At 37.2% G+C, this 57,671-nt stretch carries 60 protein-coding genes and 1 riboswitch (1 of these 61 running past the window's edge); of the genes, 56 read left to right on the plus strand and 4 right to left on the minus strand.

Annotated features, from left to right (window positions below; translation table 11 throughout):
* Positions 1–499: 499 nt before the first annotated feature.
* The gene (locus BCR25_RS03000; protein WP_069662139.1) at positions 500–892 is read right to left on the minus strand and encodes a VOC family protein; all 393 of its coding nucleotides are present in this window, start codon (positions 890–892) and stop codon (positions 500–502) included.
* Positions 893–1,110: 218 nt separating this feature from the next.
* On the opposite strand from BCR25_RS03000, the gene BCR25_RS03005 reads away from it, so the two are divergent.
* The 12 genes from BCR25_RS03005 to BCR25_RS03060 all read left to right on the plus strand — a co-directional run bounded on the left by BCR25_RS03005 (position 1,111) and on the right by BCR25_RS03060 (position 13,097).
* Positions 1,111–1,638 (plus strand): YqeG family HAD IIIA-type phosphatase, encoded by a 528-nt coding sequence (locus tag BCR25_RS03005; protein WP_069662140.1) that lies wholly within the window; start codon positions 1,111–1,113, stop codon positions 1,636–1,638.
* Positions 1,635–2,750: a ribosome biogenesis GTPase YqeH gene (gene yqeH / locus BCR25_RS03010; protein WP_069662141.1), complete on the plus strand. Its 1,116-nt coding sequence runs from the start codon at positions 1,635–1,637 to the stop codon at positions 2,748–2,750. Before BCR25_RS03005 ends, yqeH begins: the two co-directional genes overlap by 4 nt.
* A gap of 28 nt (positions 2,751–2,778) precedes the next feature.
* Complete coding sequence (gene yhbY / locus BCR25_RS03015) at positions 2,779–3,090, plus strand: ribosome assembly RNA-binding protein YhbY (protein ID WP_069662142.1); 312 nt, start codon at positions 2,779–2,781, stop codon at positions 3,088–3,090.
* An 18-nt stretch (positions 3,091–3,108) separates the two neighbouring features.
* Positions 3,109–3,753, plus strand: a complete 645-nt coding sequence (locus BCR25_RS03020; protein WP_069662143.1) for a nicotinate-nucleotide adenylyltransferase — start codon at positions 3,109–3,111, stop codon at positions 3,751–3,753.
* Positions 3,743–4,348 carry a bis(5'-nucleosyl)-tetraphosphatase (symmetrical) YqeK gene (gene yqeK / locus BCR25_RS03025; RefSeq protein ID WP_069662144.1) on the plus strand — a complete coding sequence of 202 codons (606 nt, stop codon included), beginning with the start codon at positions 3,743–3,745 and terminating at the stop codon, positions 4,346–4,348. The genes BCR25_RS03020 and yqeK overlap by 11 nt, the downstream gene beginning before the upstream one ends.
* Before the next feature lie 7 nt (positions 4,349–4,355).
* Positions 4,356–4,694: a ribosome silencing factor gene (rsfS, locus tag BCR25_RS03030; protein WP_069662145.1), complete on the plus strand. Its 339-nt coding sequence runs from the start codon at positions 4,356–4,358 to the stop codon at positions 4,692–4,694.
* Position 4,695: 1 nt separating this feature from the next.
* Positions 4,696–5,433 (plus strand): class I SAM-dependent DNA methyltransferase, encoded by a 738-nt coding sequence (locus BCR25_RS03035; protein ID WP_069662146.1) that lies wholly within the window; start codon positions 4,696–4,698, stop codon positions 5,431–5,433.
* Between the two features lie 90 nt (positions 5,434–5,523).
* On the plus strand, positions 5,524–6,693 hold the full coding sequence (locus tag BCR25_RS03040) for a nucleotidyltransferase (protein ID WP_069662147.1): 1,170 nt from the start codon (positions 5,524–5,526) through the stop codon (positions 6,691–6,693).
* Between the two features lie 102 nt (positions 6,694–6,795).
* Positions 6,796–7,515 (plus strand): YebC/PmpR family DNA-binding transcriptional regulator, encoded by a 720-nt coding sequence (locus BCR25_RS03045; RefSeq protein ID WP_069662148.1) that lies wholly within the window; start codon positions 6,796–6,798, stop codon positions 7,513–7,515.
* 992 nt (positions 7,516–8,507) lie between these two features.
* Positions 8,508–10,808 carry a hypothetical protein gene (locus BCR25_RS03050; RefSeq protein WP_139124509.1) on the plus strand — a complete coding sequence of 767 codons (2,301 nt, stop codon included), beginning with the start codon at positions 8,508–8,510 and terminating at the stop codon, positions 10,806–10,808.
* A gap of 60 nt (positions 10,809–10,868) precedes the next feature.
* Positions 10,869–11,609 carry a WxL domain-containing protein gene (locus BCR25_RS03055; protein ID WP_069662149.1) on the plus strand — a complete coding sequence of 247 codons (741 nt, stop codon included), beginning with the start codon at positions 10,869–10,871 and terminating at the stop codon, positions 11,607–11,609.
* Positions 11,610–12,002: 393 nt separating this feature from the next.
* On the plus strand, positions 12,003–13,097 hold the full coding sequence (locus tag BCR25_RS03060) for a WxLIP family cell surface protein (protein WP_069662150.1): 1,095 nt from the start codon (positions 12,003–12,005) through the stop codon (positions 13,095–13,097).
* 279 nt (positions 13,098–13,376) lie between these two features.
* On the opposite strand, the gene BCR25_RS03065 is transcribed toward BCR25_RS03060, so the two are convergent.
* Complete coding sequence (locus BCR25_RS03065) at positions 13,377–13,958, minus strand: YdcF family protein (protein ID WP_069662151.1); 582 nt, start codon at positions 13,956–13,958, stop codon at positions 13,377–13,379.
* Between the two features lie 158 nt (positions 13,959–14,116).
* On the opposite strand from BCR25_RS03065, the gene BCR25_RS03070 reads away from it, so the two are divergent.
* The 8 genes from BCR25_RS03070 (at position 14,117) to rpmG (ending at position 23,407) form a co-directional block, all read left to right on the plus strand.
* Positions 14,117–14,977 carry an aminoglycoside 6-adenylyltransferase gene (locus tag BCR25_RS03070; RefSeq protein WP_069662152.1) on the plus strand — a complete coding sequence of 287 codons (861 nt, stop codon included), beginning with the start codon at positions 14,117–14,119 and terminating at the stop codon, positions 14,975–14,977.
* Positions 14,978–15,390: 413 nt separating this feature from the next.
* Positions 15,391–16,863 (plus strand): L,D-transpeptidase family protein, encoded by a 1,473-nt coding sequence (locus tag BCR25_RS03075; RefSeq protein WP_069662153.1) that lies wholly within the window; start codon positions 15,391–15,393, stop codon positions 16,861–16,863.
* 159 nt (positions 16,864–17,022) lie between these two features.
* Positions 17,023–17,586, plus strand: coding sequence for a YdeI/OmpD-associated family protein (locus BCR25_RS03080; protein WP_069662154.1), 564 nt, complete (start codon positions 17,023–17,025; stop codon positions 17,584–17,586).
* A gap of 94 nt (positions 17,587–17,680) precedes the next feature.
* Complete coding sequence (locus BCR25_RS03085) at positions 17,681–18,277, plus strand: class I SAM-dependent methyltransferase (protein WP_069662155.1); 597 nt, start codon at positions 17,681–17,683, stop codon at positions 18,275–18,277.
* 22 nt (positions 18,278–18,299) lie between these two features.
* Positions 18,300–18,479 carry a 2-hydroxymuconate tautomerase gene (locus BCR25_RS03090; protein ID WP_069662156.1) on the plus strand — a complete coding sequence of 60 codons (180 nt, stop codon included), beginning with the start codon at positions 18,300–18,302 and terminating at the stop codon, positions 18,477–18,479.
* 382 nt (positions 18,480–18,861) lie between these two features.
* Complete coding sequence (thrS, locus tag BCR25_RS03095) at positions 18,862–20,802, plus strand: threonine--tRNA ligase (RefSeq protein WP_069662157.1); 1,941 nt, start codon at positions 18,862–18,864, stop codon at positions 20,800–20,802.
* Positions 20,803–21,006: 204 nt separating this feature from the next.
* Positions 21,007–23,139 carry a penicillin-binding transpeptidase domain-containing protein gene (locus BCR25_RS03100; protein WP_069662158.1) on the plus strand — a complete coding sequence of 711 codons (2,133 nt, stop codon included), beginning with the start codon at positions 21,007–21,009 and terminating at the stop codon, positions 23,137–23,139.
* A gap of 118 nt (positions 23,140–23,257) precedes the next feature.
* Positions 23,258–23,407 (plus strand): 50S ribosomal protein L33, encoded by a 150-nt coding sequence (rpmG, locus tag BCR25_RS03105; RefSeq protein WP_002296119.1) that lies wholly within the window; start codon positions 23,258–23,260, stop codon positions 23,405–23,407.
* A gap of 97 nt (positions 23,408–23,504) precedes the next feature.
* On the opposite strand, the gene BCR25_RS19765 is transcribed toward rpmG, so the two are convergent.
* Entirely contained in the window at positions 23,505–23,717 is a 213-nt protein-coding gene (locus BCR25_RS19765; protein ID WP_071879551.1) for a tyrosine-type recombinase/integrase, read from the minus strand.
* A gap of 206 nt (positions 23,718–23,923) precedes the next feature.
* Between BCR25_RS19765 and BCR25_RS03110 the strand changes: the two genes are divergently transcribed.
* From BCR25_RS03110 to nox, 30 genes are all read left to right on the plus strand, one after another.
* Positions 23,924–24,400, plus strand: coding sequence for a hypothetical protein (locus BCR25_RS03110; protein ID WP_139124510.1), 477 nt, complete (start codon positions 23,924–23,926; stop codon positions 24,398–24,400).
* An 11-nt stretch (positions 24,401–24,411) separates the two neighbouring features.
* Positions 24,412–24,723 (plus strand): hypothetical protein, encoded by a 312-nt coding sequence (locus BCR25_RS03115; protein ID WP_069662160.1) that lies wholly within the window; start codon positions 24,412–24,414, stop codon positions 24,721–24,723.
* 876 nt (positions 24,724–25,599) lie between these two features.
* Complete coding sequence (locus BCR25_RS03120) at positions 25,600–25,911, plus strand: type II toxin-antitoxin system Phd/YefM family antitoxin (protein WP_069662275.1); 312 nt, start codon at positions 25,600–25,602, stop codon at positions 25,909–25,911.
* Between the two features lie 18 nt (positions 25,912–25,929).
* Positions 25,930–26,268: a type II toxin-antitoxin system RelE family toxin gene (locus BCR25_RS03125; RefSeq protein WP_069662161.1), complete on the plus strand. Its 339-nt coding sequence runs from the start codon at positions 25,930–25,932 to the stop codon at positions 26,266–26,268.
* A 289-nt stretch (positions 26,269–26,557) separates the two neighbouring features.
* Entirely contained in the window at positions 26,558–27,298 is a 741-nt protein-coding gene (locus tag BCR25_RS03130) for a phosphotransferase (RefSeq protein WP_169818980.1), read from the plus strand.
* 521 nt (positions 27,299–27,819) lie between these two features.
* Entirely contained in the window at positions 27,820–28,242 is a 423-nt protein-coding gene (locus BCR25_RS03135) for a pyridoxamine 5'-phosphate oxidase family protein (RefSeq protein WP_069662163.1), read from the plus strand.
* A gap of 411 nt (positions 28,243–28,653) precedes the next feature.
* On the plus strand, positions 28,654–29,580 hold the full coding sequence (locus tag BCR25_RS03140; RefSeq protein WP_069662164.1) for a hypothetical protein: 927 nt from the start codon (positions 28,654–28,656) through the stop codon (positions 29,578–29,580).
* Between the two features lie 21 nt (positions 29,581–29,601).
* Complete coding sequence (locus BCR25_RS03145) at positions 29,602–30,399, plus strand: alpha/beta fold hydrolase (protein ID WP_069662165.1); 798 nt, start codon at positions 29,602–29,604, stop codon at positions 30,397–30,399.
* A 286-nt stretch (positions 30,400–30,685) separates the two neighbouring features.
* Positions 30,686–31,546 (plus strand): MerR family transcriptional regulator, encoded by an 861-nt coding sequence (locus BCR25_RS03150; protein WP_083242575.1) that lies wholly within the window; start codon positions 30,686–30,688, stop codon positions 31,544–31,546.
* 673 nt (positions 31,547–32,219) lie between these two features.
* On the plus strand, positions 32,220–32,504 hold the full coding sequence (locus BCR25_RS03155) for a BMC domain-containing protein (RefSeq protein ID WP_069662166.1): 285 nt from the start codon (positions 32,220–32,222) through the stop codon (positions 32,502–32,504).
* 19 nt (positions 32,505–32,523) lie between these two features.
* Positions 32,524–33,534, plus strand: a complete 1,011-nt coding sequence (locus tag BCR25_RS03160) for a DMT family transporter (protein WP_069662167.1) — start codon at positions 32,524–32,526, stop codon at positions 33,532–33,534.
* Complete coding sequence (locus tag BCR25_RS03165; protein ID WP_069662168.1) at positions 33,535–33,819, plus strand: hypothetical protein; 285 nt, start codon at positions 33,535–33,537, stop codon at positions 33,817–33,819.
* 514 nt (positions 33,820–34,333) lie between these two features.
* Positions 34,334–34,630, plus strand: coding sequence for a BMC domain-containing protein (locus tag BCR25_RS03170; protein WP_069662169.1), 297 nt, complete (start codon positions 34,334–34,336; stop codon positions 34,628–34,630).
* A gap of 15 nt (positions 34,631–34,645) precedes the next feature.
* The gene (locus BCR25_RS03175; RefSeq protein WP_069662170.1) at positions 34,646–34,969 is read left to right on the plus strand and encodes a BMC domain-containing protein; all 324 of its coding nucleotides are present in this window, start codon (positions 34,646–34,648) and stop codon (positions 34,967–34,969) included.
* Positions 34,970–36,388 (plus strand): aldehyde dehydrogenase family protein, encoded by a 1,419-nt coding sequence (locus BCR25_RS03180; protein ID WP_069662171.1) that lies wholly within the window; start codon positions 34,970–34,972, stop codon positions 36,386–36,388.
* A 24-nt stretch (positions 36,389–36,412) separates the two neighbouring features.
* Complete coding sequence (gene cutC / locus BCR25_RS03185) at positions 36,413–38,953, plus strand: choline trimethylamine-lyase (RefSeq protein ID WP_069662172.1); 2,541 nt, start codon at positions 36,413–36,415, stop codon at positions 38,951–38,953.
* A gap of 18 nt (positions 38,954–38,971) precedes the next feature.
* On the plus strand, positions 38,972–39,922 hold the full coding sequence (gene cutD / locus BCR25_RS03190; protein ID WP_069662173.1) for a choline TMA-lyase-activating enzyme: 951 nt from the start codon (positions 38,972–38,974) through the stop codon (positions 39,920–39,922).
* 30 nt (positions 39,923–39,952) lie between these two features.
* Positions 39,953–40,297 (plus strand): BMC domain-containing protein, encoded by a 345-nt coding sequence (locus BCR25_RS03195; protein ID WP_069662174.1) that lies wholly within the window; start codon positions 39,953–39,955, stop codon positions 40,295–40,297.
* Positions 40,294–40,752 carry a EutP/PduV family microcompartment system protein gene (locus tag BCR25_RS03200; protein WP_069662175.1) on the plus strand — a complete coding sequence of 153 codons (459 nt, stop codon included), beginning with the start codon at positions 40,294–40,296 and terminating at the stop codon, positions 40,750–40,752. The genes BCR25_RS03195 and BCR25_RS03200 overlap by 4 nt, the downstream gene beginning before the upstream one ends.
* 26 nt (positions 40,753–40,778) lie before the next feature.
* Positions 40,779–41,942, plus strand: a complete 1,164-nt coding sequence (locus tag BCR25_RS03205) for a 1-propanol dehydrogenase PduQ (protein ID WP_069662176.1) — start codon at positions 40,779–40,781, stop codon at positions 41,940–41,942.
* On the plus strand, positions 41,942–42,490 hold the full coding sequence (locus tag BCR25_RS03210) for a hypothetical protein (RefSeq protein ID WP_069662177.1): 549 nt from the start codon (positions 41,942–41,944) through the stop codon (positions 42,488–42,490). Before BCR25_RS03205 ends, BCR25_RS03210 begins: the two co-directional genes overlap by 1 nt.
* Positions 42,483–43,322: an ethanolamine utilization protein EutJ gene (gene eutJ / locus BCR25_RS03215; RefSeq protein ID WP_069662178.1), complete on the plus strand. Its 840-nt coding sequence runs from the start codon at positions 42,483–42,485 to the stop codon at positions 43,320–43,322. Before BCR25_RS03210 ends, eutJ begins: the two co-directional genes overlap by 8 nt.
* Before the next feature lie 12 nt (positions 43,323–43,334).
* Positions 43,335–43,628: a BMC domain-containing protein gene (locus tag BCR25_RS03220; RefSeq protein WP_069662179.1), complete on the plus strand. Its 294-nt coding sequence runs from the start codon at positions 43,335–43,337 to the stop codon at positions 43,626–43,628.
* Complete coding sequence (locus BCR25_RS03225; RefSeq protein WP_069662180.1) at positions 43,622–43,885, plus strand: EutN/CcmL family microcompartment protein; 264 nt, start codon at positions 43,622–43,624, stop codon at positions 43,883–43,885. The genes BCR25_RS03220 and BCR25_RS03225 overlap by 7 nt, the downstream gene beginning before the upstream one ends.
* Positions 43,886–43,901: 16 nt before the next feature.
* On the plus strand, positions 43,902–44,519 hold the full coding sequence (locus tag BCR25_RS03230) for a cupin domain-containing protein (RefSeq protein WP_069662181.1): 618 nt from the start codon (positions 43,902–43,904) through the stop codon (positions 44,517–44,519).
* On the plus strand, positions 44,516–45,055 hold the full coding sequence (locus tag BCR25_RS03235; protein WP_069662182.1) for a BMC domain-containing protein: 540 nt from the start codon (positions 44,516–44,518) through the stop codon (positions 45,053–45,055). Before BCR25_RS03230 ends, BCR25_RS03235 begins: the two co-directional genes overlap by 4 nt.
* Positions 45,056–45,065: 10 nt before the next feature.
* Positions 45,066–46,592 carry an acetaldehyde dehydrogenase (acetylating) gene (locus BCR25_RS03240; protein ID WP_069662183.1) on the plus strand — a complete coding sequence of 509 codons (1,527 nt, stop codon included), beginning with the start codon at positions 45,066–45,068 and terminating at the stop codon, positions 46,590–46,592.
* 17 nt (positions 46,593–46,609) lie between these two features.
* Positions 46,610–47,260 (plus strand): phosphate propanoyltransferase, encoded by a 651-nt coding sequence (locus BCR25_RS03245; RefSeq protein ID WP_069662184.1) that lies wholly within the window; start codon positions 46,610–46,612, stop codon positions 47,258–47,260.
* 25 nt (positions 47,261–47,285) lie between these two features.
* Positions 47,286–47,564 carry an ethanolamine utilization microcompartment protein EutM gene (eutM, locus tag BCR25_RS03250; protein WP_069662185.1) on the plus strand — a complete coding sequence of 93 codons (279 nt, stop codon included), beginning with the start codon at positions 47,286–47,288 and terminating at the stop codon, positions 47,562–47,564.
* A gap of 325 nt (positions 47,565–47,889) precedes the next feature.
* The gene (nox, locus tag BCR25_RS03255; protein WP_069662186.1) at positions 47,890–49,221 is read left to right on the plus strand and encodes a H2O-forming NADH oxidase; all 1,332 of its coding nucleotides are present in this window, start codon (positions 47,890–47,892) and stop codon (positions 49,219–49,221) included.
* Positions 49,222–49,424: 203 nt separating this feature from the next.
* Here nox and BCR25_RS03260 read toward each other — a convergent pair whose 3' ends face one another.
* Positions 49,425–50,270, minus strand: a complete 846-nt coding sequence (locus BCR25_RS03260) for a YusW family protein (RefSeq protein ID WP_069662187.1) — start codon at positions 50,268–50,270, stop codon at positions 49,425–49,427.
* Between the two features lie 302 nt (positions 50,271–50,572).
* Between BCR25_RS03260 and BCR25_RS03265 the strand changes: the two genes are divergently transcribed.
* The 6 genes from BCR25_RS03265 to BCR25_RS03290 form a co-directional block, all read left to right on the plus strand.
* Positions 50,573–51,334, plus strand: a complete 762-nt coding sequence (locus tag BCR25_RS03265) for a DeoR/GlpR family DNA-binding transcription regulator (RefSeq protein WP_069662188.1) — start codon at positions 50,573–50,575, stop codon at positions 51,332–51,334.
* 12 nt (positions 51,335–51,346) lie between these two features.
* A complete protein-coding gene (locus BCR25_RS03270) occupies positions 51,347–52,741 on the plus strand; it encodes a M24 family metallopeptidase (RefSeq protein WP_069662189.1) in 1,395 nt (464 codons plus the stop codon).
* A 95-nt stretch (positions 52,742–52,836) separates the two neighbouring features.
* Positions 52,837–53,229, plus strand: coding sequence for a DUF4809 family protein (locus BCR25_RS03275; RefSeq protein ID WP_069662190.1), 393 nt, complete (start codon positions 52,837–52,839; stop codon positions 53,227–53,229).
* A gap of 246 nt (positions 53,230–53,475) precedes the next feature.
* Positions 53,476–53,644: riboswitch (M-box (ykoK) riboswitch) on the plus strand.
* A gap of 131 nt (positions 53,645–53,775) precedes the next feature.
* Positions 53,776–54,690, plus strand: a complete 915-nt coding sequence (locus BCR25_RS03280; RefSeq protein WP_069662191.1) for an LCP family protein — start codon at positions 53,776–53,778, stop codon at positions 54,688–54,690.
* A gap of 195 nt (positions 54,691–54,885) precedes the next feature.
* The gene (locus BCR25_RS03285; RefSeq protein ID WP_069662192.1) at positions 54,886–56,220 is read left to right on the plus strand and encodes an FAD-dependent oxidoreductase; all 1,335 of its coding nucleotides are present in this window, start codon (positions 54,886–54,888) and stop codon (positions 56,218–56,220) included.
* On the plus strand, positions 56,210–57,671 hold the 5' portion of the coding sequence (locus BCR25_RS03290; protein ID WP_069662193.1) for an AcpB/EbpR/MafR family transcriptional regulator. 44 nt of this gene lie beyond the right edge of the window; the window shows 1,462 of its 1,506 coding nt (coding positions 1–1,462); its start codon is at positions 56,210–56,212; the stop codon falls past the right edge of the window. The genes BCR25_RS03285 and BCR25_RS03290 overlap by 11 nt, the downstream gene beginning before the upstream one ends.

Below are 57,671 nucleotides of genomic sequence, written 5' to 3' on the forward strand. Positions count from 1 at the left end.
AAAAAATCGGTTGTTGCGACCGTTCATTTATTAGTACGTATTATTTATCGGATGTTTTCCGATCAGTCCCGTTATAATGAACTTGGAGGAAGTTATTACAAAATAGAAAGAATACTCTAACGGATAGCTGTTAAAGTGTTCTAGACCAATTAGGGCTAACTACGCATTAAGTAGGAGGTAGCCTTTTTTTGTTTTTTTACCGTTTTAGTTTTCGTATAAGAAGGGATTGCTTCTGCTTCCACTGTTTATTCGGATTACAAGTGAGTGGGATATGACTCGAAGAGTTATGTCCCACTCACTTGTACTATCTTTAAAGAGTAAAAAAATAAATGTTTGTAAGTTTTTTGATTAATTAGCTTTATACATAGGTTCAAAAGTCTTGACTAATTTTATTTCAAATCCTAAGCATTTTTATACAAGTAAGTAAAAATTGTGAGCCTATCTTCTAGGATTAAGGATAAAATACTGTTTGTTTTATAAAGTGAGTACTTTTTTGATGCTATTCATTCATATAAACTTCTGAAATGGACCATATAAAGCCAAAAGGATCTTTGACGTTTGCGACTTTAAATTTATTAGGCACAACGGTGATCGGCATTTCTAATGTACACCCTGCAGCCAAGGTTGTATCAACAAGTTCTTCCACATTATCACAAATCAGTTGAATACAAAATGGAGTACCGTTTAAGGTTAAAGGAGATGGACCACCTAAAGGTTGCTCATCAGCTAAAGCAAATAGACTTGCACCAATACTGAAACGACCAGATTTTATTTTTTCGGACGTATTCAATTCAATTTTTTTTGCGTCAAATATTTTTTCATAAAAGTGCATAGCTTTCTCTGCATCAGGAACAAAAAGATTAATAGAAGCTTGCTTTATCGTAACACTCATTTGCAGTCCCTCGTTTCTTTCATTATAGAAAAAGTGTACCATATAAAACAAAAGCTGAATAAATTTAGTGCTTATTACTTGAATGGTATGATACTGAATTTATGATCAGCATTTATAGAAATTTTTAGGAAAATACAGTATAATACATATTGGAGGAGTGCTAGCTTAGTACTCCTTTCATTATGAAAAGATTCATCGTGAGGATGAGAGGAGTTACTATGTTTTCAAAATTTAAACCAACGTGGATGGTTGATGCAATTTATAAAATCACCCCTAACCAACTAAAAAAACTGGGTATCAAAGCTGTACTGACTGATTTAGACAATACATTGATTGCTTGGGATAATCCTGACGGGACTGAAGAATTACTGACGTGGATTTTAGAGATGAAAAATGCTGGGATTCCAGTGGTCGTTGTTTCGAATAATAAATCTAGTCGAATCAAGCGCGTGGTAGAGAAATTTGACCTAGCTTATGTTTCTAGAGCATTAAAGCCGTCGACTAGAGGATTTAGAGAAGCGGAAAAAATGCTTGGCTTGAAACCGGATGAGCTAGTGATGGTTGGAGATCAGATCATGACAGATATTCGCGGTGCTAATGCAGCGGGTATTAGAAACATTTTAGTCCGCCCAATCGTTGACACCGATGGCTGGAATACACGAATCAATCGTTTTTTTGAACGTAAGATAATGAAACATTTAGAGAAGAAGCATCCAGATATGGTATGGAAAGGCGGACTAGAATGAGTGAGAGTGAAGTAATTCACTGTATCGGCTGCGGTGCAGTCATCCAAACAGAACAGCCCAATGAATTAGGATATACACCAAATGCGGCACTTGAAAAAGGATTGGCAACTGGTGAAGTTTATTGTCAACGTTGTTTTCGTTTAAGACATTATAATGACATACAAGATGTCCATCTAACAGACGACGATTTTTTACGCTTGTTGAATGAATTAGGCCGTGAAGATGCATTGATCGTAAATGTGATCGATATTTTTGATTTTAACGGATCGTTGATTCCCGGATTACATCGTTTTATCGGAGATAATCCTGTGTTGATGGTGGGCAACAAAGTGGATATTTTGCCCAAGTCTTTAAAGAAACCAAAAATGATTCAATGGATGAAAGAGCGGGCCCATGAAGAAGGTTTACGCCCAGTCGATGTTTTATTGACCAGTGCCAAGAAGCCGCAGGAAATGGAAGAGCTGCTTGAAATGATCGAAAAATATCGAGAAGGCAGAGATGTATATGTTGTTGGTGTGACAAATGTTGGAAAATCAACATTGATCAATCAAATCATCAAGCAAACAGCTGGGGTGAAAGATGTGATTACAACGTCACAATTTCCAGGTACAACATTGGATAAGATTGAAATTCCGCTTGATGATGGTCATTTTTTAATTGATACACCGGGAATCATCCATCGTCATCAAATGGCTCATTATTTAGGAAAGAAAGATTTAAAATTGATTGCACCTCAAAAAGAAATAAAGCCTAAGGTTTATCAGTTGAATTCAGAGCAGACATTATTTTTAGGCGGATTGGCACGGTTTGATTTTGTTCAAGGCGAGCGCAGTTCATTTATTGCGTATGTCTCAAATGATTTGTCGATCCATCGAACGAAGCTGGAAAAAGCAACAGCATTTTATGAAAAGCATGTAGGTGGCTTATTACAACCACCGCGTCCAGATGAAGTAGCAGAATTTCCAGAGTTGGTTCGCTTTGAGTTTTCAATCAAAGAAAAAACAGATATTGTTTTTGCTGGTCTGGGCTGGATCACTGTAACAGAGCCTTGTGTAGTCGCAGGTTGGGCACCGAAAGGCGTCGATGTTTTAAGAAGAAAGGCATTGATTTAAAAACGAGGAATAGAGAGAAGGAAAATGAGTGGAATTAAGAGGAAAACAAAAACGCTATTTACGTAGTCAAGCACATCATTTACAGCCAATTTTTCAAATTGGTAAAGGCGGTCTAAATTCTGCAATGGTTGTACAGATCAATGAAGCATTGGAAAAACGTGAATTGATCAAAGTAACCTTGTTACAGAATACAGATGAAATTGCTGAAGAAGTAGCGGAAGCATTGAAAGCAGATATTCACTGTGAGATCGTTCAGATCATTGGTCGTGTCTTGGTTTTATTTAAACCATCATCAAAAGAAAAATACCAAAAAATCTCTAAAGAAGTTAAAGCAATTTAAACCTTGGAGGGAAGCAAAATGGGGACAAGTAGGAATGCTGCGTTAAAAGCACAAGTGATTGTTGAAGAAGCCAAGCTGTTTCAAAAACGGAAACAGGTAGGAATTTTAGGTGGCAACTTTAATCCGGTTCATCTAGCACATTTAGTGATGGCTGATCAGGTACAACAACAGCTTGGATTAGACAAAGTGTACTTGATGCCGACGTATTTACCGCCTCATATAGATGAAAAAAAGACGATTGCTAGTGAGCATCGTCTCAATATGTTGGAATTAGCGATTGAGGACAATCAGAATTTAGCTATTGAACCGATCGAGTTACTTCGCAAAGGTAAAAGCTATACATACGATACGATGAAGGCCTTGACCCAAAATAACCCTGATACAGATTATTATTTTATCATTGGCGGAGACATGGTAGAATATTTACCAAAGTGGTATAAAGTCGATGAGTTGCTTACCTTAACAAATTTTGTGGGGATTCGCCGTCCGAATTATGCGACGATCACTCCCTATCCGATTATTTGGGTCGATGTACCGCAAATGGATATTAGTTCGACGCTGATTCGTGAAAAAATTAAAAATGGCTGTTCCACCCGTTACTTACTTCCTGATAGTGTGATACACTATATAGAAGAAAAGAGGCTGTATGTCAATGAATTTTAGTGGCGCGTATACAACACTTAAACGTGAAGAACTGATGCAGGAAGTTCAGATGCATATGAGTGAACGCCGTTTTGTACACGTATTGGGCGTGGAGGAAACTGCTATTGCTTTAGCAGCTAAGTATGGCGCTTCAGAGGAAAAAGCGAGCATCGCAGCTTTAACTCATGACTATGCTAAAGAACGACCAAATGAAGAATTCGAATTGATCATCAAACGAGATGGTTATGATCCAGAACTTTTGAAATATGGAAATGCGATTTGGCATGGCTTGGTCGGCGCCAGCATGGTAGAGCGGGAGCTTGGTATTGAAGATGAAGAGATTCTTCAAGCGATTCGCTTGCATACAACCGGTGCGGCAGAAATGAGTTTGTTGGATAAAATTATTTACGTTGCAGATTATATTGAACCAGGTAGAAATTTTCCTGGTGTAGATGAAGCCAGAAAAATTGCGCTGCGAGACTTAGATGAAGCTGTTGCTTTTGAAACCAAGCATACGTTAGTGTATTTAATTGAACAAGAACAAAAAATATATCCCAAGACTATTGAAACATATAATTATTGGGTAAGTAAGAAAAGAGGAAAAGATCATAGATAGTCAACAGATTTTAGAAATCGCTGTAAAAGCAGCTGATTCAAAACGTGCAGAGGAAATTGTCGCTTTAGATGTGCATGAGATATCACTTTTGGCCGATTATTTCATGATTTGCCAAGCAACAAGTGAACGCCAAATCAATGCCATCGTAGAAGAAATTATTGAAAAAGAAGAAGAAGCACAAGTCGAAGTGAAGCGAGTTGAAGGAAAAGACGGCGGAAAATGGGTATTGATCGATTTAGGTGAGATCATTGTTCATGTATTCCAATCATCAGAACGTGCTTTTTATAATCTAGAAAAACTTTGGTCAGATGCACCAATGGTCGATCTTCACGCTTGGGTCGAGTAATATGACATACGAAACATTTGCTTTTGTATATGACGAAGTAATGGACGATAGCTTATATGATGAATGGCTGGCTTTTTCGAAGCGTCATTTACCCGAAGGGAAAAAAGAAGTTTTGGAAATGGCTTGCGGTACAGGTGCTTTGGCAGTGAATTTTGCCAAAGCTGGTTTTAATGTAACTGCACTAGATTTATCCGAAGAAATGTTGATGATGGCGAGCAAGCGTGCAGCTGAGGAAGAAGTCCAAGTTCAGTTTGTTCAAGGAAATATGCTTGATCTATCTGAAATGGGTCAGTATGAGGCTGTTACGTGTTTCTCCGATTCTTTGTGCTATATGTCAAATCGTCAAGAAGTCCAACAGGTCTTTGACGATGTTTATCAAGCGTTGGAAGATGAGGGTGTTTTTATCTTTGATGTGCACTCAGTTCATCAAGTAGATCGAGTATTTCCAGAGTATAGCTATCATTATCAAACAGAAGAATTTGCTTTTTTATGGGATAGTTATCCTGGGGAAAAAGAACATAGTATTGAACATTTTCTGACATTTTTTGTAAAAGAACATGAGAATGATGATGTATTTATCCGTCAAGATGAATTGCACCAAGAGCGAACGTATTCAATGGATAATTATTTGATGATGCTTGAAAGTGCGGGTTTTATGAATGTCGAGGTTTACGCTGATTTTACAGATGAGGCACCGACAGAGGAAAGTAAACGTTGGTTTTTTGTCTGTCAGAAATAGTAAATGTTCAAGTGATAAAAGTGAGTAGAGTAAAGCGTATCAGCTTTTGCCCTACTCTTTTTTAAATAAGGTAGACAAAGGAGAAGACAGATGAAAAGCTGCGGCATTATTGTTGAATATAATCCGTTTCATAATGGTCATTATTACCATGCAAAAATGGCTCGAGAGTTAAGTGGAGCTGATATAGTAATTGCTGTCATGAGTGGAAATTTCTTACAACGAGGAGAACCTGCAATCATCGATAAATGGACGAGAGCAAAAGAAGCGTTGGCTCATGGTGTTGATTTAGTGATTGAGTTGCCGTTTGCTTATGCTGTACAATCAGCAGATTATTTTGCGAAAGGTGGAGTCAAATTACTCCAAGCACTTGAATGTGAAGCATTATGCTTTGGTACGGATAGTCAAAACGAGATGGATTATCAAGCATTTGGTTCATTTGTCAGTAAGCATCAAGAAGACATCGATCAACGCTACCAGCAGATTAAAAATAATGGAATGAGCTATCCACAGCAAATGACAGAAGTTTTTCGCCAGCTGTATCCCCAATCAGGATTGGATTTTTCTACACCAAATCATATCTTAGGAATGAGCTATGCAAAAGAGAATGCACTATATGCTCAGCCAATGAAGCTATATCCATTGAAAAGAGAACAGGCGGGCTACCACGATTTGACGATCCATCAAGAATTTGCCAGTGCAACGGCGATTAGAAAAGCTGTTTTTGCGAATGAGTTAGATCAGATCCGCCAAGTGTTACCAGAGCAAGTGAGACTAGATTTAGAAGCGTCTTCTAACGTTTCATGGGAGGATTACTGGTCTTTATTAAAATATAAATTGATCAGCAACTCAATCAATGAGCTTCAGAGCATTTATCAAATGAAAGAGGGGATCGAATACCGTTTGCAAGAAGCAGCTAAAACGTCGGATTCTTTTTCCACATTTATCAAACAAGCTAAAACAAAGCGCTATACATGGACGCGTCTTCAACGTCTATCGACTTATATTTTAAATAACGTAAAGCAAGCAGAAATTGAGCAGGTTTGGCAGCATAGTTATTTGCAAGTCTTAGGTTTTACTGAACAAGGACAACGCTTCTTAAAAGAAAAGAAAAAGACCAGCCAATTACCTTTGCTGACAAAAATATCTAGAGATTCTGGAGAGCAGATGAGCTTAGCGATTCGCAGCGATCAGATTTATAGATTAGGAAATTCTAACATTTCAGAACAAAATTTTGGACGTATCCCAATTCGTTTGTCATAAAAGCAAAAAACACTTAACAAAAGTTCGTTTGACAAGTATAATAAGAAAGGCACGACAATCATACAACTAAAAAACTATAATGAATGAAAGCGAAGTGAGAATATGGGTCGTAAGTGGGCAAATATTAAAGAGAAAAAAGCTGCCAAAGACGCGAATAATAGCCGAGTTTATGCAAAATTCGGAATTGAAATATACGTAGCAGCGAAATCGGGTGATCCTGACCCACAAGCAAACCAAAAATTACGGTTTGTTATCGAGCGCGCAAAAACATATAATGTACCGAAACATATCATTGATCGAGCAATTGAAAAAGCGAAAGGTTCAGGAGACGAGCAGTATTCTGAATTACGCTATGAAGGTTTTGGGCCAAATGGTTCAATGGTGATCGTTGATGCATTAACAAACAACGTGAATCGTACAGCTTCTGATGTACGTGCTGCCTTTGGTAAAAATGGCGGGAACATGGGTGTCAGTGGAGCAGTTGCTTATATGTTCGATCATACTGGTGTTATCGGCTTTGCTGGTGATGATGCAGATGATATTCTTGAGTATTTGATGGAAAAAGACATTGACGTAAGAGATGTCATGGAAGAAGAAGGCCAAATCATTGTTTATACTGAACCAGAAGATTTCCATACTGTACAAGAAGCCCTAAAAGAAAAAGGGATTGAGGATTTCTCTGTGTCAGAATTAGAAATGATCGCTCAAAATGATGTTGAACTATCAGGTGAAGACTTAGAGAAATTTGAAAAAATGATCGATGTTTTAGAAGACCTTGATGACGTTCAAAAGGTGTATCATAACGTTGATTTAGGCGAATAAAGTAAAAAAATAGGATGAATGTTAGCAAAATAATGCTAACATTCATCCTATTTTTGTATCTTTGGTATTAAATACTGTTACTTTATATAGTGTACTAAATTTCAGTGTATGATTGATTCAGAGTGAGGAATACAAACTGATTTTTAAGTTTTATCCTACACTTTTTTTGTATTGTCCTTTTATTCACAGATAAATTTATTTAACTTTTGAAGGAAAGCTCATCTTTAAATACATGAACAGATGGACGAATTTTTTTCTCTTAAAGTCTTTGATAAAGTAGCTGATCATCAGCCTGCTGATGATCCTAAATAATTCAATAATAGATCTTTTTCTTATTCTCCTCTTCTGTATACCCAACCGATATATTAAAAAAATAAATATCTTTTTATTTATCATAGAATTATAGGTCTTATTTGTTGCCGTGTGTAAAATAGGATAATTTATAAGAAAAGTGAGCGAAAATGGTGGCTAAAAGATAAAAATAGAGAAATCAAAATAAACGCAAAAAAACCTTCATACACACACTATATGAAGGGAAACACAATATGAAAAAACTAAGAACAAATGTATATTACCATTTTTTTTTCAATTTCTCAAATATTTAGCTTTTTATCGAAATTTTTGAGAAAATCGGCGAGCCGAAGTAAACTTTAATGTATTGCTTGTTTTTCGTTATTTTATTTAGACAAAAGAAAAATGATTAGAAAAAAGATAGAAATTAAATAACGGTCTATTTATTATAAGTTACGATTTCATAAAAGGATTATTCTTTAAAAAATAATAATTGAATAGAGTGAAAATGAAAAAAGATAGGCTGATTAAAAAATGAAGTGTTATTAATAGTATTTATTTGAGTTTTTTCATTTCAAATATTTTACTTTATTGATTTATCAGTATAGAATCAATTCAAAACTTATTGTTTAAATGTTTTTTTAGAAATATATAGATAATACTTTGCTTGTTTTGATTATATTCTTGAGGAGGAGAAGAAGTTGAAAAATGCTGGGGCTGTTTTCCTTTTAGCTGTTTTAACATTATTGTTTGTTGGCTATCCATCTAATCCTGTTTATGCAAAAGAGGTCGAAACAACTTCCTCAATCGAAACGCCCACTATTGAAGAATCTGTGGATAATACGATAGAATTTTCTGCCGAATCGACAAGTGAAGAAGAAATCGATCATCAAGATTTAACTGAACAGGCTCAAGAATCAGAACCTGTTGAGATCAACCCTGTGATGACGCCGGATCCTAGAACTGTTTCTATTGGTAATAGTACACTTAAACCATCTATTAGCAGCGGCTCATATGGTCAAGATATTATAACGATCGCTTATGATTACAGTATTACCGTTCTAGGCTTAGCGATCAATGACAAACCGATCATTGCTATACAGTTACCCTCGGAAATAGCCAATCAATTAAATAATGATCCTCTCAAGCAACAAGATTTTTTAGCACTGCTCACAGGTACGGTTAGTTATCCAGGAACTTCCAGTCAAGATCTGCACAGTGCAACAAATAGCGTCAGTTTATCGTACAGCAGCGCGTATAATTCTGTCTATATCACATTTCCAACTAGTTCTTTAATTTTACTGCTGGGAACAAAATGGTCAGTCTCACTATCGTTTGATGTCGGAGCAATGTATAAGCGGGGAATTTCGATTCCGACAGCCGCAAATGGAACCACCTATCCCATTAGAGGAACATTTACAGATGTAGGGAGTGGTCTAGGGGCAATCAGCATAATTATCGGCAACAATACAAGAACTGGAACAATCAATAAAAACCAGCTGGGACTGGGAACATATCCAGTTCCTCGTGTGACTCCAGCCATGGTAAACAGTTTGTCTCATCTTCAAACAAATGTGACAGGAAATATTCAGCAAGTACAAGACAGTGGATATACTTATACTGTTCAGTTGACAATCAACCATACAGATGGAACGACGACACCCATCATAGTCAATAATATCCCCGTAGACAGCTCAGGCAATTTCAATGTGACGTTGACTTCTGCAGTGGAATATGGTGACACCTTATTTTCAATCGTCACGGCCAAATCAAAATCAAATACCGATTATATTCAAAGCGTTGCGTCTGGACTTCAATCGGTACGTTGGACGGTCAATCCTGTGAGCGCTATCAGCGTGCTTGGGGGAGAAACGCAATTGTCTGGAAATTCAGTTCAGACCGATAGAGGCGTCTATCAAGCAAAACTGCAAATAAACAACGGCACAACGTATACAACTACTTTAAATGATAATGGTACTTTTCTGTTTTCAGGATTACCAGTATTTCAAGGGGGAGAGTCAGTTAGAGTTTGGATCCAAGGAATAAGTACACGAACAGGTTCTCCGCTTTTAGTAAGTACTGATTTCATACGAACTGTTTCCTATCCTATTCCTCAAATATCAATCACGCAAACAGTTGAACGTAAAAATGCACAAGGAAATTGGGAAATCGCGCCTTCTGTCGTTACTGGTCAAGCAGTTCGTTATACGTTGAAGACAACGTTGATCAATCAACCAGCTGCTTGGACAAATCAGCAACTTAAATCCTCTATACCTAAAGGGGTGACACAGCTTAGTGCTGCTTCACTAACAAAAACCTCAGCAGCGGGCCTTAGTGTTCCTATAATAGGAGTCCAGCTTTTGACTGATACGAATTTAAACACGCAATATTGGTATTACCAGAATACGCTTGCTGCCAATAATTTTGTAGAAGCAAATACCAGCTTTACGCTCCAATATACCGGAGTCGTAGCAGATGATATGGCAGATCAACCATTGGCGTTTATAGATACCATCAATGGGAATGACGGTGGAGGTGCAGCCATTTCTACACAAAATCGCACAACGACTCTTCCTGTCAAAAGTGGGTTGCTGCGCTTTGTTCAATCGCCTACTCAGATCTCATTTACCAAAATACCTGTACCCAGCAAAAGTACAACTTACAGCCCGACCAATGTAAATTCACCGCTGGTCATTGCAGATGGGCGAGTAACAAAAAGCCAATGGCATTTACTGCTGAGGGAAAGTCAAGCGATGCACTCGACTACAACGAATAAAACAGTGAATCAGGCCTTCACTTATCGAAAAAATGGCGTAGACTATCCAATCACTGCACTAGCATCGCAAGTATATGCCTATACTGCAACAGATGAGAATAATGTAGAAATTACCTGGAATCAGCAAAACGGTTTATTTTTAAAAATCGGCCCGGATACAAATATTAATGTAAACGAGTCGTATACAGCTGAGCTACAGTGGATATTATCTGATACACCGCTTTAATGTTGATTTAGCTTCGTTATTAAGAAGTTAAAATAAAAAAATGGAAAGAAGGAAGTAAAAATGAAAAAGGTATTTTTTATTTCAAGTGTTCTTGCTGTTGCGGTTATTCCTACTATTTTTTTAAGCGGAACAGCTGTTGAGGCAGCACAAGCTGGTACAATCAAGTCAAATGCAGATATTACTTTTAGTTTAGACAATTCGATCACATCCCCAGTTAATCCAACAGATCCGTCACAACCTGTTACACCTAATCCTGATGATCCTCATCAACCAGGAACTGCTGGACCGCTAAGTATCGACTATGTGTCAAATATTCATTTTGGTACACAACAAATCAAACCAGGCAGTGCTACGTATTACGCCCAGTTAGATCAAGTGAAAAATAGTGGGGGGAATTTGATTAGTGTGCCAAACTATGCACAAGTGACAGATAAACGTGGGTTAAATTTAGGCTGGAAATTATCAGTGAAACAAGATGGACAATTTGCAACGAGTGATTCTACACCAGCCGTTTTAGAAAATGCTACATTGAGTTTTTTACCGGCAATCCCTAATTCGACTCAATTACTTTCTTTAGCACCTGTTTCATTGCCTGTGACATTAGACCCAGTTGGTGATGCTACATCTAGAGTTGCAACAGCGGCTTTGTCAACAGGGATGGGTACATGGACACTAGCTTTTGGTACCGGTCCGACAGCTGCACAAGGAGTGCAATTAACAGTACCGACTGCAACGAAAAAAGTAGCATCAAGTCAATATAAAACCACACTAACGTGGATTTTGGACGATACACCGTTATAAAATATGAACACTGCTGGGATAGAAACGTTTGTCTCACGAGCTAAGTTCTTTAATGCTAGATGAAAAAGATCAGGAAATTCAAAATAGTGTCTAGTAACTACTGCTCTATATTGGCTCATTTTTAACGGTTTTTCATGGGAATAAGAAGAAGGTCACCAGCAAAAAGAAATGGCACTGTTTTCTTTTGCTGGTGAATGATTCTAAATAAGTAGTGATAATTTTCGAAGCGTATGGTTCTTGCTAATTGATAATAACAATTACAACGTACATCTAGGTAGGGTTCTATCATCAGCAAGTATCATATTCTAGATGACCAGGTTGTAACTCGTAGAGGTATGATCTAGTTATTTTTCGGTTACATAAAATATAGTTAGTTTAAAAGGAGTTTTCATAATGGGTCAGCGTGGCGTAAAAAGAGGTTTTGCCTTTATTCTATTTTTATTTTTTGTAGTGAGTGGTTCTAAGGTGTATGCTAATGAAATGGATTTTTCGGTAAAAGCTATTTTACCTGAAAATCAGCGTAGTCAAGATGTTAGTTATTTTGATTTAAGAATGACAGCAGGACAAAAACAAACGCTCAATGTTGAGCTGACAAATGATACGGATCAGGATATTACAATCATAGCATCAGCAAATTCAGCAATAACCAATGATAATGGGATTGCAGATTATTCTCATAAAAAAACAAAAAAAGATCCTTCTGCAGAGGTAACTTTCAGTGAAATAGCACAATTACCAGAAGAGATTGTACTGCCAAAAAAATCCAAACAGACTGTGGCATGTGTCATTACAATGCCGGAAAAAGCGTTTGATGGGTACGTTTTGGGCGGTTTGTATTTTGAACAAAAAAAAGAGGAAGCAGAGGAAACAGATAAAAACGAAAGTGTGGCTATTGGGAATCGATTTTCTTATGTCGTAGGTGTTTTACTTAGCGAAACGGATCAGGAAGTAAAACCAGAGCTGGCCTTGAACAAAGTGGAAGCCAGTCAATTCAACGGCAATAATAATGTAACGATGAATATTCAAAATAAACAGCCCGCAATGATTAAAACCTTGCAAATAGATGCAAAACTTTATTACGAAGATGAAACAAAACCACGCTATGAGAATCATCAAGAAGCGTTAACGATGGCGCCAAATACTAACTTTAATTATCGGATTGATCTGAAAGAACAGCCGTTTGTTGCAGGTGATTATACGGTGAAGATCAATGCGAATGACGGCTATAAAGATTGGGCTTGGGAGCGGAAATTTACCATTAAAGAAAAAGAAGCCAAGAAGTATAACGCAACAGCTGTAAACTTACCTCCGGAACAGAAAAAAAACGTTCCATGGGCAGCTGTGATTGGAATTGGTGCAGGGATACTTGTTATCGTTGCGGGAATTATCTACTATTTTAAAAAGAAAATGAAAAGCCAACAACAAGCACAGCAGGAAAAATATGATACGTTGAAAAAAAGTATCGATCAAGCAACGAAAAAAAATTAACGATTGTTAATTAAATAAAGGAATAAAAATCACATTTTCTTCAATATTCAGCAGTAATATAAACATATACTAACGAAACAACCCTTACAACTAACTTTTTCATTTTTAACTCCTTGCCCGCCTTCCCCCAAAGGGCGGGTTATTCTTTTTAATTGCAGCCTGTCTTGAAAACACACTAGTAGATTCAAGAAATTAGATTAAACACTTAAAGACTGAGTCCATAATTTCGTGAATTATACCTCAGTCATTTAGCTTATAAATAGATGATAGAAACAAAAATCAATGGTCAAATAGTAAACCATATCCTAACGCACAAACTTCTCTAACATAGGTTTTGAATTTTGCGGAGGATTTTGAAACAGCAGGAAGCCCGCTAATCTCAGAGATACCTAACCGTTTTGCCAATAATTTAGAACGATACATATGAAAATCACTGGTCACGATGACTGTTTTGTCTAAGGATTGTTTTTTTTGTGCATTTTGAATGTTTTCCTTGGTACGAGTCGATGTATCTTCCAGTAAAATTTGTCGGTTAGGGATTCCATTGACTCTTAGATATTCTGCCATAACGCTGGCTTCACTGTCCGGTTCGTCGTCACCTTGTCCTCCACAGACAATAACTGTTACGTTAGGATGTTCCTTCAAGTAAGGCACAGCAGCATCTAGTCGTTCTTTTAAGACTGTGCTAGGATAGGCATTGTCTTTTGAGGAGCCTTTGACCTGTGCCCCTAAAATTAACACTGTATCTGGACTTTCTGTTGGTCGATCTTTTGTTCCGCTAAAAATCAGCAATAGAACAACTGAAGCATATATAATTCCAATTCCTATAATAATCAGCATGATTCGTTTTACCCATTTCATTACACCACTCCTTTCTTATCCAGTTTAGTAGATAAATAAAATGAATGGTGTTGGTTTTATATTTTTTAAACTATTTTTAACGTTTTTAATAAAAGTATAACATAGTCGTTGCGTTTATTTTATACTGTTTTAGGACGAAACAAAAAGGAGAGAACAAGATGAGGACTGAGCAGGAAATGTATCGTTTGATTTTAGATGGTGCCAAAAATGATTCTAGAGTATTAGCCGTGGGATTAAACGGGTCAAGAACAAATCAACGTGCACCAAAGGATTCTTTTCAGGATTTTGATGTAGTTTATGTTGTAGAAGAAATTGCCCCTTTTATTGACGATCAAAAGTGGCTTGATCTTTTTGGTGAGCGCTTGATCATGCAGATACCGGAAGCGATGACGTTGTTCCCGCCAACTGGCAGCGGTCGTTTTACGTACTTGATGCTGTTCGAAGATGGCAATCGAATTGATCTAACACTTTGTCCGAAAGAACAAGCATGTGATTGGAATGAAAGAGACCGCTTAGCTGAAATTCTTTTAGATAAAGCAGGCATATTACCCACTCTCCCAACAGCAACAGATGAAGATTATTGGATCAAAAAGCCAACACAAGAGGAATTTTCTGATTGTTGTAATGAATTTTGGTGGGTCAGCACGTATGTGGTCAAAGGATTGTGCCGTAATGAGTTATTTTACGCTGCGGATCATCTATATGAGCATTGTCGAAAAGAGCTTTTACGTCTTTTTTCTTGGCAGGTTGGAGGAGATAACGGGTTTGATTTTAGTGTAGGAAAAAATTACAAATACTTGCCACTTTATTTAACCGCAGAGCAAAATAAATGTCTTATGAAAACAATGGATCTTTCGAGTGTTGAAGCAGTGTGGGCAGCACTGATCTTGCTTCAAAAGGAATTTGATGGTTTGGCACGAACATTTTCAAAAAAATGTGGGTTTACTTATGATGATGCCTTGGGGGAAAAAATGATCACATATACAAAGAAGCATCGGTTCGCGTTAGAGGAGCTGTAATAAGCACAATTATAAGGAAACAAGAATTATTTATACTGATTTAGTTTAAATAATTCGTAAATAATAGAAATTTAGTGAAAGATATTGTCAAATAGTCTTTTTTCCTATCGACGATATGTGGTAGAATGATAAGTGCACTGTATTAAAATTTTGATGGATACTATTTCCTTATATTTGAAGAAAAGTGAACGTGTCATTTATACATATAAAATAGATTTTTTCTCATCTATAAGCAAATTAATTGAAGATTGTCAGAAATTTAACTACACTAACGGATAAAGATACTTATCTTGTATGATCGTGTGTTATTTCAAACAATCCAAAGGAACAAGGCTTCCTATTTGGCTGCTATAGTAAGGAAGAAGTAGTGAATCAAAGTAAGTATACAAATATAAATAAAGGAAGATAGCGCAATGGAAAATGAAGAAACAGTCAGTCGCTCAGAAAAAAATACACGAGCATCCCAAAGCAATAATCATTCAAATAAAAAGAAGAATCGCTGGTTAGTTCCTGTTGTTGGTTTATTAATTTGTTTATCATTGGTATTTACAGTAGGACTCTTCTACTTCCAGTCTCATTTCTTTGTTACTGCCAAAGCAAATGGAGTGGATATTGGTTTTTTGAGTGTTAAAGATGCTAAGAAGAAATTAGAGGACTTAAATAAGTCGGAGCCGGTGATTATTAAATCTAACGGCAAAGAAGAAACAATCGAATTACCTGAAAAGTATGAGATTACAGAAGAATACTTGAAACAAAGTATTGGCAATCATTCGATCAAATTACCAATCAATGAAGATTATAAGACTGAACTGCAAAATAAATTAGGTGCGCTTGCATTTGAAGAAGGTACACCAAGTCAAGACGCTAAAATTGAAAAGGTTGATGGCGTGTATCAAATCGTACCAGAGCAAATCGGAACGACGGTAGACAAAGAAGCATTGATTAATCAAGTTTTAAAGGACGTTGATGATAACAAAGGAACTTATGTCTATGATGTGAAGGATTTTTATCAAAAACCTGGCGTTACTAAAGACGACAAAGGTTTACAAGATAAATTAGCGATACTTTCTAAAAAAGAAAATAAATCAATCACATTAGATATCAATGGAGAAAAGTTGACTCTTACAAAAGAAGAGTTACAGTCATTTATGAATGAATCCGGCGATGTGGATCAAAATAAAGTTTATGCATGGGTAGAACAAACAAATCAAAAGTATGGTTCGATTTTTAAACCAATCGTCTTTACCAATGTTCATGGAGTAACAACAAAATACAAAAATAACGGCAGCTACGGTTGGGATATCAATATGCCGCAAACAAGAGATTTAATTGTTCAAGCAATCAACAGTGATAAAGAAACAGAAGCGATCACAGTACCGATCGATGGCGATGTAACACAATCCACAACAGTGAACAAAGATTATGTGGAAATCGATTTAAATGATCAAAAAATGTATTTCTTTAAAGATGGTGTAAAAGTCGTTGAGACGGATGTCATCACAGGACGTTACAACAAAGGAACAGCAACTGTTCCTGGTTTCCATACTATTCTATACAAAGATACAGATACAAAACTGGAAGGCGAAATGCTGGATGGTTCTGAATACAGTGTACCAGTGAAATATTGGATGCCGTTGAAGAGTTATGGTGGTGTTGTGACACAGATCGGTATTCATGATGCGGATTATAAAGCAGAGTATTTCGGTAACAAAGAAGCGTATAAAACAAACTTCGGAAGTAACGGATGTATCAATACACCAGGAGAAGCAGTTGCACAAATATTTAATGGCGCGTATGCAGGTATGCCTGTAATCATTTATGGACATATCTATGATGATGCACCAGGAGAATTTGACAAACCTGTTGATTACGGTGAACCAGCTTAGCATGGGAAATTGGAAATTTGTAAGATAGACTAATTTTATAGACAAACTAAAGCTCGTAGCTCATGTAGTTACGGGTTTTTTCTTTTAAATTTTTGGCTTTTTTTAAGCACCTATGTAGTATAATAAGTTAGCATACATTTCTTTTAAGGGAGGATTATTATGGTTGAGTCTTTACAATTTGAAACACGAGCTGAATTTAGAGAATGGTTATCAAGAAATCATCAGTCCGATGAGGGTGTTTGGTTAGTATTTGGGAAAAATAAATCGCTAGTGACTGTGAAAGCAAATGAGGCACTCGAAGAAGCACTTTGCTATGGCTGGATTGATGGTATCATAAAAAAAATTGACGATCAGTCATACATGAAGTATTTTTCTCCACGAAGAAAAAATAGTAAATGGTCAGAAAAAAATAAGGCTCTTGTTAAGCGTTTGGAAGAAGAAGGACTTCTGACAGAGTTTGGCAAAATTAAAATTGAAGAAGCAAAAAATAATGGACAATGGAATAATGTAAATAAACTTAATGAGATAATGGATGAACAAATCAACGAAGTAAGTAAATTGCTTCGTGCAAACAAACAAGCGTATGAAAATTTTCAAGCGATGTCTCCATCAGTAAAGAAAACCTATACCAGAGCCTATTTTGATGCAAAAACGGAAAATGGACGAATAAAGCGTTTGGATTGGATGACTGATCGCTTGGAAAAAAATTTAAAGCCAATGTAGAAGTTATTCCAAGTTTTAGTTCATTTTGGCAATAGTTATATATATAGATGGCTGAGATTGAAAGATTTGGAGAGTTGACTAAAGGAGTGTGTTTATGAATAATTTATTTGACCGTATTGCAGAACACTATGATTCACCAAAACAACTAGAATTAGCTAAGGCAATTTCGGAAAAGATAAAAACAGAACTGACCAATAGCAAAAGTAAAGTTGTACTTGATTACGGCTGTGGAACGGGACTAGTTGGTTTGGCTCTAGCTGATAAATTTGAACAGATAGTATTTGTCGATCCATCTAAAGAAATGATCAATATCGTTGACCAAAAAATCGAACAAATGAAGCTTACAAATACGCAAACAATTGTCGATCATTTTTCAAAAGGCCACACACTTGATTTAAAAGCTGATGTAATCATTCTGTCATTGGTCCTTCTCCACATTCCAGATACGCAAGAAATACTGGAAGCATTATACGAAGTGCTAAATCCCAAAGGTTGTTTGTTGGTTGTTGATTTTGATAAAAATGAAAAAGTTAGTCATGAAAAAGTGCATAACGGTTTTTCACAAACCGATTTGAAACAGAAACTAGAAACAATTGGGTACAAATATGTTCAAAGCGAAACATTTTATCACGGAGAACAATTATTTATGAAGCAAGATGCGTCAATGTTTCTTCTTCGTGCTGAAAAATAAAAAAAAGAGAGGTGGATGAACTATGCCATTTGTACACGTAGAATTGATCGAAGGCCGTTCTGAAGAACAACTGACGAATATGGTCAAGGATATCACCGAAGCAGTAGCCAAAAATGCAGGAGCGCCGAAAGAAAACATTCATGTAATCGTAAATGAGTTAAAAAAAGATCGATATGCTCAAGGCGGCGAGTGGAAGAAATAATTCGTTTGAATTAATGCTTGCTTTTTACTTGAAGAAGTGTTTAAATTAGTTCATAAATGATTGATGAGAAAGACAACTGAACTTGTATGCAGTCTTTTAGAGAGGAAAATCTTGGCTGAAAATTTTCCAGACCAGCGCAGGGAATGACCACTTTTTCCAACCTTTGTCGAAACAAAGGCGGTCGTACCGTTACCACGATAGAGGAACATAGCTATTTGCTGTGTTTAAAATTAGGTGGAACCACGAATTTTTCGTCCTAGTATTTGATTTTCATAATCAATTGCTGGGACTTTTTGCATTTATGTAAAATAGTGAAAAACGATTCTAGCAATGTGGCAAACCAATCTTTTCAATCATAAACATACTTAAGGAGGAAACAACTATGTCAATTAAAATTACATTTCCAGATGGCGCGGTCAAAGAATTTGAGGCTGGCTCGTCAACGTTAGACATCGCTAAAAGTATCAGCAACAGTTTAGCTAAAAAAGCCTTAGCAGGGAAATTGAATGGTACATTAATAGATTTAACTCGTCCAATCGAGGAAGATGGCAGTATTGAAATTGTTACACCTGATCACGAAGATGCTTTAGGTATTTTACGTCATTCAGCTGCTCATTTAATGGCTAATGCGTTGCGTCGCTTATTTCCTAAGATCAAATTTGGAGTAGGTCCAGCTATTGATTCTGGTTTTTATTATGATACAGATAATGGTGAAAATGCGGTAACAGCTGAGGATCTTCCAGCAATCGAAGCTGAAATGATGAAAATCGTGAAAGAAAACAATCCAATTGTTCGTAAAGTCGTTTCAAAAGAAGAAGCATTGGCATTATTTGCGGATGATCCTTATAAAGTTGAGCTGATCACTGAACTTCCAGCAAATGAAGAAATCACTGTTTATGATCAAGGGGATTTTGTTGACCTATGTCGTGGTGTTCATGTGCCATCAACTGGTCGGATTCAAATTTTCCAATTACTTTCTGTAGCGGGTGCATACTGGAGAGGAAATTCCAATAATCAAATGATGCAGCGGATTTATGGAACAGCCTTCTTCGACAAAAAAGATTTAAAAGAATTTATCAAAATGCGTGAAGAAGCGAAAGAACGTGACCACCGTAAATTAGGGAAAGAGCTTGATTTATTTATGCTTAATCCAGACGTTGGTTCTGGTTTACCATTCTGGTTACCTAAAGGTGCAACAATTCGCCGTACAATTGAGCGTTATATTACAGATAAGGAAATTAGCTTAGGTTATCAACATGTGTATACACCAATTATGGCTAACGTTGAATTTTATAAGAGATCTGGACACTGGGATCACTATCATGAAGATATGTTCCCGCCAATGGATATGGGAGATGGCGAAATGTTAGTGCTTCGTCCAATGAATTGTCCACATCATATGATGGTTTATAAAAATGATATCCACAGCTATCGTGAATTACCAATTCGAATTGCTGAACTTGGTATGATGCATCGTTATGAAAAATCTGGCGCTTTATCTGGATTACAACGTGTGCGTGAAATGACATTGAATGATGGGCATACATTTGTTCGTCCAGATCAAATCAAAGAAGAATTTTTACGTACATTGAAATTGATGGTCGAAGTTTATGCTGATTTTGATGTGACAGATTATCGTTTCCGTTTAAGCTTAAGAGATCCTAACAACAAAGAGAAATACTTTGACGATGATGCAATGTGGGAAAGATCTCAAACAATGATCAAAGAAGCAGCAGACGAAGCAGGTATCGATTATTTTGAAGCAGAAGGTGAAGCAGCCTTTTATGGTCCTAAATTAGATGTACAGGTAAAAACTGCACTAGGGATGGAAGAAACACTTTCTACAATTCAAATCGACGCACTATTACCTGAACGTTTTGATTTGACTTATGTGGGAGAAGATGGTGAAAATACACACCGTCCGTTAGTTATCCACAGAGGAATCGTTTCGACTATGGAACGTTTTGTTGCTTACTTAACTGAAGTGTACAAAGGCGCTTTCCCAACTTGGTTGGCACCAATCCAAGCAACAATTATTCCAGTATCTGTTGAAGCTCATTCAGATTACGCATATGAAGTGAAAAAACGTCTGCAAGAGCAAGGCTTACGTGTTGAAGTCGATGATCGTAATGAAAAAATGGGGTATAAGATTCGTGCGTCTCAAACACAAAAAATTCCATATCAAGTGGTTGTTGGTGATAAAGAAATGGATGACGCAGCTGTTAATATTCGTCGTTACGGCAGTAAAGAAACAGACGTCATGGACTTGAATATTTTTGTTGAGAGTATGGTTGCTGATGTATCGAATTACAGCAGAAGATAATAGCAGTAGACGGGTACAAATAATTTAATTAGAAAATTGAGGAGGAATACAAAAGCGGATGTTCTTTTGTATCCCTCTTTTTTCATATGAAGACCGTTCAAAAATTAAATATTTGCTTAGGAAGAGGATTCCCTCTATTTTTTTTTGCATTTTTTCGTTACAATAGAGGGGCAAGACTTTTCTGATACGGAAGGACTAGGATAAATGAAAAAAATGAGCTTTTTAGATAAATTAAAAAAAGAAAATGAAGAACCAAATACACAACGAATGAAAAAATCCCATATTCCATTTCGATTAAACCTATTGTTTTTTGTCATATTTGGTTTATTTGTGGCATTGATCGTGCGTTTAGGGTATTTGCAGATTGCAGAAGGACAGGAGTATGCGCAAAAAGTCGATGAAAACTCAACGCTGAAAATCCAAAGCCGAGCTCCGCGAGGACAAATTTATGATGCTGCGGGGAATGTTCTTGTCGGCAATAAATCCAATTTAGCGATTACGTACACTCGTGGGAAAAAGGTTCAGGCGAAAGACTTGGTTGATATCGCTTATAAAGTGAATGAACTGATCCACGTACCTGCAGATGACTTAACCGAACGAGATAAGAAAGATTTTTGGTTGGCAACGCCCGATAATCTAAAAGCTGCTCAAAAGCGATTAACAGATGCAAACAAAGTTGATGAAAAAGGAAATGCAATCACTGATGAAGGTACGTTGTATATCAAAACAGTAGAAAAAGTGACTCCAGAGGAAATCAACTTTGATGAACAAACAATGCAGGTTGCTACGATTTTTAAACGAATGAACGCTGTGCAAGAGTTGAACACGGCTTTTATCAAAAACGAAGGCGTGACACAAGAAGAAATTGCGGTTATTGGCGAGCATACTTCAGAGATTGCTGGCGTATCTACAGGAATGGACTGGGATCGGGAATATCCGCATGACACAGATCTTAAAAATATTTTAGGAACGGTTTCTTCTCAAAAAACAGGACTTCCTGCAGAGGAAGCAGAAGATTACTTAGCCAAAGACTACGAGCTAAACGATCGTGTTGGAACTAGTTATCTAGAAAAACAATATGAAGATATTCTGCAAGGAAAAAAATCAATTTCAGAAGTAACTTTAGATAGTAATGGAAACATTGTGACCCAAAAGCCAATATCTGATGGTGAAAAAGGTGAGAACTTAAAATTAACGATCGATATGGACTTTCAAGCAAGAATCGAAGCAGTAGTTCGTGATCAATATCAACAGTTGTTAGGAACGGGAAATGCAGCGTATTCAGATGGTGCGTATGTTGTAGTGATGAATCCGAAGACAGGTGCTGTGATGGCAATGGTCGCATTGGATCGAGATCAAGAGACAAATGAACTAACATCGAATCCGCTAGCGACAATCAACAAAGCTTTCGAACCTGGTTCGGTCGTTAAAGGAGCCACGATTTCTGCTGGATATGAACAAGGTGTGATTACTGGTAATGATGTGTTGATTGATGAACCTATTCAAATCTACGGAAGCAAGCAAAAAGCATCTGTGTTCAACAATCAAATCGTAGGAAATCAAATTCCGCTTAGTGCAGAACAAGCATTAGAATATTCGTCCAATGCATATATGATGAAGTTAGTATTAAAAATGATGAAGACGGACTATCAATACAATATGCAGTTGCCTTATGAGACTGGGGACCCAACTTTATTTGAAGTCTTACGTAAAACGTTTGGTGAATATGGTATGGGTGTTTCAACAGGAATCGACTTGCCCGGCGAGGAAACGGGTCTTTCCAACAAAGCATTCAATGATCCAGAGTATGCTCCAATGCCGGGACACTTACTCGATTTATCATTTGGACAGTATGATACGTATACGGCAATGCAGCTAGCACAATACGCTTCCACTGTAGCGAATGGAGGCACACGTTATGCACCGCATGTTGTAGAAGGAATTTATGAAAATAATTCTGATGGTTCAATCGGAAAATTAAAAGAAGCGATCGGACCAAAAGAATTAAATAAGGTTGATATCACGCCAGAACAAATGCAGATCATTCAAAAAGGATTTTATGATGTCGTTCATGGGAGTGGAACCTTCACTACTGGACGTTACATGCAGGGAGCTGCCTTGGATATCGCAGCGAAAACAGGGACAGCAGAGACAAATGTGGGTGAGCATGTTACGGTGAACAGTAACGTTGTGGCTTATGCACCTTATAATGATCCAGAAATCGCTGTAAGCGTGATTTTACCTCATTTGACAAGTGAAAGCAGCAGACCAAACCAATCAATGGTAACGGCCATTATAAATGAGTATGCTGCGTATAAAGCAGAAAAAAATTCGTAAAGTAGTTTTCCTTTACAAATTTTACCAAAAGGGTAGAATTTCAAGAGTAAACATGATATGATATTTGAGGCTAAGAAATATCTTAGAATGACGAAATTAGATATAGGAGGGAAAACACATGCGCGTAAACATTACATTAGAATGTACTTCTTGTAAAGAACGTAACTACCTTACAAGCAAAAATAAACGTAACAATCCTGATCGTTTGGAAAAACAAAAATATTGCCCACGTGAAAGAAAAGTTACTTTACACCGTGAAACGAAATAAGAAGTTTATTTATGAGCTAGAACCCTTGTATGATAAGGATTCTAGCTTTTTTATTTTGACTAGAAATAGTTTTGAATGCCAGTTTGAATGCCATTAGCTAAAAATTAGCAAACTTTACTAGTTTTTGAACCGTTTCTTTTTTAGTTTTTTCAGTTAAATGAGTATAAGTATCCATCGTTTGAGTTATAGAACTATGCCCAAGACGTTCTTGTGCTTCTTTCATAGTAACGCCAGCTTCTAAAAGCATAGAAGCGTGCGAGTGCCGCCAACCATGAGTACTAATTCTAGGTAAGCCAACAGCTTCAGACAATTTTTTAGAACGTGAAGATAACAGAACTCTGAAAAACTTATTTAAAAAGAATAAAGAAGTTAAGTATTAAAAATAAAAAGTCTATCTCTTTATTGAGGTAGGCTTATTTTTTTAGTTATATTTATTTTGTTCTTTGTGTAAAAAGAACTATATGGTATAATTATTTTACCAAAAGAAAAAAGATTTAAATTATTGATAAAAAAGTGTTGCTGTTTGGTTTAATGTGTTTGCTTACTACTGGACTTACCTTATTTTCACAACCAGTAGAAGCTGAAGTACTTGTACAAGGCGAGTGGTTAGCTGATGAAGACTATTATCAACTACTTGATTCTATTCCAGAAGATTGCGAACTAGTTTCAAATGAAGAGTACAGAATGATGCAAATGCAACGTGCTGATGCTGTTTTTTTATCTAGAGGACATGTGCAAGATATAGGATGGCAAGATTGGCGTGGTTCGGGAAAGACTGCTGGGACTACGGGGCAAAATAAATGTTTAGAGGCTATTAGAGTTATGATCTCTGGCAGCAGATATGGTATTAGTTATCAAACCCATATACAAGATATTGGCTGGACACATTGGGTAAGTTCTTCTACCTCGGAATGGAGTGCTCCTATGTCGGGAACTACTGGACAAAGTAAGCGTATGGAAGCTATTAAGTGGAAAATTTTTAAAAGAAGGTAGGTATTTAGAACATGAAAACAAGACTTAAAGTATTTATTAGTTTTTTTCTTATTTTTACGGCTGGAATGATCTTTCTTTTATCAACTTCTATTTCTCCTCAAGTAAAAGCAGAAAAAAATATTGTAGATGAGATGCCTCCTGCAGAAGAGATTTATGCTGGAGAAGAAGGAAAGGTAGAACCAATGGGACAAGAAGAATATGACCAATTGATTGATTCGTTACCTGAAGGAGCTGTTCTTGCTAGCTATACAGATGTATTACCTGATGTAATCAGAGATAAAGAACATGACCCACAAGCCCCAGATTTTGAAACTTCAAAATAATGAATAATGTTTATAGGAATAATATGAAAGCCTTTCGGGGCTTTTTATATACGATTATGTTTAGCCTTATAACTAACTGAGGAAATATGAAAAAGGGTTCTTAAGTAGTTACGTATAGCGCCCCACGCTAATGAGAATGTTAGTGAATGCCATTAGCAAAATATTTAATGATATTTGATGATAAAGTAATAGTTATACCTACTTAATTTTATCTATTACGATGTGCATTTAATGAGGATGACACTACAGAAAAGAAACACAGTGAAACTAAATAAGGTTTTAAATTATACGCTCAATCCTTTGTCAGATAAGGGATTGAGCGTTTTTATTTTGTCTGTAAAAATTGTTGATGTAGATTAGTTAATTTTCTATATACCGAATCAATTTATCAATGGTAGATTTCTCCATCTGTTTAGTTAAATGAGTATAAGTGTCCCAAGTTATAGAGATACCTAAACGATCAAGTCTACTAAGGATTTCTTTAGGACTTATTCCAGTTTGACAAAGGAAATAGTAGAAGAAAAATATTCATTACCGAATATGAATGAAAAGGCTTGAGAATACTATCCTTTCTTGGGGGGGGGTAGGTGTAGTTGATCTCTATGTGTATAGAAATACAAAAATTGTTTCAAATGATGTAGAGAATAATCAATTAAGTTTTTTTAAAAACTTTTTTTAGTCTTTTTTATTGAACTCTTTACATTTTTATAGTAGAATAACTTTAGGAATTGAACAATCAAAACTGCTATTTGATAACCTAAAGTGAAGATAAGAAAAGCGCAAAAAAGCGAAAAAGAGCAAAGTGAATTAAAGCGAAAAAGAAAAAAGCAAAATGAAGAAAAGCGCAGAGAAGCAAGGAAATTAGGAGACGATAACATGAAAATTTTAGACACACCTATTCGTTCAATTTCTGAACTAAAAAAGGCTCCTATGGAAATTATTGAACAAGCAAGAACAACAGGCACAGGCGTTTATATTTTGAATCACAATAAGGATGTTGGTGTAATTTTAAGTAGTGAACAGTACAAAAGGTTGCTTTTAGAAAAAGAGGATTTAGAAGAACAAATACTTGATTTGGAAGTAAAAAACCGATTGTTAACTAACAAAAAAATGTACAGTGATGTTGAAGTACGTGGAGAAAGTGCTGATGTAGAAAGTTTTGCTTCTTTCGATGATGATTGGGAATAGCAGAAAGGTCTTTTGTGGATGTATACCTTACAGTATTTTGAGGAAGCAAAAGAGGACTATAAAAAATTAGATGGTTCTCAAAGGAAAATAATTGATAAAGGGTTGAACAAAATCAGAGAACAAGGAAAACTTGCTGGTGCACCGTTAAAAGGTGAGTTACAAGGATGTAGAAAAATAAAAAATCGAAAACATGGTTTAAGAATTGTTTTTCGTCCTGTAGAAAATAGTGATGAAGTTGAGATTATGCAAATTATCGTTATTGGGAAAAGAGAAAGATTAAAAGTTTTTTCAGATGCCGAAAGTAGATTAAATAGCTCTTTGTCAACGAATGTTGGTGAAGAAAATCCAAAGAATTAAATCGATTTGTTTGATTCCTAGAGGAAACTTCTTCTAGGTTTTTCTGTTTACTTAAAAAAGAATCGAGCCAAAACATAAAGAAATTCTCAACTTGAAATTGTAAAAATTACGAAATCCGTAAGCATTCCTCTTCAACACTTTAAAAAATATTCAACGACTTCTTTTTCAGCTAAATATGTGCTGAATGAACTAGAATTATCTGTTGAAGTGCAACACTTCCTTAAAATAGTCTGTTAGAATAGATAAGGAGATATTCTGTTTTCTAGTGCCAATGAAAGGGGACATACTGTTGAATGATTTTGAAAAAGGGAACATGTCGACAATAACTAAAAAAGGAAACACTATTTATAAGTCTAAACCCTATAATAGTCAAACCATGAAGCGATTCCTAAATTACATGGAACGTTACAATTTGAATATGCCTAGATACTTGGGAGAAACAGCTGACAAAATACATTTATCTTATGTAAAAGGAAACAGCATTCACATTAATATTGACAGTATTCCATTTGAAGAGAAGGTAGTTATGATCAATAGTGCTGCTCAACTTTTAGCAACATTCCATAAAGCTACAGAAAATTTTCTGATTTTAGAAGAAGACAAGTATTTCCTTAGCTATAATGGATCTCTTGAGATAGATGTTATTTGTCATAATGATTTTGCGCCATACAATTTAACTTTTGAAAATTTTGAAGCCATTGGAATTATTGATTTTGATACAATTTGTCCTGCACCAAGAGAATGGGATATTGCATATGCTTTATATAGATTTATTTTGATTGATAAAAATAGAGAAAGTGAGTATCAAGAGCTAATTAAACTATTTCTTAAAGCATATAATTATACAAAGGATACCGACTTTTTCCCTATAGTAATTGAAAGGATTCAGGCATTGATCAGTTTATTTGATGATGAAATAAGTAAAAATAACCACAGTTTCATTGCGATGGAGAGAGACGGACATAAGAAATTTTATCTAGAAGAAATTCAACGTATTAGCAATATTTGGACTAGCCGTGACAATGTTTGATCGCTATCATTAAATTAAATTTAATGATTGTATCATCAAAATCAGCAGAAAAAATATCTAACTAAAATGATCTACCACCAAATATAATCGCCTAAAAATAGTCGCAGGTAATGATTACCTGACCTAATCCCTAGATATATACCTATTATTGAAGCAATGATTATACTGAAAATAAAAACGTTACGTTTCATGTTTAATACTGTGCGTAATAAGAATGTAAAACCAGTAAAAAAAGCAACTGATAGTGAAACTGTCGTCGGATAAATAACGATAGAAAAAAATAAGATAACAATACCCAAATGGATCACCTCATAAATTAGTAATAAATATATTGTACCATATATACCTGTTATCAATGAAATCGTTTAGCAGGAATACTCTAGCTGAATTTGTAGGAGTTCCAATGATATTTTTTAGATAAAGGGTATTTTTTCAATGCTTTTATTCTTTTTTGTTTCATATTACTATTTCTAAATGCTGTTTCGTGATATATTTTAGAAAAGTCTATAAAGGAGATACGTATGGATAATAATATAATTGAACACGCAAAAGAATTACTATCAACCTGCGAGTCATTTTTACTATCAACCAATGATCGAAACGGATTTCCTAACACGATCGTTGTATCAAAACCAATTATCAGAGCAAGTTTTTATAATTTAAAATTTTTTGTAGACGGAAATGGTCAGACCGTGGAGAACATTCTACATAACAAAAAGGGAAATGTGTGTTGTTACGATGAAGATCGGCATGAAAGTTTGCTGTTGAAAGGCATTTTTAGTGTGGAAGACATCGAGGAATTCAAATTGATCAAGGATCGATTAAATACATATCAAAAGCAGCTAAACCATGAAAATCCAGTTGTTCTCTCGTTCGAGGTATATACCGTAAAAGTTCATTCACAAACAAAAACATACTGGAAAGATGTAGACGATATCGATTAATAATCATAGAAAAATTGAAAAGTATTTATACGTTGTGATCTTGATGTTGGCTGAATAGGACGTTAATAGTAAATGGACTGTTTCAGAAAAAGTCGTCAGTCTTAAGTGTTCAACATAGTTAAATTAGGCTAGAAACCACAAAATGCGGCTTCGTTTTTTGTGGTTTTTTTGTTATAAGAATCGTTGTTAAAAAAAGGCTTGCTCAAATCCACATTTGCCAGCTAATGTTTTCAATTATCGTAGAATATAAATAAAATAGTCATTTTAGATTGCTTTACGCTGAAAATTCTTTATACTTTAGTAAAGAGGAATATTTGTTATTTTATAAATGAGTATAGAAAAATTTTAGCTCTTTTATGAAGTAATATTTTCACTCGAAAATGTTGGTACAAAGGTGTTGGAGGAGTTTTAATGAAAAAAGTAATAGTGATTATAGGCTTATTTATTTTGTTCTTTCCTAGTAATTATTATGCTAAGGATGTAGATCTGTCTTTTATAGAAAGCAGCTTTGATTTTTCAAATGATTTATCCAGTCGTTATGCTAAAAAAAAGGTATTGAACGGGAAAACAACCGTTATTAAGAAGAGAAAAGACAAGATATATTTAACTTTTCCTTTCAAAAAGCAACCGTATCAATATTTTGCAAGTTTTGTATTAAATGGTCCTGCGAATGTTTATACTGGCTTTATTGAAACGATTTATTATCGCGATAAAGTTAAAATTAAGGATATCTATTACGAAAAAAATCCAGTAAAAACAAATAAAACCGGCATTTTTACGACAGATTTGTGTTTTACTTCAGAAGAAAACGTTGTTTACCATTATAAAAATGTACCCTATATGGTCAGTAGCGATCGACCGACCGCATTTTTTTCTGAGATTAATTTTGATGAAGAACATGCTCGGATAACAGGCAAAATGAAAATGTTTGCTTCAAAAAATACATATCAAGTTGAACTTTTTTATACAGATAATGAAGAGTATCATTACCAAGAAGCAATTGTAGCTAAGAATGGAACGTTCACGATTGACCTGAATCGAAATGGGCAGTTGGGCAAGATGTATCTTAGAGGAAGTGATGGGCTTGGAAATTATGCGAATGCCTATGATATTCAAAAGCAAGGACAGGTGACATATCAGATTGCTCCTGAAACGTTAAAGGAAATAGAGAACAGTCATAAAACGATGAAAAGTAAACCCAAGTTCAAGCAGCTCGTTTTGGTGATTATACGGAGAACGTTGGGGACGATTGCAGTAATTTTGATATTATTGCGTTTAAGGGTTATTCTAAAAAGAAGAAGGAGAAAGAAGCTGCGTAAAAAGCAGTTTCACAGATGAATAGGTTAAGGAGTGAATAATGTGAAAATCAGTATTCGACATCGTTATATTAAAAAAATTCCAGTATTGGAAGTTGTTTCAGAAGAAAATAAAAACAAAGCATTGCCTTTTGTTGTGTATTATCATGGTTGGCAGTCAGCAAAAGAATTGTCATTGACTCAAGCAAGAAAGCTGGCAAGAAAAGGAATCCGAGTGATCTTACCGGATGCGATGAATCATGGCGAGCGTAAAACTGGTCCAGTGTCACCGATTCCTTCAGTAACGTTTTGGTCCAGTATTCAATATAATATTATTGAGTTTTCGCAATTAGTTCGTCATTTTGAGAAACTTGAATTAATTGAAGCTGGAAAAATTGGTGTAGGTGGTGTTTCAATGGGAGGAATAACCACGTGTGCCTTATTGACACAGCATCCTGAAATCAGTGTTGCAGCTTGTATGATGGGAACACCGGCTCCATTGCGTTACATTGAACGAGTAATGGAACGAGCAGAAGAAATGGATTATTTTGTACCAAAAGATTTGCCTTTGCTGCAAAGCTGGGTAAACTATTATGATTTATCTAAGGTTCCTGAAAAATTAGCAGAGCGTCCAGTGCTGTTTTGGCATGGAACAAAAGATCCTAAAATCCCCTATGAAGACATGGCTGATTTTTATGAAAAAATCTCTTCAGAAGAATACGCCAAGCATAGTCGTTTTATCACTGGAAAAGATGAAGGGCATCTTGTTAAGGGTGAAATGATGGACGTTGTAGCAGAGTGGTTCGAAGAAAATTTAAGCAAACATGAAACTGAAACAACCATAATCGACGTTGAGAAATAAGAGAAAATTCACGAAAATGTCAAAATTACAGACGATTCAATTCTTGGTATCATTGATACAAAGTGATCGATGTAATCAAAATAAAGTGTAGCATGTCTTTTTCCCATTGTTGATTCGGATTTTGAGCGCAAAATAAAACAAGAGAAATTTTTCGTTTTGTTTTGTGCTATTTTTTTGTAAGTAAAAGAGTTCATTATAGGCTATGTTACTTATTTTCTTCTCCCTCTTGACAAAGTTTGTTGTATTATTAATAATGTAAGGGGTTGCGTTAATTGGAGATATGCAAATGAATAAAATGGAAAACTGTATCAATGTAAATCAAATGTACTCGATTGGTGAGGTTGCAAAGATTTGCAATGTTTCCCGCAAAACATTGCGTTTCTATGAACAATTAGGTTTAGTGACGCCGGATCATGTCAGTGAAGAGAATGGGTATCGTTACTATACGGAACAAACGATGAATTTGATACCTGTGATTAAGTATTACAAGCAAATGGGATTTAAGTTGCAAGAAATGGGAAACGTGCAAAATACTGGGGACTATTTTTATCAGGAGACGAACTTTTTAGCAAAGCTGTCTGAATTAAAACGAGAAGAACAACGTATTCGTAACAGTTATACAGCTGTTTCAGATTGGATTGGGTTATTGCGAGAAGGGTCTATTGCAATCGAAAATCAGTTGCAAAATGTGAATGTAAAATATTTGGATCGAGAAGCCTATGTATTTATGGAACAGGATTTTTGTTATGATTATATGGATGCTGTCATCAATATTCCGTGGGTCAATTATTTAGAAGAACAGGAGTGTGAGATCACCGGTCCTGTGATTCTTCATTTTGAAAACTGCGAGGAAAAAATGTTGTGTAAATCTCGTAAAATGAATGTGATGCAAAAGCCAGTCAGTATCATGAACGCTGAGATGCCAACGACTTTTTTTGGTGGTCAGATGTTTCTATCCAGTTACTATTTAGGTGATCCGGCTAATATCTGTCAGCAGTATAAAAAAATGTTGTTATGGGCTGATGAGCATGAGTATCGATGCTCAGATGAGGTGTATGAACGCTACGTGATCGATTATTGGTCGACGATGAATGTTAATAATTTTGTGATTGAATTATTGATTCCTGCTGAAAAAAATAAACAATAGTATAGAAACTTATTTAGAGAAGTTGGGACAATTGCATAGTCCAAAGGATTAAGTAGGTGCTGGTACTGAGTAACCATACGCTCGTACTTCGCTGTGTTAGCTCTTAGAAGTTGATGCGATTGCAGTGGTTGCTCTTGCGCTCACCGTTTATTCGGATTCCGAATGACTGGTATGTAACTTATATAGTTACATACCAGTCGTTTTTAGTGTTTTATGTAAAGGTTACCCTTAAGGGTAACCTTTTATTTTTTGTTATTAAATAAAAGATAGATGCAATATTTAAAAGTGTTTTTTTGAATATATCTGTTATATTATATTCAGAGTTTTTCTGACGAACGTGAATTTATGAGCAAAAGGAAAAAAATCTTCATTTTATCATGTGAAAAAAACAACAAGTTCTGTATCAACAGAAAAAACTGATTCTTTTCAATAAGTAAAATCAATCTAATTTTTTAGTTGTTATAAAACACGACTATTATTAGTTTTTCCGTACTATAACAGAAGTTGATTCTCATTTATTGAGAATAATTGAGAAGAAGGTGCTGTATTAACAGATAAGATTTGTGTTTCAAAAAAAAAATCAACTTGACTACTCCCTTAAGGTAAGCCTGTAAAGTAAGTGATAGTAAGGAATGAAACCGTTTTACGGTAATTATTTTAGGAGGAAACAAATATGAAATATGATGCATTAGGAATGGTAGAAACCAAAGGATTAATTGGCTCCATTGAAGCAGCAGATGCAATGGTCAAGGCTGCAAATGTTTCACTTGTTGGAAAAGAATTTGTCGGCGGAGGCATTGTTACTGTAATGGTACGAGGCGACGTGGGTGCTGTAAAAGCTGCTACAGATGCTGGAGCGAGTGCTGCTGAACGTGTAGGTGAATTGTTGTCTGTTCATGTCATTCCACGTCCACATGGAGAAGTAGAAAACATTTTACCTGCGAATAAAGCAAAATAAATAGTTAGGGGAAACGTCAATGAATAGTGAAAAAAGTATTCTGGGTGCAAATACAAGCGCAGATCTAAAAATGAAAGAGGTAAGTAAAGGATTTCAGGTCAAGGGAATTACGAATGGTTTGGTTTCCGGTATAACTTACGGCATTTACTCTACTTTAGTTGTAGTTGCCAGCGGGTATGATCCGTTGATTAGTGCGGCAGGTTTTTTAGCAGCTCCGTTTGTTTGTTCAGGTTTAAATGATTTTTTTGCTGGTATTTTTCTTTTGTTTTATAACGCAAAACACGGACGCTTAAAAGAGATCATTCGAATGGTCAAAACTAAACCAGGGAAAATGCTTGTGATTGGCTTTTTATTAGGTGGCCCGATCGCCAATGGTGCTTATCTTGTGGGACTGGCGATGGCTGGAGCATACGCGATCCCCATTTCAGCTACTTGTAGTCTGTTTGGTGCGTTATTCTCTTGGATTTTCTTAAAACAAAAGCCGACTGATCGAATCGTTTTAGGAATGGTTGTTTGTGTGATGGGTGCAATTGTAATTAATTTGGTTAAACCAGAAGGCGCACCGAACTTTACGTTAGGAATTATCTGTGCGTTAGTTGCAGCTGTTTCTTGGGGCTTGGAAGGTGTCTTTTCAAGTTTTGGTGGGGCAATGATTGATACAGATGTAGCTGTAAATTTACGTGAATTGGTTTCAGGATTATTTGTGATGATTTTAGTCTTACCATTTGTTGGCGGTGTAGGCTTGCTGTTTAAGACATTAGCTGCTGGTACACCAGTTATGTGGTTGCTACTTTCTGGGTTAAGTGCTGGGATTTCTTTCTTAACTTGGTATAAGGCGAACGCAATGGTAGGGACAGCTGTAGGAATGTCTCTAAATGTAACGTATGCCTTTTGGGGCGTAATCTTTAGTGTGATCTTCCTAGGTCAAACACTTACCCCAACGATGGTGATTGGTTCAATCGTTATTGTGATCGGTGCGATTTTAGTGACGATGAATCCTCTAGACTTCTTTAGAAAGGGGGAAGCGTAAATGCTTTTACCTAGTCGAACTGCTGTTTTGAATCAAATGTATGATCAGCGTGAATTGGATGTTAAGAAAATCATGGAAGAATTAAAACCCCAATATGGGAATGAAAAGCAATTTAACGAAAAATTATATTTAGAACATCTAATGGCTTTGGAAGCTAATGGCTTGGTAGAACTGACAAACTATTGCTTAGACGAGCAAGAGGAACTAGTTATGTCCTATAAGATTACAGATGAAGGTCGATCGACAGTTGAGAAGTATGTAGATCAAGCATATCGATTAGCGTAGATTCAGCTTTTATAATGTCTAGCTTCGTGGGCTAAACTCTCGGAAAAAAGATAAAATCTGCATGTGATAAAAAGCGTCACAGTCAAATTTTCCTATTTTTCGTTCGAGTTTGGCAAGCCCACTCAGCTTTTATAATGTCTAGCTTCGTGGGCTAAACTCTCGGAAAAAAGATAAAATCTGCGTGTGACAAAAAGCGTCACAGTCAAATTTTCCTATTTTTCGTTTGAGTCTTGCAAGCTCGCTCAGCTTTTATAATGTCTAGCTTCGTGGGCTAAACTCTCGGAAAAAAGATAAAATCTGCATGTGACAAAAAGCGTCACAGTCAAATTTTCCTATTTTTCATTCGAGTTTGGCAAGCCCGCTCAGCTTTTATAATGTCTAGCTTCGTGGGCTAAACTCTCGGAAAAAAGATAAAATCTGCATGTGACAAAGAGCGTCACAGTCAAATTTTCCTATTTTTCATTCGAGTCTGGCAAGCCCACTCAGCTTTTATATTAGAAATGGGGGATTGTATTTGGTTTATCGTGGTGAGGAAGCGTTGGGACTTATTGAGACGGTTGGTCTGGTTCCTGCGTTGAAAGCTTGTGATGAGATGTTGAAGGCAGCGGATGTTGAGCTGGTTTCTTATGAAAATATTGGTTCTACATTAGTCACGATCATGGTCAAAGGAGATGTGGCGGCAGTTGAAGCTTCTGTAGCTGCTGGTGCTAGGGCGGCGGAGGCAATTGGTACGTTGACTGCACAAAATGTTATGCCAAGACCGATTCCATCTGTTGGGGACATTGTTTCTGTCCATGCAATAGATGTGTAAATAAGGGGGAAACAAATGAAAACCTTTGAAGCAATTGGAGCTATTGAAACATTTGGTTTAGTGTTTGTATTAGAAGCTTGTGATGCGATGTGTAAAGCGGCGGACGTTGAATTAGTTGGTTATGAAAATGTAGCATCTGGTTATATTTCAGTGATCGTTCAAGGGGATGTAGTTGCTTGTCAATCAGCGGTAGAAGCTGGAATTAAGGCTGTAGAAAACTTAGGAGCCGAGGTTTATAGTTCGGTAGTTATTGCCGGACCACATATCGATCTAAATAAAATGATTAACTGCTATCAGTTAAATAGTCTTTTATCTGAAGAGGAGGGAGATGCAGTTTAGATGCAGCATGTAGATAAAGATTTGTTATCGATCCAGGAAGCACGGATTTTAGTAGAGACAGCAAGGGATGCACAGTATCTAGTTCAAGATTACGGACAAAAGCATTTGGATCAAATAATCGATCATTTATTGGAACAAATCAAACCTGAGCTTCATCATTTTGTAGAAATTGAAATGGCTGAAACAAAACGGGGCTGTGAAGAAGATAAGCGGTCATTGCTCAATCAATTTTTAACGGAGCTGGCTAAGGACATATCTAATCAGCAATGCATTGGGGACTTAGTAAAAGATTCTGCGGGGAATATTTTACAAGTAGGTGTACCGCTAGGAGTAATACCAGTCATTCTGCCGTGTGAAAATGTTGTCTTAACAACGTTATATAGCTTAGTGATCGGTATCAAATCTGGTAATGCTATTTTAGCTATCCCAAATCCCAAAGCGCTTAAGACCACATGTCAGGTCGTAAAAAAGGTCAAGCAAATTTGTGAAGCAAAAGGCTTACCCAAAGGTTGCTTAAACTGTGTAGAACATGTAACAGAGTATGGAATAAAAGAAGTGTTGACTCATCCGGATACTGCCATGATCTTAGTAATTGGAAATTCAAAATATAATAACGCAACCATCAACCAAAAACCAATTATTTATGGCAGTTCGGGTGCAACACCGGTCTTCATCGAACGTTCGGCACCGATCAAACCTGCTGTTGAAGCAATTATTCAAAGCCGCTCATTTGACTGCGGCTTACTTCCAGGAGCAGAACAGTACTTGATTGCAGAACATGTAATCGCAGCAGAAGTAAAAGCGGTGATGCAGCAATCGGGTGCACACTTTTTATCGAAAGAAGAAGAACAAAAACTTCTAGATGTGCTGCAACCGAAAGATAATCAAATCAATGTAGCCTGTATAGGGAAACATGCGGTTTACCTCGCACAGATGGCTGGTTTTTCAGTAGCATCAGATACGAAAGTATTAGTTTCTGAACAACAGTATCTTTATGAAGAAGATCCGTTTGCAAACGAAATGAAATGTCCTGTGCTGGCTTTTTATCTAGAACCAGATTGGGTTCATGCGTGTGAAAAATCCATTCGATTATTGAAAGAAAAAAATAATGGACATACTTTAGCGATGCATTCTCAAAACGCTGCAGTCCTCAGCGAATTCGCTTTGAAAAAACCAGTCGGACGTATGATTGTTAATGCACCAGCGGGATTAGCAAGTTTAGGGCTGAATTCTAATCTGCCATTATCAATGATCTTGGGTGGTTTTACTACCGGAAGAGGAATCAGTGCGAAAAATATTACTGCTGCAGATTTAACCTATGTGCGACAAATCAGCTATCCTGTAAATGAAATCTCATCATTGGAAAAGGTAGATAAAGCATTACTAGAAAAAGTATTAAGAAAAATATTGGAAAAATAAATTGTTGTGAAGAGAGGGAACAAGATGGATATTAAAGAGTTTTCAGCAAAATTGGCTGAAGCAACCAAAGAATTAAGTCCAGAAGAACAAACAGCTTTAATGAAAATGTTTGCGACCGTTTCAGATGACTTAAATACAACTAATTCGACCAGCGGCGGCTTTGCGACAGATGGACAGACTAGCGTTCCATCAGGAATCACCCCACGTTTAGAAGCACTAAAAGAAAACTACTTAAAACAAGTACCGACGATTACTACGCATAGAGCAAGAGTAATTACAGAAATTGCGAAAGAAAACCCTGGTATGCCTAAAAATGTATTAAGAGCTAAGTCATTCAAGCGTTGCTGTGAAACGGCACCTTTGGTTATTCAGGATAATGAATTGATCGTAGGCGCTCCTAATGGCGCACCTCGTGCTGGTTCTTTTTCTCCGGATATTGCTTGGCGTTGGATGGAAGAGGAAATCGATACGATATCTGACCGTCCGCAAGATCCATTTTTCATTTCAGATGAAGATAAAAAGATTATGCGTGAAGAATTATTCCCATTCTGGAAAGGAAAATCGATTGACGAATACTGTGAAGATCAATTTCGTGAAGCGGGGGTTTGGGAATTATCAGGTGAATCCTTTGTTTCCGATTGTTCGTATCATCAATTAAATGGCGGCGGTGACTCTAATCCAGGCTATGACGTTATTCTAATGAAAAAGGGCATGCTGGATATTCAAAAAGAGGCACAGGAACAACTTGAAAAAATGGATTATAAAAATCCTGATGATATTGAAAAAATCTATTTCTACAAATCGATCATCGATACAGCAGAAGGTGTGATGATCTACGCTCGTAGAATGTCAGAATATGCGGCTCAGTTAGCTCAAAGAGAAACGAATCCAAAACGCAAAGCGGAATTACTGAAAATTTCCGAAGTCAATGCAAAAGTTCCTGCTCATAAACCAGAAACATTTTGGGAAGCAATCCAAGCTGTTTGGACGATTGAATCATTACTTGTTGTTGAAGAAAATCAGACAGGGATGTCGATCGGCCGTGTGGATCAATACATGTACCCATTTTTCCAAAATGATTTAGCAACAGGAAAAATGAATGAATACGAAGCTTTTGAATTAGCTGGCTGTATGCTGATCAAGATGTCTGAAATGATGTGGATCACAAGTGAAGGCGGTTCAAAATTCTTCGCGGGCTACCAACCTTTTGTCAATATGTGTGTGGGTGGGGTTACTCGTGAAGGACGCGATGCGACGAATGATTTGACCTATCTATTGATGGAGGCCGTTCGTCATGTAAAAGTCTATCAGCCGTCTCTTGCTTGTCGTATTCATAATCGTTCTCCTAGAGAATACTTGAAGAAAATCGTTGATGTCGTTCGTGCTGGAATCGGCTTTCCTGCGTGTCACTTTGACGATACCCATATCAAAATGATGCTGGCCAAAGGCGTTTCAATCGAAGATGCCCGTGATTATTGTTTGATGGGCTGTGTGGAGCCACAAAAATCTGGTCGACTATATCAATGGACATCAACGGCTTATACACAGTGGCCAATCTGTATTGAATTGGTTTTAAACAAAGGTGTGCCTTTATGGTATGGGAAAAAAGTTTGTCCGGATATGGGCGATTTAACCAGTTTTAATACCTACGAACAATTTGAACAAGCAGTCAAAGAACAAATCAAATACATTACGAAATGGTCATCAGTCGCAACTGTGATCACACAAAGAGTTCATCGTGATTTAGCACCGAAACCATTGATGTCTTTAATGTATGAAGGCTGTATGGAAAGTGGAAAAGATGTGTCTAGTGGCGGTGCGATGTATAACTTTGGTCCGGGCGTTGTCTGGTCTGGTTTAGCTACTTATGCGGATTCGATGGCAGCGATCAAAAAACTGGTTTACGATGAGAAAAAATACACCTTAGAAGAATTGAATCGTGCATTAAAAGCTGACTTTGTTGGATATGAACAGATTCGTACAGATTGTTTAAATGCACCTAAATACGGCAACGATGACGATTATGCCGATCTGATTGCAGCTGATTTGATCCACTTTACTGAAGCGGAGCATCGTCAATACAAAACGCTATATTCAGAGTTATGTCATGGTACCTTATCCATTTCAAATAATACGCCGTTAGGTCAAATGACGGGTGCATCTGCTAATGGACGTAAGGCTTGGATTCCGCTATCAGATGGTATCAGTCCAACACAGGGAGCCGACTTTAAAGGACCGACAGCGATCATCAAATCGATCTCTAAAATGGCCAATGACACGATGAACATGGGTATGGTGCATAACTTCAAGATCATGTCTGGTTTGTTAAGTACCCCAGAAGGTGAAGAAAGCTTGATTACCTTACTGAAAACAGCCAGTGTTTTAGGGAATGGCGAAATGCAGTTTAACTATTTAGATAACGAAACATTGTTGGAAGCGCAAAAACATCCAGAAGAATATCGTGATTTGATTGTTCGAGTGGCAGGCTACAGTGCCTTCTTCGTTGAATTATGTCAAGATGTGCAAGATGAAATTATCAGCCGAACAATGTTAACTAAGTTTTAACACTGGAGGATGAAAAAAATGAATAACCCAAGCACGGAGACAATTGAAAGACAGGTCATGATCTTTAATGTACAAAAATATAGCTTATACGATGGACCAGGGATTCGAACGATCGTTTTTTTCAAAGGCTGTCCTTTGCGTTGTCAGTGGTGCGCGAATCCAGAAGGTCTAGAAAGAAAGTTCGAAGTCATGTATAAGGAAAGTGTCTGTAGTGACTGTCGAGCCTGTGTAGACGTGTGTCCAGTGGGGATTCATTATATGGATGAAAATGGAAATCATCAGGTCAATCGTGACATCGCCTGTACAGGTTGTCGTGCCTGTTCAGACGTATGTCCGATGGCGGCCTTGAATATTACTGGTGAGATCAAGTCTATTTCAGAAGTAATGGAAATTGTTCATGAAGATGATGAATTTTATGAACAGTCAGGAGGCGGTGTGACGCTTAGCGGTGGTGAGTGTACAGCTCAACCAGAAGCTGCACTTGCATTATTACAGGCGTGTAAAGCAGATGGAATCAATACCGCAATCGAAACCTGCGGACATTCAAGAATGGAACGGCTGCTTAAAATTGCTGATTATGTTGATTTATTCTTGTTTGATTTAAAACATATGGATCCTGTTCGACACAATGAATTGACAGGGATCAGTAATGAAAAGATCTTGGCAAATTTAAAAGAGGTTTTAGAGCAAGGTCATGCCGTACAGATCCGGATGCCGATGTTAAAAATGATCAACGACAGCCAAAAAGAAATTCAAGCGATCATCGAGTTTTTATTACCGTACAAAGAGTATCCTAATTTTCATGGAATCGATTTATTACCTTATCATAAATTAGGCGTTAACAAATATGGTCAGCTTGGTATGGAGTATCCTGTAGATGGCGATCCGTCATTGTCAGATCCTGAGCTAGATCGAATCGAAGGCTGGATCAAGGAATATGATTTTCCTGTAAAGGTTGTACGTCATTAATAAGAGAAAAACGAGAAAGGAAGCGGTCTGATGTTGGAAAGTAATGCACAGCGGGTCATAGAAGAATCGGTTCCCGGCAAGCAGGTGACGTTAGCCCATGTGATCGCATCACCCATTGCTGAAGTGTATGAGTCGCTAGGGGTTGAAGAAACAGGAGCAATTGGGATTTTAACGATTTCTCCTTTTGAGACAGCGATCATTGCAGCAGATATTGCTGGGAAAAGTGCAGATGTAGCTGTAGGCTTTCTTGATCGTTTTACTGGTTCCGTTTTACTGACGGGTGATGTTCAAAGTGTTGAAGTAGCCTTAGGAGCTGTGGTCAGAATCTTAAAAGAACAGTTGGATTATGAAGTTGTTCAGGTAACTAGAACATGAATAAGCGATTGTTGATCGTAGGACCTATTGGAAGTGGTAGTCAGCGGATTGCGCAAGCAGTTGAACAAACAGAACAGCCAATCCGCAAAGTGGCTAGCCTTCATTACACTAAAAAAACAATCATTGTTCCAGGCCCTTACTTAGAAAGCCCTTGGATGCACAAGCATATTATCGCGTTACAACAAGAAGCAAGCCAAGCAGTCTTTCTTTTGCCGATAAAACGTATGAAAAAAAGCTATCCACCCAATTTTGCTCAAGTTTTCAGGATTCCAGTACTGGGAATCATTACTTACGAACCGAATGATTATTCTGAAGAAAAATATAGACGAGCCCAAAAAACATTGAGAGAAATCGGAATTAAAACGTACCAGTTTCAAGTGGATTTGACAGATGAAAACGCACTGCACACATTGACAGAAACTATTACTACCATTGAAACGACCTGCTCTATTTGATTCTATTTATTAATGGAATGACATGAATGAAGAAAGGGGGATATTATTTGTTTAGTCAGTTTAAGATGCCGACCAAAATCATCACAGGTGAACACTCATTATCTGCTGTACAATCCTTATCTTTAAGCCGAGTTTTGATTATTTGTGATCCTTTCATGGAAAAAAATGGTACAGCAGAAAATGTCGGCCAGCTATTAAAGGAAAAAGCAATCGACTACTGTATTTTTTCTGGAATTGTTCCAGATCCTACGATCGATGTCGTGACGAATGGCTTGATTGCTGCGGTCAACTCAAAACCCGATGGGATCATTGCTTTAGGTGGCGGTTCTGCGATGGACGCGGCTAAAGTCATTCGGCATGTCTATACGATTGCTGAAAAAGAAACACCTGTCCAATTGATTTGTGTTCCGACAACGAGCGGAACAGGAAGTGAAGTTACAGCTTTCGCAGTTATTTCTGATCCTGAGGCACAAAGTAAATATGCCTTAGTTGATGACCGTATGATTCCAGATTTAGCTATTTTAGATCCATTATTAACAGTCAGTGTCCCAAAAAATGTGACTGCTGACACAGGGATCGATGTCTTTACTCATTGTATGGAAGCATTGGCTTCGACACAAGCAACTGATTTTACAGATGCTTGCAGTGAAAAAGCACTGAAGGTGATATGGGATGATTTGATTCCAGTTTTTAATCAAGGAGAGAATTTGGCACTCCGCGAAAAGATTCATAATGCATCTTGTTTAGCGGGAATGGCGTTTAGTGAAGCATCGTTGGGAATTTGTCACAGCTTAGCCCATGCGTTAGGCGGGCGTTTTCATATTCCACACGGACGTGCCAATGCTATGCTGCTGCCGCATGTAATCAGTTATAATGCCGGATTGGATGCTGAGCGTGAAACGGATAATCTGGTGTTGTACCAGAACATCGCAGGACATTTAGGGTTTCGAGCAGGAACAGCTAAAGCAACAGTCCATGCAATGATCACAGGCATTCAGCGTCAGTTTAAACAAATGGAAATTCCAAGATTCATCAACGAATGCGGGATTGATCCGGACGTGTTTTTAGCCGCTGTTCCAGACATGGCTGAGAAAGCTCTAACGGATAAATGTACGCTGACCAATCCGAGAAAACCTAATCAGGCAGAGCTTGAAGCTATTTATCAGAGGTTGCTAAGAGGTGGTTACTAATGCATTTTATTACAGAACGGGAACTTCAAACAACGTTTCGCAGAGAACCATTCACTCAACTGATTTTAACTGAAACAGAACGTTTAACGCCTGGAGCAAAACAGTTTGTGCAGGATAAAAGAATAGAACTTAAGCCTATCTTAAAAGCAGAAGAAAAGGAAGCTGTTGTGGAAACAAAGGTTGATACATTAACAGCATATCAAGAGATTCTTTCTGCCGAGTTATTTGAGGCGGTCGTTTTAGCAAAAAAGAAACAATTGATTCTAGGACAAAAGCTGCTCTTATTAGAGAAAAAAATGGTTGCCGTTCTTTCAACTGAACCCGAATCATTAGAACCAAGTGAACGGCAAGCAGAACCAACTGTCTTTCATTTAGAGCCTATTCATCTCTTTAGTGAGCATGGACAGTTATTGATCAAGCTAAAAAAAATATATGGTTTAATTTGTCTCATATCAGCTGTTTATCCAACATACAGTCGGCCATTATCAACTGTGATTCAAGAGCTGAGCCATTTAGTCAAACAATTAGTAGGGGATGCCGATGAATAAACAAGCATTGAAAGAGTGCAATCAATTTATTGCAGATTTTGAAAAGGTGATCAAAAAGCCAAAAAAAGATCCTTCAACCATATATTACACAGGAGTTGATCTTGGTACTGCGTGTATTGTATTGGCAGTGTTAGATGAGCATTTTAAACCTGTAGCTGGCGCATACCGTTACGCCGATGTCGTTCGTGATGGCATGGTCGTTGACTATATTGGAGCGGTTGAAATTGTAAGTGAGCTAAAAGCAGAACTGGAGCAAAAATTACAGACAGAACTGCTGTATGCTGCTGCTTCACTACCACCTGGAACCGATGAATTAGATGGTGGGGCAATCAAGAATGTGGTGCAAAGCGCAGGCTTTGAATTGACGAATTTATTAGATGAACCGACGGCAGCAAATCAGTTGTTAAACATAACTGACGGTGCAGTGGTGGATATCGGTGGAGGAACAACAGGTATTTCGATCATTGAATCAGGTCGAGTGGTTAAAGTAGCAGATGAAGCAACCGGCGGTACACATTTATCGTTAGTTTTGGCAGGTGCCTATAAATTTTCTTTTGATGAAGCTGAACGCTATAAGCGTAATGAAAAGCACCATGATGAATTACTGCCGACGTTAAAACCAGTTATTGAAAAAATTTCATCGATCATTACCCAGCAGATTTCAGGCTATACAGTGAAAGGAATTTATCTTGTTGGCGGTACAGCCTGTTTAAAAAACATTGAAACAATCATAGAAAAAACAACTGGAATTCCAACGTTCAAGCCGCTTAATCCGATGTTTGCAACGCCGCTTGGAATTGCACTAAGTTGTACGGATCAAGTACTGAAATAGGAGGTGTAAACCATGGATTGTCGAATTATTAAATCTCCTGGAGAAAATACATTGGCGATTTTAAATCGTCGCAAAGGATCAAAAGAAGAGCTGGGAACACCAGATGCAGTGGGATTGGTGCAGGGAAAACTGATCGAAATGATTTGTGCTACAGATGTTGCTGAAAAAGCGGTCGGTGTTACGATCGAGGACATTCGAGGAAGTTGCCCGCAAAATATGATTTTGTTAGCAATTTTTGGTGACACGGCTTCGGTCACAGCAGCGATCGAAGAAATTAAAAAAAGAGAGAAGAATAACCAATGGTAACTGCAACCTTAATGGATACTATTTGGGCTACCCGAAAATCCGAAAAATTAAATGGGTTAAAACTAATGTTGGCCCAAGTCACTGGCGGTTCAAGAGATGGTGAACGGCTGGTTGTCTGCGATGTAATAGGAGCAGGAATCGGTGATCGGGTCATTATCGCTACAGGTTCAGCTGCCCGACGGATGTTGGAAGACGATTTGATTCCTATTGATGCTGCTGTGATCGGAATCATTGACGAAAGTTGTGAATCTGTATAAAAGAGAGTGTGGCAAGATGAAAAAATTAATTTGTGCAGAAGATATTGAAACGCTTCAAAAAGAAGGCAAAAAAAGTCTGTTAATAACGAAAAAAACGATCATCACCCCTTCTGCAAAAGATCTCGCAGAGGCGTATCAGATTGTATTTCACATGCAGACAGAGCCAGAAGAAAAAATCGCTTGGTCAGATCATGAAACGATTTCTAAAGAAGGATTGGTCTCCTTACTAAGACAACTATTACATGATGCAGGAACCAATATTTTTTCGGAAGCTCCTTTTACATTTGAAAAACACACTAGTGGGTTAAAAATAATTCACGGATCTACCGTTAAACTCCAGCCTTTGATCAAGGAAAATCCTAATGTTTGCTACCAAGAACTGATTACACCAGTGGAAAGACAGATGAGCGGCGGGATTTTAGAAATAGATAAAAGTAGTTTTTATGAGGAAAAAACGTTGGAATCGATCAACTATGTCATTGAAGGAAAACTTCAGTTAACCATCGATGGGACCACTTATACGGCAACTAAAGGAGATACTATTTTTATACCGAAAAATCATACAGTCCGCTGGTCTACACCAGACAAGGTCACGATTTTATGTGGAAAATTGAAAGGTGTTGATAAACAATGAATCAAGCTATCGGAATGATTGAAACAAAAGGCTTGTTGGCGATGATCGAGGCAACGGACACCATGCTTAAATCATCAGAAGTCCAGCTTTTAGGAAAAAATAAGGTTGGCGGCGGCTTGAATACCGTTTTGATTACAGGCGATGTTGCTGCTGTTGAAACGGCGGTTCAGGCGGCAATAGCCAGTGTTGAACGTTTAGGTGCAGGACTGTTAGCAGGATCTCATGTGATTGCAAGACCAGAAGTTGCACCTGAAAACTTTATTCAGATCTCAGCAATCGAACGGCCGGAAGTTGAAGCAGCTGATATGATCGAACTGATTGAAGTTGATCAGCTTGAAGAGGCAACTATTTCAGAAAAGAATGAAGCGACTAGCAAAGAAAATTTGTTGCAGGAGCTCACACAGATGAAAGTCGTCGATTTGAGAAAATTAGCCAAGGAACAAACAAACTTTAGTATTCCCAAAAAAGAGATCTACCGCACGAGTAAAGAAAAATTAGTAGCGGCATTGATTGACTTTTTAATAACAAATGAATAGAGGATCACGAATGGAAACTTTTGATAAAGATTTACGTTCTGTCCAGGAAGCCCGCGATTTAGCCCGCAAAGGACAAATTGCTGCAGAAAAAATTGCGACTTTTTCGGAAGAACAAATTGATAAAATTTTGCAAAGTATGACAGAAACAGCTAGTAAACATGCCGCTTGTTTAGCAGAGCGGGCAGTAAAAGAAACTGGTTTTGGTAAAGTGCTGGATAAAACTTACAAAAACCATGCAGCATCTACACTGTTGTACGAAGAAATCAAACATGAAAAAACAATTGGCATCGTGGCTGAAGATCCAGCGAAGGGAACATTCGATGTGGCGGAACCCGTTGGTTTAGTTTTAGGAATCATCCCTTCAACCAATCCAACTTCAACGGTGATATTTAAAGCGATGATTGCTATCAAATCAAGAAACGCTATTGTTTTCTCACCACATCCAGCAGCGCTTGATTGTACGAGAAAAGCCGCTGATATGTTAAATCGTGCCGCTGTTGCAGCCGGAGCGCCAGAGGGAATCATCAGCTGTGCATCGATTCCAACAATGCCAGGTACGAATGAGTTACTACATGCCCCAGAAGTGAATTTGATCATTGCTACTGGTGGACCTGGTATGGTTAAAGCTGCCTACAGTTCAGGTAAGCCAGCATTAGGCGTAGGGGCAGGGAACTCACCAGCGTATATTGAGCGAACAGCAGATGTGAAAAGCGCTGTAGCGAAAATCATCGCATCAAAAACGTTTGATAATGGGACGATCTGTGCTTCTGAGCAATCGATCATTTGTGAAACAGTCAATAAAGAAGCAGTCATTCGTGAGCTAAAAGCGCAGGGCGGCTATTTTATGTCACCTGATGAAACAGACAAGGTATGTAAGCTGCTCTTTAAAAATGGGTATGCCATGAATGCTAAATTTGTCGGACGTGCGGCGTCTGTGATTGCTGAAGCAGCAGGAATTTCGATTCCAGCAGGTACGAAAGTGTTGATCGGCGCTCAAGACGGTGTAGGAGCAGGGTATCCTTTATCTTTTGAAAAATTGACATCAGTTCTTGCCTTCTATGTCGTAAATGACTGGGAAGAAGCCTGTCATTTGAGCATCGAGCTATTGCAAAATGGAATCGGTCATACAATGAGTATTCATACTAATGATCGTGATATCGTCATGAAGTTCGCAGCAAAACCTGCTTCAAGAATTTTAGTAAATACTGGCGGTAGTCAAGGTGGAACTGGTATCAGTACTGGTTTGCCGATATCGTTTACGTTAGGCTGTGGAACATTTGGCGGGAGTTCAGTGTCAGAAAATGTTGGACCGAAGCATTTATTGAATATCAAAAAAGTTGCCTATGGCTTAAAAGATGTGACAACTTTAGTTGAAAACGATCCAACCTTTACTTTTGATCGAACGGCAGCAGAGACAGCTTGTCCAGCAACACCAAAAACAGAAACAAAAGCAACGATGATCAACAACATAGCAGAAGGTGATTTAGAAACGCTAGCTAATGTTGTTCGTCAAGTATTAGCTGGTATGAATCAATAGAGAAATGAGTTGAATCAATGGATAATTATGAAGAATTACTAGGTCTGGTGCTGGAAAAATTGGCAGAGGCTGGTCAAAAAAATAGTCAGTCGGACAACAAAGCAATCCCTGTTGGAATTTCCAATCGTCATATTCATTTATCACAAAAAGATGTGGATAAGCTTTTTGGCTGCGGTCATCAATTAACCAAACTAAAAGATCTCTCTCAACCGGGACAATATGCCTGTAAAGAAACAGTGATGATCTGTGGGCCAAAAGGTATGATCGAAAATGTTCGGATCCTAGGACCGATTAGAAATCAAACCCAAGTCGAAATTTTACAAAGTGATTCATTTAAAGTCGGTGTCAAAGCACCTTTAAGATTGTCAGGAGATTTAGCTGGAACAGGTGGGCTCACACTGGTCGGTCCTAATGGTTCGGTTGAATTAGCAGAAGGTGTGGTCGTTGCTAAACGTCATATCCATATGCTGCCGGCAGATGCTGAACGTTTAGGCGTTCGTGATGGCGAAGCTGTAACGATCGAATTTTCTGGAGATCGTGGCGGTACGTTAAATAATGTTGTGATTCGAGCGGCTGAAAACTCTGGTTTGGAATGCCATATCGATACAGAAGAAGCAAATGCTCTTGGGGTAAAACCCGGAACTACTGTTGTTATCCAAAAAAATTAATATATATCTTTAGGAGGAAATTATAATGAAATCTGATGCTTTAGGAATGATCGAAACAAAAGGACTAATTGGTTCAATCGAGGCGGCTGATGCAATGGTCAAAGCTGCAAATGTTTCATTAGTAGGAAAAGAACTAGTTGGCGGCGGTATCGTGACAGTCATGGTTCGCGGTGATGTAGGCGCAGTCAAAGCTGCCACTGATGCAGGCGCTGCGGCAGCTCAACGTGTTGGCGAGTTATTATCTGTCCATGTGATTCCACGTCCACATTCTGAGGTTGAAAATATTTTACCGACAGAAGCTTAATGAATGGAATAAAGGAGGATGGGACAGAAGTGTTTAATCCCGAGAAATAAGAAGGAATTCACGAAAATTGCCAAGCATCACAGTGAGTTTACGAGCTGATGATAATTGGTACCTACCTGGTGTTCTTCAAATTTTTGTGACCAAGTAGGTACTGTGCAACATCAACTCGGTACTCGTTGTGTTTTACAGCAATTTCAGCTTATTTCCGAAGGGATTGCTTCTGCTTCCACCGTTTATTCGGATTATAAGTGAGTGGGATATGACTTGAAGAGTTATGTCTCACTCACTTTTACTTAGAGGTACAGTTAGTTCAAAGGAGGAAAAAATGAATAAAACAGTGATTATCGGTTCAAACCACGCTGGAATTGCAGCGGCAAATACTCTTCTTGATCAGTATCAAGAGCAAGAAGTCATTATGATCGAGAAAAATTCGAACCTCAGTTATTTAGGCTGTGGTACAGCGCTTTGGGTTGGTCGGCAAATAGATTCGTATGAGGGGTTATTTTATACGAAAAAGGAAGATTTCGAAGCTAAGGGTGCTAAGATTCATACAGAAACAACTGTAGAAAGTGTTGATTTTCACCAAAAGCAAGTTATCTGCAAAACGAGCACAGGAGCCACTTTCTGCGAAAAATACGATACGCTAATTTTGGCTACAGGTTCTAAACCAATATCGCCAAGGATTCCAGGAACCAATTTGAAGAACATTCATTTTTTGAAGCGGTTCCAGGATGGCCAAGCTGTAGACCAGTTGATGACAGATCCGACTGTTCGAACAGTTGCTGTAATCGGAGCCGGCTATATTGGTGTAGAAATTGCCGAAGCAGTGAAAAGAAGAGGGAAAAACGTTTTACTGTTTGATGGTGCGGAACGTTCACTGCCTAGTTATTATGATCGAGAGTTTACCGATGAAATGGACAAAACATTAGCAGATAATGAAATAGAACTTCATTTCGGTGAACTTGCTGAAGAATATAAAGGAACGGAAAAGGTCGAAGCGATCGTTACCAACAAAGGAACATACAAGGTCGATCTAGTGATTAATGCAATAGGATTTTTACCAAATAATGAGCTTGGAAAAGAGCATCTTGAGTTATTTCAAAATGGCGCTTATATTGTTGATGAGCATCAACAGACTAGCGATCCTTCGGTATATGCGGTGGGTGATTGTGCGACAATTTACTCGAACGCGTTAGGCAAAATCAGCTATATTGCACTGGCAACCAATGCAGTTCGAACAGGTCTTGTTGCAGGTCATAATATAGGTGGTACTAAACTTGCTTCATCAGGTGTACAAGGATCTAATGGCATTTCGATCTTTGGTTTGAATATGGTTTCAACTGGACTTTCAGTTGAAGCAGCGAGAAAACATACTATAGATGTATTGTATACAGATTACACAGATTTGCAAAAGCCAGCGTTTATGTCAGACAATCATCCAGTTAAAATTCGGATTGTTTATGAACGGAATTCTCGCAGGATCGTTGGTGCACAGATGTGCTCACAAGCGGAAATTTCTATGGGGATTCATTTATTTTCACTAGCAATCGAGCAAAAAGTGACGATCGATGAGTTAAAATTACTGGATATCTTCTTCCTACCTCATTTCAATCAGCCTTACAACTACATTACAATGGCTGCCTTAACAGCAGAATAAAACATAGGTTTTTCGATCAGCTAAAAATCAAAACACAGCGGAAGCAAAAGCCATTGCTACGCTGTGTTTTAATCGTATATAACTTTAAGTGCTGAATCACTAGGTGAAAATCAGCTAGAATTCAGGAGAACTTGAATACTATTATTTTTCGTGAATGTTGTTTTATTTCCTAAGAGGAAACGGATTTGTCTTTAACAAGTGACTTATTTTAGTTTAAATTTTACTTGTGTAGAATCGTTAAATTGTCCTTGGAATTGGAACTGTTTATAATTTGAACCGTTTCCTAATTTGTTTAAGATATGTGCTGTGATCTCTTTTTGGCTAGCTGTTTTAAGATTTAAACCAGCAATGATTCCTTCGATTTTTGTTTGTGCAGCGCTACCTTGTAACTGAATTCTATTTGATTTATCTTGGTATTGCGCTTTGATCGTGCCATTTGCTTTTACTTCATATTGTAATTCAATTTGTTGACCTGTAGTATATTTTACTTCTACTTCAAGTTTTTTTAGGTCAGACGTTTCAGGCGTTTCAGAGACTTCTGGCGTTTCAGGGACCTCAGGTTTTTCCGGTGTTTCTGGTACTTCCGGTGTTTCAGGGATTTCAGGGTCTTCAGAAGTTTCTGGTACTTCTGGTAATTCAGGAACATAGTAAGTTTGTAAACCAAATTCAGCTTTTACATAGCCTTTTGTGATCAAAATTACTTTTAAATGCAAATCATTTTGGTAAGTCATTTTTCTCAAAAGATTGATTGATTTAGAGTAAGACAAACTAAAATTACGAGCGATCACATTTGCTTCGGATGTACTGTAACCTGCCGCTTCCCAAGCGCTAGCCTTCGTTAATTTGTTGTAGACTTCAGTAACGTTAGTCGCTGTTAGTGACAAACCAGTATACTCCAATAGATCCGCCTTGTTAAATAACGTAACCGTTTTCGCATAGTTTGATTCCACTACTGTTGCAGCATTAGCAGCGGTTGCTACTGCACCTAAACTTGCCGCACATAAGCTGATTGATAAACCTGCGACCATCATACCTTTAAAAAGTTTCATAAAAAATTCCTCCTCTTTTTCACTACTATTTTATGAATAGTAGATTAACCATATTATTAGGCATAAGTCATACAAAGTAAAGCTAAATTAGTAGATTCTCATAATTCTATGTATTGTACAATATTCCTTAAGATTAAAATCACTAACATGAAGGGTCAAAGCTTGCTAAAAAGAGCATAGAAATGGCTAAATGTAAGTCGATATCATTCATTATGCATTGTTTTGCATTAGTTTAATTATTTATTTATAAAAATTGCAAAAAAATGCTTTTGATGGTAAGCTGTTCATGAGGAGTGAAGAAAATGCTGATTGAAGAGAGAATGGAGAAAATCAAGGGATTCATCGATGAACACAGGAGTGCAACCATCGAACAGCTCTCAGAGATGCTCCAGGTATCAAAAGACACGGTTAGAAGAGATTTAATCAAATTAGAGCAACTGAATATCGTACGCAGAACCCATGGCGGTGCAGTATCTGCCAATCGCGAAGGGCTGATTTTAGATTATGAGCAACGTTCCACTAAATTTAATGTGATCAAAGAAAGAATGGCCCAAAAAGCAGCAATGATTATTAAGGACAATACAAGTATTTTGTTTGATTCCTCAACCACAGTTGAAGCTGTGATCAAAGAATTAAGCGATCATACAATGGAGGCGATAACTAATTCTTTGTCACATGCAATGCTTTTAGCAAACTATGATAAAGCTCAAGTCAGCATACTTCCGGGGAAACTACATAAGAAGCAATTATTTTTATATGGTGCTGAAACAGTCAAGAAAATTGAAGAGTATAAGGTAGACTATACAGTATTAGGCGTTTTTGCTCTTTCTAAAGAAGGCCTATTTATCCATACAGAAGAAGAAGGGCTGGTTAAGCGACAAATGATTGCTCAAGCTCAAAAAGTTATCGCCCTTGCAGATCATACAAAAATCGAAACAACAGGTTTTTTCAAGGTCTGTTCTTTGAGTGCTATTGATGTGCTGGTGACAGACGAAAAGCTTGAAGCAGAATTTATGAAGCAATTAGAAATGAACGATGTTGAAGTAATCATAACGGAAGCATAAAGGAGAAAACCAATGAACAATAGAGAAATAGTACTGACAGCAATAAAAGAACCAACGTATTTTGAGCAGGTACCGCCTGTATTTTTAACAGATGAAACCATCAAGGAACGTAAAGCAAAACTACTAAAAGAGATGAAAAAATCTGATTTTGACGTAGTAATCATCTATGCAGATAAAGAGCATGGCGGCAATTTTGAATATCTGACCGGTTTTATCCCTCGTTTTGAAGAAGGCTTATTAGTTGTTGAGGCATCAGGAAAATGTACAGTAATTTTAGGAAATGAAAATTTAAAAATGGCAGCAGTGTCACGGATTGAAGTTGCCTTAAAGCATACGCCGCTTTTTTCACTGCCAAATCAACCAATGGATAATGAAGCAACTTTAGAAGAAGTGTTTAATGAAATCGGTCTTTCCGAAAAGAAAAAAGTCGGTTTAGTCGGTTGGAAAATGTTCACAACGCGAATGAGTGAATCGGCTGCATTTTTTGATATTCCTTATTTCATTGTTTCAGCCTTGTTAAACAGCGTAGCACAAGAGGCTCAAGTCGAAAATGCGGCCCATTTATTTATTGGCGGAGATGCTGGTGTGCGAACAATCAACAATGCTAATGAGATCGCTCATTATGAGTATGGAGCAAATTTGTCTTCTTTTTGTATTTTAGCAGCAATGAATGCGGTAGAAGTTGGTATGACTGAAGCAGATCTTGGAAGTCGATTGACCGCAGAAGGGCAAACCAATACGGTTGTAACGATTGCGGCGACAGGACAGCGTTTTGAAAAAGCAAATGTATACCCTACACACAAAAAAGTCCAGTTAGGTGATCCATTATCCCTGACAACTGCTTTTAAAGGTGGTTTGTCAAGTCGGACTGGTTTTGTTATCGAATCGGAACAGCAACTTCCAGAGAGTCAAAAAGATTATCTAGAAAGAGTAGCAAAGCCCTACTATAACGCGGTGGCTGAATGGTTGGAAACAATCCATATCGGCATGCAGGGGCATGAATTATACGATACGATCGAGTCAGTTTTTCCTAAAGAAAAGTATCACTGGCATTTGAATCCAGGGCATCTCGTTTCAGATGAAGAATGGATGTCTTCACCGATCTATGCTGACTCGACAGAAACGATCAAAAGCGGGATGATTTTCCAAATCGATATCATTCCTTCAATCAAAGGGTACACAGGAGTCAGTGCGGAAGAATGCGTGGCAATAGCCGATACTCAGCTGCAAAAAGAAATAAAAGAACAGTACCCGAATCTTTGGAAACGAATCACTACAAGAAGAGAATACATCGAAACAGAATTAAACATCAAGTTAAGCCGAGATGTTTTACCGTTATCCAATACAGTTGCATACTTAAGACCCTTTTACTTAGCCAAAGATCAAGCTTTTTCGGTAAAAAAATAGTCACTGATACTGATTCGGCTATTTAAAAGAGCCCCTTGTTTTGTTATACTATCAATGACAATAGCCATTCAACTACGAAAGAAGGATCTATCATAATGAAAAATGCGACAATCAGTAAAACAGTTGATCTACTTGATGGCGGCTGTAACGTTTGTGGAATTATTGAAAATGAAAATTATACGCTGGTCATTGATGAACAGGCACTCTCATTAGATGAGTTGACGGTCTCGAGCTTGATCACAGCAATCGTGTTAAAAGAAGGTTTCAAGCGGACTTACGAAACAGATGTGATTGATGATTTTACGCTTTATACAAAGGATGAAGAACAGATTCGGTTGAAAGAGGAATATGATTGCCTCACTTATTCCAATAAAACAGAACAAATCAAGACAAATGATTATTTTATGGATAAAAAAGCTTTACTTGAAAAAGTAAATGAAATTTTGACGACGATCTTTCAGTTAGAAAAAATCAATTTTCAGCTGTAGTCAGATTCAAACGAAGATAAAAATAAAAAGTGTGAAGGATAACAGAAGTTTGTTTATCCGACACGCTTTTTAACTTTCTTAAAAAATATTTAATAATAGAAAAAGGAAAAATTGTTATTTTTTAGGCATTGTATAAAGAAATCTAGACCTGTAATTTTATTTTAATCTGTTGGTTATAAAATAGAAAAGTTCTTGTAATGAATTAATTTGACTTTGTGAATCGATACGCTTATAGTTTAAAAAGAATCAAATACTTGTTAGGTGAGGCTCCTATATAAACACAGGCTGCTGCTCAGAAATGTCGAAAGACAGGTACGGGTAGGACAAAATTCGTCGAATTAAGGCGTTTTTCAAAGCAGCTAAAAGCAAGGCTTTTTACGTTATATAGTGCTAAAACTCAACGAAGAGAAGAACTAGGAAGCGGACAGTTGACGAATCATTGTTATCCGTTTTTATCCCAGTACTTTACTCCCTTCGCTGAGTGTTCTTGGTGAAGGATTTTTTCTTTTTCCAAGAGTAAATGTGAGCTGCAGAAAGGAATGTACAATGAAGAAACCCTTACGAATACTGACGATCACGTTATTATCTATCTTGCTTGTGATAGTTAGTATAGGCTGTTACGCGGCGATTTCGTTTCAATCAGCCAAAGAAGATAGTGAAGCTGAATTACCCGCTATAAACAAAAACTTTACTGGTGATGAACAAACAAGTGATAAAGAATTAACAGTCATGGTCGTAGGAAATGATTCCAGAGATGACGATGAAGATCAAGGGCGTTCTGATACGTTGATGGTTGGTCATTACGATGGTAAAACCAAGCAACCCAAACTGATTTCGATCATGAGAGATAGTTATTTAACTTTTCCAGATGGCGGATTGGATAAGATCAATGCGGCATATGCTTACGGTGGAGCCCAAATGACAAAGGAAGTCTTGAATATCAATTTTGATTTGCCGATCAATTATTATGTTGTAATGGACTTTAAAGAATTTAGTGATATCATCGATGAACTGTATCCTAAAGGTGTTAAGATAGATGCCGAAAAAGATATTAATCTAGACGGGGTGGATATCTTTAAGGGAGAGCAAACGATGCATGGAAATACATTATTGCAATATGCTCGCTTTAGAATGGATGAAGAAGGCGATTTTGGTCGAGTGAGACGTCAGCAACAAGTTATGGACGCCTTGATCAGTCAATCCAAAGACTTGATTCCGATTTGGGAATTACCTCAAGTAGCCGGAAAAATCGTTGGGAAAATTGATACAAATGTTCCAACGAGCTTGTTCATAGATCTAGCTAAGGATTTTCTCACAGGGAAGGTCAAACCTTTAGACTCACTTTCAGTTCCAATCGAAGACAGCTGGAATTTCAATGATGATACACCTTCTGGCAGTGTGATCGAATTGGATGCACAAAAAAATGCAGAAGCGATTCAATCGTTTTTAAAAGATAACTAATTTATTATTGCAACAAAAGCAAGGTTGACACAGAAGTGTTTATATGGCTGCTACGTGAGTGGGATATGACTCGAAAGAGTGATGTCCTGCTCACGCTTTTTTTTTACAGAGTTTAGCTTATTTTCATGCGTTTTATTCAAGCATATGCTATGCTTAAAGAAAACGTTTCATTATCTGATGAAAGAAGGTTAAGTTGTGAAAGTAGTGATTATCGGCGCTTCATTTGCTGGCATATCGGCGGCCCTTACGCTTCGCAAAAAATATTCCGATGCAGCGATTTATTTAATTGAAAAACAGGCCACAGTCGGATACTTACCGGGAGGTTTGAACTTATATTTTAATGAAAAAATCAATTCAATAGATGATGCTACATTTATCTCTGAAGAGCAACTAACGGATCAAACCATTAATTTGTTGTTGAGTGCGGAAGTGATCAGCTTGGATTCAGAGCAGCAAATCATCAATTATCAAAAAGATGACCAGATCTTTGCTCTGTCGTTTGATAAGCTGATTCTTGCGACTGGATCAAGTCAATGGTCGAATAAAATTGTCGGCAGTCATTCAGAAAAAGTGTTGAAATATAAATTTTTATCTGATGTACAGCCAGCTATCAAACAATTGAATGAGAGCCACACAGTCGCTTTGATCGGAGGCGGACAGATTGGCGCTGAAGCTGCAGATACACTTTTAAATAAAGGCATAGAAGTTCATTTATACGAGCAAATGGATTACTTACTATTCAAATACTTCGATAAAGAAATGATTTCGCCGGTACAGCAAGAAATGGAAAAAAGGGGTGTTGTTTTTCATTTTAATGAAACCGTTGAAAAAATTAGTGATACGGAACAGACACTAATCGTAGAAACTCAAAAATCTCGTTTGCCTGTAGATCGAGCTATTTATGCAATGAACGTTCGTCCTGATTTAAGCTACTTGGATGAGCAGATCAAAATTCATACGGATCAAACAATTTATGTCGATGAGTTTTTACAAACATCACAAAAAAATATTTTTGCGGCAGGAGATTGTATACAGATTCCTTATAGTTTGTCTGATGAGTCCTTTTACATTCCTTTAGTGAATAATGCCGTTCGAACAGGAGCTGTCGTGGCACAAAATCTCATAGAGCCAACAACTAAATTCATCGGTTCGGTCCGTACGATTGGGACGAAACTGGTCGATTATTATGTAGCAAGTGCTGGCTTGACGGAAGCAGAAGGTTTTTTTCATGATCAGCTGATCGAAGTGGCTTATGCTCAGCAAGTAAGTTCCTTATTTTCTGGAGAGCAAGATATTTTTGGAAAAATTATTTTTGAAAAAAACAGTCATCGGATATTGGGAGCACAATTAGTCTCTAAAACCAATATTCTTGAAAAAATCAATACGTTGGCATTGGGCATTCAAACGGGACAAACCATTGAAATGTTTTATCAAAAAGATTTTTTGTATCATCCATATTTTTCTTCTGTCATGGATATCACGAATCAGCTTGCATATAACGCTTTATGGAGTGATGATAATGAAAACTGAGGAGTTGTTGGAGAGGAAGGAAGCAAGGGAAATCCGTCTGTTGAAAAAAGTGATTATAGCTGGGGGCCGTATTGAAGATACGGAGCTTTTGGCTTATTTAGGTGTTTCTAAAGCATCCTTTGAAAGTGACTTAAAGGAACTTGGCTACTATTTAGAACCGTATAAAGAGGACTGCAGTCTTTTTTATGATGGTCAATGGGTAACTCTGTATATGTCGGATCGCTTTTCTGTCAGTCGGATCGTAGAAGACTACATTCGTTCTTCCATCAAATTTCAGTTGATCGACCATCTTTTTCATTATCGTGAATTTACTATTGTTCAATTAACGACTAAATTTATGATTAGTGAATCCTCCTTATTTCGGAAAATCAAAGAATTAAATAAGTTATTGATCGAGTTTGATTTAAAAATTCGTAATGGACAGTTAAAAGGAGAAGAGTTACAAATTCGTTACTTCTATTTTCAAGTGTATTGGTTTTTAACGCCGTATGAGCAGCATAGAGAAAAAACATTGACGCAACAAAACATTCGAATCATAGAAGGGTTGGAAAAGGCACTCTCATTTTCGTTTGAAGAATATGGTAAATTAAAACTCAGTCTATGGCTCACCATCAGTAAGAAAAGACTTCCAGTACAAACGAAAACATACACTATTGTTCGTGATAAAAGTAAAACGCTTGAACAAGATCCTTTTTTCAGAACGATTCGTTCGTTTGTCTTACGGTTTCTTAGTCGTTATCCTTTGGAAGTTGATGAAGAAGAAAGCTTACTGCACTTTATCTTTTTGACAAGCATGTCGGTTTTGACAGAAAAGGATTTTGCCCAGTATAGCTTGATCCGCGGCCGGCGGACACCTCCTTCCTTAGCTGATACATTCGTGCTGGAACATGTAATTTTATATTATCGCCCGCAGAAATTTTACCCAGAATTAGAAAAAAAGATCTTTTATTATTTTTCTCAAATCCATAGTCGTCTCTATTTTTTTAATGGAGAGCTGGAGTTATTTGATAGAGAAAATATTTGGCAAAAAGAGCAGCAGCTCTCCAGTAATCAGCTAAGTGATTTTGCTCATGTTCTATTGAAGGAAAGTTTGAGCTATTTTGATGCCGTTTATGAGCCAGGAAATAGTTTGCATGAGTGGTCGCTGGTAAAATATTTAAGTGTTTTGTCGATCATTGATTTTGAAATTATTGGTGAAATCCGAGTCGGGATTGATCTTAAAATGGATGTTTTATATAAAGAAGCACTGACGCATGTGCTAATTTTAAGTTTGAAAAATCTGAACGGCTTGCTGATTGAAGCGTATGATAAAAAGCATTCATACGATCTTTTGATCACTAATATGATGAACCCACCCACCTATCGTTCTGTAAAAGAAATCTATATTTTATCAGAATTGGGTTCAACCTTTGATATCAATCAGATCCGTAAAAAAATAAGAAATTATCGTG

Source organism: Enterococcus termitis, assembly GCF_001730305.1.
In the GTDB taxonomy this organism is placed as follows: Bacteria; Bacillota; Bacilli; order Lactobacillales; family Enterococcaceae; genus Enterococcus_L; species Enterococcus_L termitis.

What these genes read in the sequence shown, in the direction of transcription:
- BCR25_RS03000 (WP_069662139.1), bottom strand. Translation starts at nt 892, where the DNA reads ATGAGTGTTACGATAAAGCAAGCTTCTATTAATCTTTTTGTTCCTGAT.
- BCR25_RS03005 (WP_069662140.1), top strand. Translation starts at nt 1,111, where the DNA reads ATGTTTTCAAAATTTAAACCAACGTGGATGGTTGATGCAATTTATAAA.
- yqeH (WP_069662141.1), top strand. Translation starts at nt 1,635, where the DNA reads ATGAGTGAGAGTGAAGTAATTCACTGTATCGGCTGCGGTGCAGTCATC.
- BCR25_RS03020 (WP_069662143.1), top strand. Translation starts at nt 3,109, where the DNA reads ATGGGGACAAGTAGGAATGCTGCGTTAAAAGCACAAGTGATTGTTGAA.
- yqeK (WP_069662144.1), top strand. Translation starts at nt 3,743, where the DNA reads ATGAATTTTAGTGGCGCGTATACAACACTTAAACGTGAAGAACTGATG.
- BCR25_RS03035 (WP_069662146.1), top strand. Translation starts at nt 4,696, where the DNA reads ATGACATACGAAACATTTGCTTTTGTATATGACGAAGTAATGGACGAT.
- BCR25_RS03040 (WP_069662147.1), top strand. Translation starts at nt 5,524, where the DNA reads ATGAAAAGCTGCGGCATTATTGTTGAATATAATCCGTTTCATAATGGT.
- BCR25_RS03045 (WP_069662148.1), top strand. Translation starts at nt 6,796, where the DNA reads ATGGGTCGTAAGTGGGCAAATATTAAAGAGAAAAAAGCTGCCAAAGAC.
- BCR25_RS03055 (WP_069662149.1), top strand. Translation starts at nt 10,869, where the DNA reads ATGAAAAAGGTATTTTTTATTTCAAGTGTTCTTGCTGTTGCGGTTATT.
- BCR25_RS03060 (WP_069662150.1), top strand. Translation starts at nt 12,003, where the DNA reads ATGGGTCAGCGTGGCGTAAAAAGAGGTTTTGCCTTTATTCTATTTTTA.
- BCR25_RS03065 (WP_069662151.1), bottom strand. Translation starts at nt 13,958, where the DNA reads ATGAAATGGGTAAAACGAATCATGCTGATTATTATAGGAATTGGAATT.
- BCR25_RS03070 (WP_069662152.1), top strand. Translation starts at nt 14,117, where the DNA reads ATGAGGACTGAGCAGGAAATGTATCGTTTGATTTTAGATGGTGCCAAA.
- BCR25_RS03075 (WP_069662153.1), top strand. Translation starts at nt 15,391, where the DNA reads ATGGAAAATGAAGAAACAGTCAGTCGCTCAGAAAAAAATACACGAGCA.
- BCR25_RS03080 (WP_069662154.1), top strand. Translation starts at nt 17,023, where the DNA reads ATGGTTGAGTCTTTACAATTTGAAACACGAGCTGAATTTAGAGAATGG.
- BCR25_RS03085 (WP_069662155.1), top strand. Translation starts at nt 17,681, where the DNA reads ATGAATAATTTATTTGACCGTATTGCAGAACACTATGATTCACCAAAA.
- BCR25_RS03090 (WP_069662156.1), top strand. Translation starts at nt 18,300, where the DNA reads ATGCCATTTGTACACGTAGAATTGATCGAAGGCCGTTCTGAAGAACAA.
- thrS (WP_069662157.1), top strand. Translation starts at nt 18,862, where the DNA reads ATGTCAATTAAAATTACATTTCCAGATGGCGCGGTCAAAGAATTTGAG.
- BCR25_RS03100 (WP_069662158.1), top strand. Translation starts at nt 21,007, where the DNA reads ATGAAAAAAATGAGCTTTTTAGATAAATTAAAAAAAGAAAATGAAGAA.
- rpmG (WP_002296119.1), top strand. Translation starts at nt 23,258, where the DNA reads ATGCGCGTAAACATTACATTAGAATGTACTTCTTGTAAAGAACGTAAC.
- BCR25_RS03115 (WP_069662160.1), top strand. Translation starts at nt 24,412, where the DNA reads ATGAAAACAAGACTTAAAGTATTTATTAGTTTTTTTCTTATTTTTACG.
- BCR25_RS03120 (WP_069662275.1), top strand. Translation starts at nt 25,600, where the DNA reads ATGAAAATTTTAGACACACCTATTCGTTCAATTTCTGAACTAAAAAAG.
- BCR25_RS03125 (WP_069662161.1), top strand. Translation starts at nt 25,930, where the DNA reads ATGTATACCTTACAGTATTTTGAGGAAGCAAAAGAGGACTATAAAAAA.
- BCR25_RS03135 (WP_069662163.1), top strand. Translation starts at nt 27,820, where the DNA reads ATGGATAATAATATAATTGAACACGCAAAAGAATTACTATCAACCTGC.
- BCR25_RS03140 (WP_069662164.1), top strand. Translation starts at nt 28,654, where the DNA reads ATGAAAAAAGTAATAGTGATTATAGGCTTATTTATTTTGTTCTTTCCT.
- BCR25_RS03150 (WP_083242575.1), top strand. Translation starts at nt 30,686, where the DNA reads ATGAATAAAATGGAAAACTGTATCAATGTAAATCAAATGTACTCGATT.
- BCR25_RS03155 (WP_069662166.1), top strand. Translation starts at nt 32,220, where the DNA reads ATGAAATATGATGCATTAGGAATGGTAGAAACCAAAGGATTAATTGGC.
- BCR25_RS03160 (WP_069662167.1), top strand. Translation starts at nt 32,524, where the DNA reads ATGAATAGTGAAAAAAGTATTCTGGGTGCAAATACAAGCGCAGATCTA.
- BCR25_RS03165 (WP_069662168.1), top strand. Translation starts at nt 33,535, where the DNA reads ATGCTTTTACCTAGTCGAACTGCTGTTTTGAATCAAATGTATGATCAG.
- BCR25_RS03175 (WP_069662170.1), top strand. Translation starts at nt 34,646, where the DNA reads ATGAAAACCTTTGAAGCAATTGGAGCTATTGAAACATTTGGTTTAGTG.
- BCR25_RS03180 (WP_069662171.1), top strand. Translation starts at nt 34,970, where the DNA reads ATGCAGCATGTAGATAAAGATTTGTTATCGATCCAGGAAGCACGGATT.
- cutC (WP_069662172.1), top strand. Translation starts at nt 36,413, where the DNA reads ATGGATATTAAAGAGTTTTCAGCAAAATTGGCTGAAGCAACCAAAGAA.
- cutD (WP_069662173.1), top strand. Translation starts at nt 38,972, where the DNA reads ATGAATAACCCAAGCACGGAGACAATTGAAAGACAGGTCATGATCTTT.
- BCR25_RS03195 (WP_069662174.1), top strand. Translation starts at nt 39,953, where the DNA reads ATGTTGGAAAGTAATGCACAGCGGGTCATAGAAGAATCGGTTCCCGGC.
- BCR25_RS03200 (WP_069662175.1), top strand. Translation starts at nt 40,294, where the DNA reads ATGAATAAGCGATTGTTGATCGTAGGACCTATTGGAAGTGGTAGTCAG.
- BCR25_RS03205 (WP_069662176.1), top strand. Translation starts at nt 40,779, where the DNA reads ATGAAGAAAGGGGGATATTATTTGTTTAGTCAGTTTAAGATGCCGACC.
- BCR25_RS03210 (WP_069662177.1), top strand. Translation starts at nt 41,942, where the DNA reads ATGCATTTTATTACAGAACGGGAACTTCAAACAACGTTTCGCAGAGAA.
- eutJ (WP_069662178.1), top strand. Translation starts at nt 42,483, where the DNA reads ATGAATAAACAAGCATTGAAAGAGTGCAATCAATTTATTGCAGATTTT.
- BCR25_RS03220 (WP_069662179.1), top strand. Translation starts at nt 43,335, where the DNA reads ATGGATTGTCGAATTATTAAATCTCCTGGAGAAAATACATTGGCGATT.
- BCR25_RS03225 (WP_069662180.1), top strand. Translation starts at nt 43,622, where the DNA reads ATGGTAACTGCAACCTTAATGGATACTATTTGGGCTACCCGAAAATCC.
- BCR25_RS03230 (WP_069662181.1), top strand. Translation starts at nt 43,902, where the DNA reads ATGAAAAAATTAATTTGTGCAGAAGATATTGAAACGCTTCAAAAAGAA.
- BCR25_RS03235 (WP_069662182.1), top strand. Translation starts at nt 44,516, where the DNA reads ATGAATCAAGCTATCGGAATGATTGAAACAAAAGGCTTGTTGGCGATG.
- BCR25_RS03240 (WP_069662183.1), top strand. Translation starts at nt 45,066, where the DNA reads ATGGAAACTTTTGATAAAGATTTACGTTCTGTCCAGGAAGCCCGCGAT.
- BCR25_RS03245 (WP_069662184.1), top strand. Translation starts at nt 46,610, where the DNA reads ATGGATAATTATGAAGAATTACTAGGTCTGGTGCTGGAAAAATTGGCA.
- eutM (WP_069662185.1), top strand. Translation starts at nt 47,286, where the DNA reads ATGAAATCTGATGCTTTAGGAATGATCGAAACAAAAGGACTAATTGGT.
- nox (WP_069662186.1), top strand. Translation starts at nt 47,890, where the DNA reads ATGAATAAAACAGTGATTATCGGTTCAAACCACGCTGGAATTGCAGCG.
- BCR25_RS03260 (WP_069662187.1), bottom strand. Translation starts at nt 50,270, where the DNA reads ATGAAACTTTTTAAAGGTATGATGGTCGCAGGTTTATCAATCAGCTTA.
- BCR25_RS03265 (WP_069662188.1), top strand. Translation starts at nt 50,573, where the DNA reads ATGCTGATTGAAGAGAGAATGGAGAAAATCAAGGGATTCATCGATGAA.
- BCR25_RS03270 (WP_069662189.1), top strand. Translation starts at nt 51,347, where the DNA reads ATGAACAATAGAGAAATAGTACTGACAGCAATAAAAGAACCAACGTAT.
- BCR25_RS03275 (WP_069662190.1), top strand. Translation starts at nt 52,837, where the DNA reads ATGAAAAATGCGACAATCAGTAAAACAGTTGATCTACTTGATGGCGGC.
- BCR25_RS03280 (WP_069662191.1), top strand. Translation starts at nt 53,776, where the DNA reads ATGAAGAAACCCTTACGAATACTGACGATCACGTTATTATCTATCTTG.